Raw genomic sequence first — 56299 nt, 5'->3', positions numbered from 1 at the left:
TGGTGCCGCTGGTGGGGGTGGTGTTGGGGGTCGCTGCCAATGACCAATTTGTCATGCAAGTCGCGACAACAGCTCGCTACGTCTATCAACTACGGTGGTTGTTGCGTACCTACGGCGGCAGGGGCACCGATCGCGCCGTTAGCTGATCCCCCAAGTTGCACCTGTTGCTGGATAGCACGCTCACCCATGCCAAAGATCAAGAACAGGTGGGCGGCTAAAACTGGCTTCAAACTCCGGCTGAACAACTTCCCGTGCCCCCAACTGGTAGAGCAGTTCAATATCGCGATCGCCTTCCCCAACACATCACACACCTTACCGCCGAGCGCCTTTTGCTTAACCTTCAACAAGTGCAGGGCTAGCAGATGCGTTTAGGGGAGAAAAGAGGAGGGCAGGGTATAATTTGGGTAGCAGCCTTGCTCTCTAGGCATGATGCAGGAGGGGTTATGCCAACCGTACAACACTATTCCCACGAGTTTATTAATCAATTGACCCCCCAAGACGTAGCCGCCCTAGCGCAGCGACTAGAGGAGGACGACTACGACACTCCCTTTGCTGCTTTAGAGGATTGGCATCTCTTGCGCTCCTTGGCATTTCAGCGGCCAGAACTTGCAGAACCGTACCTATACCTTCTTGATTTAGAAGCCTTTGACGAGTCCTAAGGTTGCCCCCCATTTACTGGTGGGGGTGGGCGGTGGTATTGCTGCCTACAAAATCTGTGATGTTATTTCCACCCAAGTAAAAGCGGGTTGGACTGTTTCAGCAATTTTGTCAGAAACTGCTGCCCACTTTATTACGCCTCTCACCCTATCGACCCTCTGTCGGCGGTCTGTTCTTACGGATGCTGATTTTTGGCACCCCCAAGCGCCCCGGCCACTGCACATTGAGTTAGCGGAAACGGCCACGTTGCTGCTCATTGCCCCGTTGACGGCGAATACCCTTGCTAAATTAGCCTATGGCTTGGCAGATACCCTGCTGACGAGTACAGTGCTGGCCTCCAACATGCCTATCCTCGTGGCACCGGCGATGAATACCCGCATGTGGGAGCAGCCCACTGTGCAAGCCCACTGGCAGCAGTTACAGCAGCAGCCTCGCTACCATTGCTTACCCCCAACCCACGGCCGCCTTGCCTGTGATAGCGTTGGCATGGGCCGCATGGCTGAGACGAGCGAGATTATTGCCTACCTTGATTCTTTGGCGCACACCCACGGCCAGCGAGACCTCAGTGGCAAGCACTTGCTGATTACCGCAGGGGGCACCCGCGAATACTTGGATGCAGTGCGCTTTATCGGCAACCCAGCCACTGGCAAGATGGGGTTAGCGTTAGCGCGCGCAGCGGTACATCGGGGGGCACGGGTCACGCTGGTTCACGGCATCCTCAGTGAACCAGTGCCACCGCAGGTCACGGCCATTGCTGCTGAAACAAGTGAGCAACTGCAAGCGGCGGTGATGCAGGTGTGGCCAACGGCAGATTGGCTGGTGATGGCCGCAGCGGTAGGGGATGTCCGCCCCGCCACCCAGTACGCTGGCAAATTACCGAAGGCGCAGCTACCGACGGCGTTGCCCTTGGCCACTATTCCCGATATTTTGACCATGGCTGCCCAAGGTCGCCAGCCCCACCAACGGCTGATTGGGTTTGCCGCTCAAACAGGAGACATTGAGCCAGCGGCACGGGCAAAGTTAGCCCACAAAGGTTTAGACCTGATTGTGGCCAATGCAGTGGATCAGCCAGGATGTGGCTTTGGCACACAGGAGAATGCGGCTCTTGTCCTCGGCAGTGATGGGCGTTCCCATCGGTTGGCACGGATGCCCAAGTTAATACTGGCGCATCACATTTTTGATCTAGCGCAGGCATGGCTAACCTGAAGCAGCAGCTAACGGTGCTTCCTTTACCGCCCCATGTGCAGCGGGCGATCGCCGCGGCGGAAACCCTTGACTCCTTGGCCACCGTGGTGCAGGAGTTGGCCGAAAATGCCCTTGATGCTGGAGCGAGCCGCATTCATGTGCACTGGCACCCCCAACTGTGGAGTGTAGAGCTGACCGATAATGGCCATGGCATCCATGCCGTTGACTTACCGCACGTGGCACTCGCTGCCACCACCAGTAAATTGCCCCAGAATGGGGATTGGATGCAGGTAACGACCCTTGGCTTTCGCGGCCAAGCTCTGCACAGTCTTGCCCAGATGGCTGAACTCACCATCTGTAGCCGCCATGTCGAGGCAGAGACAGGTTGGTGGGTTCGCTACGATCGCCACGGAAATGTTCAAGCACAACGCCCCCAAGGGATGGCGGTGGGCACCCGTGTCGAAGTGCGACAGCTATTTCAGGACTGGCCGCAACGGCGACAGGGGCAACAGGCTAAACAGTTGCAGCGGCGACTTCAAGAACTCGCCCTGTGTTCGCCAGCGGTCGCATGGCATGTTCTGCGCGGCCAAAAACGCTGGTTGCATTGGCCTGCTGTCACCTCCCTTGGCGATCGCCTCCAACAATTCCTACCACAACTGAATCCCGCAGATTTACGCCAGTACCAAGATCCCCAAATTGAACTGGTGCTGGGGCTACCGGATCGCCACCATCGCCCTCGCCCTGACTGGCTGGGTGTTGCCATTAACGGTCGCTGGGTCGAACTCCACAGCCAACCCACATGGCAGCAGATCCTGCTGGAAGCCTTTGGCCGCAGCCTACCCCGGCAGCGATTTCCCCTGTGCTTGGCTCACCTGCATTTGCCACCCAGTGCCATTGACTGGAGCGCCCAGCCCCAAAAACGCACCATCTACTTGCGGGATGCCGAGCAATGGCAAGCGCTGCTCAAGGAACGGATCGCCGACCTGTTGCACTCTCCGGTGACCTTGAGTCCTCCTGCTAGCTACCAGCTGCTAAAAACTGCCGAACCAGCGGGACGCTACCGCAGTATTGCCCCCCAACCCTCACTTCAGCACCTGAAAGCCGTGGCTCAATTGCATCAAACCTATATTGTCGTTGAGCAGCAGGATGGGGTATGGCTCATCGAGCAGCACATTGCCCATGAGCGGGTACTCTACGAACAAATTGAAGCAGATTGGCAGGTTATCGAGCTGTCTCAACCTTTACTCATCGAGGCATTAACCCCTGAACAGGTGAACCGTCTCCAAGAGTGGGGACTCGACATTGTTCCTTTTGGCACCTGCGTTTGGGCGGTGCGTAGCCTGCCCCAGTTGTTGGAGTCTCGCGCAGATGCCACAGCAGCTCTGCTTGAACTCTCTCAGGTAGCTGATTTAACAGCAGCAAAAGTGGCAGTGGCTTGCCGTAGTGCTCTGCGCAATGGCACCCCCTTATCTCTGCCTGAAATGCAAACCTTGGTGGATCAGTGGTCTAGCTGTCGCCAACCCCATACCTGTCCCCATGGGCGACCGATTTGCCTACAACTGAGTGAATCGTCGCTTGCTCGCTTCTTCCGCCGCCATTGGGTGCTGGGCAAGAGTCATGGTCTGTAGGCCATACCTCACCGTTGGCTGTCAAGTGGGATTTCCCGACATGACTTGCCTAGAATGCCGAAATTGCAACAAAGCGTAATACCCCTTAAGGTAAGGACGGAACAACACTGCCTAAGCTTTAGCGGCTAGCTGGTGACTTTGGTGCAGTTATTTTAGGCAAGTTGTTTACCGCTGGCGATCGTGATGGAGTTCCACGTGGCAACAGTGTAAAAATCCCTGCCACATCCATTCCTCGAGATAGCTATATCATTTGATTTCTTGATCTTAACCGAGCAACGGTTCGTTTGTTCATTCGTGAGTGAATTGGCAACTTGCCGAGTTTTGAGGAGGCATGAGGATGCGGATTGCTCAGATTGCGCCTTTGTGGGAACGTGTTCCTCCCCCAGCCTATGGCGGTACGGAATTAGTGGTTAGTTTACTATCGGATGAATTAGTGCGGCGAGGGCATGAGGTGACCCTCTTTGCCACGGGTGACTCAAAAACCCTGGCACGGCTGGAAGCTGGATGTGCTGAGGCGTTGCGTCCCCAAGGGATTTTGCCACCGGAGTATGTGGTTTATGAGCAAATGCAACTGAGCAAGGTCTTTCAGCAGGCGGCGGACTTTGACTTAATTCATTCCCATGTGGATTACCCCGCCTTGCCCTATGCCAGCTTGACGAAAACACCCGTGGTTCATACCCTGCATGGTCTTTTCACCCCCCTCACGGAGCAGATATTTGTCCAGCATCATAACCAAAATTTTGTCAGTATCTCGAATTCGCAACGGCGTTCTGATTTAAATCTCAACTACGTAGCCACGGTCTATAATGCGATCGCCACCGATCGCTTCCAGTTTTACCCGCAACCGGACGAACCACCCTACCTCGCCTTTTTGGGGCGGATGTCCATCGAAAAAGGCCCTCACCTAGCGATCGCGATTGCCAAGGCGGTAGGCATCCCGCTGAAGATGGCTGGCAAGATTGATTTTTCCAACCAAACGTTTTTTGAACGGGAAATTGCTCCCCACATTGATGGCCAGCAGATTCAGTTTTTAGGGGAAGCCAACCATGCTATGAAGAATGAACTGATGGGGCGCGCCCTAGCAACCCTGTTTCCGATTACGTGGCAAGAACCCTTCGGCCTCGTGATGGCTGAATCCATGGCCTGTGGAACGCCTGTGATTGCCATGGCCTTGGGCGCTGCCCCGGAGGTGATTGCCCATGGTCGCAGCGGGTTCTTGTGCCACACCGTTGAGGACTGTGTTGCCGCTGTCCGCCAAGTATCACACATCGATCGGGCGGCCTGTCGTGCCTATGTTGAAGCCCACTTCCATGTTGATTGCATGGTGAATGGTTACGAAGCCGTCTATGAGGCTGTGCTGCGGGAACGCTTCGCCCAGAATGGTCATCTGCACACTCCCTTACGACTCGCCAGCTAAGTGTCTGGTGAATGTCTGCCAGCCGTAGATCGGGAAAGCTTCTCCCATCCCCACCGGCCTAACACGTATCAGGAGGAGATGGTCTATGACAGTCGCCCAGCAACCGTCAGTCACATTTCTTGCCCTTGGCTATCCCCCCCAGCCTACGCAGGGGCATTGGGTTCACTCGCTGGCCACTGCCTTAGGGCACCAAGGTTGGCAGGTGAATTGGGTTACAACCGCCGCCGGTCAATCTCCGCAGGGATTTTCCAAGGGAGACACCCCACAAACGCTTGCTTCAAAGGAAACGCTACCTGAACGCGAACTGACTAGCTTAGCCTCCACATGTCAACTGATACCCATAGAACTGGACATAGATGCTCAGCCGTGCGAGCGATCGCTCAAGCAGGCGGCCCAAGCCATCCTTGCCCAGCAAACTCAGCGCGGGTTGATCAGCCCCCTCTTCCATAGTTTTGATGATGCCTCAGCCCATCTTGGCCAATACTTCAAAGCGTGCTATGGTTGGCGCTGGCTCCATACCCCGCCCCTAGGGCAAAGCCAGATGGGAACGATCAAGCACACCGGCGCTGAACCCGATCAGTGGCTCCTTTGGCAGGGGATGGCCACTGGTACTGGGGATGATGAGGTCAATCGGCAACGCCAGCGGCACTATGGGGGCTTCCGCCGCGATCCTTGGGCGGCGATCGCCACCCACCTGCATAATATTTATCGCCAGCACTTAGCCGCCTATGTAGGCGCTCGTCACGTCGAGATCCCACCTGTGGTAACCTTACCGATTGCTCCAGACCACCTACCCTCCCAAGATCGCGAACTGATGCTGGCCCATGCCTAATCCATCCATGAATCATCCATCTGGTTTCCCTGAGCCGCTGTCCTCACCCTCCACCAACCCAGGAATCGAGCCACAGGCCGATTCACCGCCAACGGCAATGCCCCCTGCCGACTCCAGTGACCCCATATCTGTTGTAGAGTTGGGGGATGGACGTACCTTCGCCCCTGTGCAGGAGGCAACAGAGACGCAATGGCCCTGTACCCAGAGCCGACGCCAGCAGACAACGTTGATCCTGAAAGATAATGACATCTTCTTAATCACGGATCCGCTGGGGAATATCACCTGCTTTGATAACCGGGATGAGACGCACCTCGGTCTCTTTTGCCGTGATACCCGTTTCCTTAGCCGACTAGAGTTGCAATTTGAGCGTCAACCGCTGATCCTGCTAAGCAGTTCCGCCCAGCGCGGGTTTGCCCTATCGGCGCAGTGTGCCAATCCGGGAACATCGCAGATTCCACCGGAAACGGTGAGTATTCAGCGGGAGCTGGTGTTGCAAGGGGGGCTGCTAGAAAAATTGACCCTGACCAACTATGGCAAGCAGCCCGTTAGCTTTGAACTGAGTTTGACCTTTGAGGCTGACTTTGCTGACCTCTTTGAGATTCGCGGCTGGGTACGTCAACGTACGGGGTTACGGATGCGCCAGCTTCGAGATGCCGAAGACGATGTATCGCTGAGTGCACCGTCGTCCGCCGCCGTCTCTCAAGATGCACCATCAACCCTGTCCTCCTCCCGCTCCCAGGCTCTAGTCCTCGCCTATCGCGGGGTGGATGGGGTCTTTATGGAGACCCGTATTGACTTCTATCGCCATCAGCCCGATCGCCTAGAGGGATATACGGCCATCTGGCACCTGCTGTTGCTCCCCCATGCCACAACGGTGTTGGGCTATCGGCTACAGCCCTTTGTAAATAATGAACCCGCTTCATCGGTGAGCATCCCAGCAACCGTCAGCCAAGCGCTAGCGGCGGAAACGATGGAGATGCAGCAGTGGCAAGAGTGTACTACCCAGTTTTACGCTGACGATCGCCCCTTGCAGCAAATCCTTGATCGCGCCACCCAAGATATTTACCTGCTACAGCAGACCTTTCCCCTTGGGGACGACACCGATGAAACTGGGCAAGCCTTGGCAGCGGGTATTCCGTGGTTTTCCACCCTGTTTGGGCGCGATGCCCTGATTGCAGCGATGCAGACCTTGATTCTCAATCCGGATATTGCTCGCCAGACGCTGATGGTTCTAGCCGCCTATCAGGGACAGGCCACCAACGAATGGCGGGATGAGGAACCCGGGAAAATCCCCCACGAGTTGCGCCGGGGGGAAATGGCTCGCTGTGGCGAAATCCCCCATGATCCCTACTATGGCACGGTGGATGCTACGCCCCTGTGGCTGATGCTCTATGCCGATTACTATGCCTGGACGGGCGATCGCGCCTTTTTGGAACAGTACTGGCCCCACGCCGAAGCGGCGATGGCGTGGATTGATCGCAACTGTGCGGCTAGCGGGGGGTACTTAACCTACGAACGCAAGTCAGCGGGTGGGTTACACAATCAAGGCTGGAAAGACTCAGGGGATTGCATTGTCAATGCCAAAGGGGACCTAGCAACGGGGGCGATCGCCCTCGTGGAGGTGCAGGGGTATGTTTATGCGGCTCGGATGCGCCTGAGTCAATTGGCTTACGCTCTTCACAAGCCGAACTTAGGCGATCGCTGGCAGCGGGCAGCTCAAACCCTAAAAGCCCAGTTCCAGAGAGACTTTTGGCTGCCGGAACAGGGGTACTTTGCACTGGCTCTCGATGGCGATGGCCACCCCGTAGATAGCATTACCTCTAACCCGGGGCAGTGTTTGGGGTTAGGGCTATTCAGTCGCGAACAGGCTCAGAGCGTTGCTGAACGCCTGAGTGCTCCGGATTTGTTCAACGGCTGGGGGATTCGCMCCCTCAGCAGTACCTCCCCCGCCTACAACCCGATGGGGTATCACTTGGGTTCGGTGTGGCCCCACGACAGCGGTCTGATTGCCTTGGGGCTGCGCAGCCTAGGCTATACGGAACAGGCTCTAGAAATTGCCCAAGGTCTTTTGGACATGACCGCCCAGCAGCCCTACTACCGCCCGCCGGAACTCTTTTGTGGTTTTGCCCGCACTGCCGATAGCCCCCCAGTTCGCTATCCCGTGGCCTGCTCACCCCAAGCCTGGGCCACCGGCAGCATCTTTCACCTCATCCAAGTGATGGTTAATCTTGTTCCCGATGCCCCCAATAACTGTTTGCGGGTGGTGAATCCGACGCTATTACCCGACGTTTACTATTTATCCCTGCGTAACCTACGCATTGGCCAGACATGGTTGGATCTGGAGTTCGAGCGAGCCAATGGCGCAACGGCCTGCCGCGTAGTGCAAAAACGGGGCAATTTACGGGTCATTATCGAAGCCTGAGCTGGTGGTTTACAGATAGTACTGGTCTGGGGAATCGTTGCGATCGCGCTGGATCGCATAGAGATGGGCATACAGTCCCCCTTGTGCCAGTAGCTCGTCATGGTTGCCCTGCTCGCAGATGGTGCCTTCGTTGAGAACCACAATTTTATCGGCATCGCGAACCGTACTGAGGCGGTGGGCAATGATAATCATGGTGCGGGTACCAGTAATCGTCCGCAGCGCTCGCTGAATATCCCGCTCCGACTCGTAATCTAGGCTTGACGTTGCTTCGTCAAAGACCAGCACATCGGGATCCGCCAACAGCGCCCGGGCAATCCCTAGGCGTTGCCGTTGCCCCCCCGACAGCCGCAGCCCCCGCTCCCCCACAATTGTCCGATAGCCATGGGGAAGTTGTTCGGCAAATTCATCCACCCGCGCAATGGCACAGGCACGATAAACTGCTTCCGCATCGGCATCGGGGTGAGCGTAGGTGAGGTTATCCCAGAGGGTGCCGTTAAACACGTCCACTTCTTGGTGCACAATCGCCAACCGCTTACGATAGGCGCGCACATCAAGGGTTTGAATGTCTTGGCCATCCACGAGAATCTGGCCTTGATCCGGCTGGAAATAGCGAAAGAGCAACTTAATGAGGGTTGACTTCCCTGAGCCGGAACGCCCCACCAAGGCGACGGTTTGACACGGCGGAATCAGCAAGGTAATATCCCGCAAAATTGGCCGTCCGGGGACATAGCTAAACCAGACGTGCTGGAAATCTACCTTGCCAGAGAGTTGAAGTTGGGGAATGGCAGCTTGCCCGAGGTCAATGCTGTCTCGCCCTGAGGGTAGCTCCATAAATTCATGGAACCGCAGCACTGAGGCATAGCGCCGCGCAAACACTTCCGCCACCTGCGAGAGGGGGGTAATTTCGGCGTAGGCCATACTGGCAAGGGTGTAGATGGTAATGAAATGGCCAAGGGAGACCCGCCCAGCAATCGTGGCGGCCAAGGAGAACCCCAACAAGCTAAAGAGGCAACACTGCACAAGGGTGCCTTGCCACGTAATGAGATACATGTAGCCGCGGTGGATGCGATCAATCACCATCTTGAACTCGCGATCCAGTCGATGGCGCTGCCGCTCTAGTTCGCGGGCTTCGTTAGCAAAGGCTTTAACGGTTTTGATGTTGGTAATGATCTCGGAGGTACGGCTTTCGGTGTTTTCAATGTGGCTGTCGAGAATTTCTTCTTTTTGGATAATTCGGCGCAGCGATCGCAACGTTAGCGCCAAGATCACACTAAAGGAGACAATCAAACCAAGGGCAACCGGCCAGTCGAGCCACCATAAAATCAGGCCAATGCCCAGCACCCGCACCAGCTTAGGAATTAGTTGACCGGCAACTTCAGGATAGCTCCACGTATGGTTAGAGATGCCTTTGTTGACACGGTTGGCAATCCGACCGGGGTTATTTTCCTCAAAAAACTCTAAGGGTAGGCTGAGAATTTTTTCCACTGCTTTGCGGCTGTGATCTCGGCGCGCCGCAAGGGCGATCCACCAGTGGAACCACACCCCCACCCACGGCTGGACAGGAGCGCGGATCACCGTTGCTAAAAAGACCAGCGCACCCAGCACAGCAAGGTTCACCTGAAACGTATTGGTTACGCCAGTGAATCGGGTCACCGTTTCGGCGATCGCCACTATCGGCGCATCCAGTGGTTGCTGCGAGAGCAAATTGAGAATTTGACCAATGGCATAGGGAACCAGGAGATCCACTAGCTCGCAAACGCTAGCCGCAATAATACTTGTGAGGGCGATCGCCCGGTAAGGACGATAGTAGGACAAAATTGAGCGAAAAGATGCCATAACATCGATGCTCAGCAACAAATGTCTCGATTTTAACAAATTTTAATAATGCCGTTTTTTTCTAAGGTGGCGGTGGCTCACCATTGGCGGGATTAGCGGGCGGTGGCTCAGCGTTGCCTGCGTCATTGGTTGGCGGGGGGGGTGACTCAACCACCGGTGGGGTCGGCGATGGCGTAGCCACTGGCGGGACTGTGGGACTTGGCGTGGGGGTGGGCACGGCCAAGGTGGGTTCCGGCAGCGGTTGCTCTAACTCAGGCGTGGGGCTCTCCACTGGCTCTGGCGTCGGTGATGGGGTGGGTTCCGGTTCTGGCGTGTTCGTTGGTGTGGGGGTGGGGGTGGGGGTTGGGGTTACCTCAAGGGGGGGGACAACCGTCGGTAAGGTGGGGGGAAATTCCTGTTCTTGAGGCTGCAAGGGCGGCGGCACAACGGTGTCCACCGGCTGACTCCGTAACAGCAGACCCAGCCCTGCGCCAGCAAGCCCACCAATAAGTGCGGTTCCCAGCAGCCATCTCCAAGGTGACACGCCTGATCGCTGAGGGGAGGGTAGCACTGCCACCCCGCCCTCCGGCTGAGTTGCCCCTAAGGCAGTGCGATGTTTGGGCATCACCGCCACCGTTGCCGTAGTTTGACGAGCCACATTACCCCCTTCTAGGAGTTGTAACCATGCCCGCACACTTTGGGGGCGCTCTCGCACATCCAGCGCCATCCCCCGTTCAATGGCGTCAATGGTGCGTTCACTGAGGTTGGGCTGGAACTGGCGCAGGTCTTCAAGGGGGACGCGATCGCGCAGCACCGACGCAACGGGCGGTTGACCGGCCAACAGCGCATAAAGCGTTGCTGCCAACGCATAGACATCGGTGGCGGGAGTCCATTGGTGGCGAGGTAAATACTGCTCAACCGGGGCATAGCCTGCCGACAGCAACCCCGTATTGGTTTCAGTGACTCCGGTTGTATATTCACGGGCAATACCAAAATCAATCAGCACCACCTGATTGGTGCCTTCGCGGAGCATGATGTTATCGGGCTTGACATCGCGGTGCAGAATGCCGTGCTCGTGTACCAAATCAAGGGCGCTGGCCACTTGGCGAATGTAGTGCAACGCTGTTTTTTCCGGCAGTGGCCCCTGCTGCTGAATCACTTGAGCGAGGGTCTGACCCGCAATATAGTCCATGACAATAAAAGGCCGACCCGCCTCAATAAAGCAGTCGCTCACCCGCACAATATGGGGGTGCTGAAACTGAGCAAGGCGTTGGGCTTCTTGGATAAAACGCTCCCCCAGATCATGGATGCGCTTCGGCGGCTCCTGTTGCAGATTGAGGGTTTTGAGAACCACTGGCTGATTCAGCAGGGTGTGGGTGGCGCGGTAGGTAACCCCAAACCCTCCCTGACTCAACAAGGCATCAAGACGATACTTCCCGCCTTGAAGGGTACTACCTGCACTCAGCATACTCAGGGAGGACATAGGCACCTTAAGGACGCAGCGTCGAAGAAGGGGGTTGCGGCATTGTTAACGGGGCTGGCCGTTGACTAAGAATAACCAAGCGATAGCCCAAGTATGCAGGTAATGTCGCCATTATCATCAAGATTATCACGGACAACAGCGACCCCCAGTGAAACCGGGAGCCATAGTAACTACGGTAGGGATCATAGCCAGCCTGAGGCACAATTTTTTCCCGTAGAGCCATCGGCCGCTTAAAGCGTAAGCGCCGATCATCCAGTTTTTCAAATAAGATCCATCCCCCTTGGGCTTCTTCACGACAAACCTGCCGCAGCACTTCAGGGTCATGGAACTGATTACGCAGCGATCGCACAATTTTGAATTCCCAACCCCCTAACTGAGCCGATGGTTTCCCTTGGGGATCGGGTGGTTTTGAGGGGTAGGTGGTCAACTGTTCCTCTTCTTCATACGCCTGTTGGGTTTGGTCGTGTTGCCAGCACCACCACTGGCGGTACAGCAGGGCAGAAAAACCCAAGCTGCCGCTCATTAAGGATAATAGAATCACTTCGGCCATGGTGCTGCATTGGTGCTAGGGTCTGATCGGCGATCATACCGGAAAAGCAGATGGTTGTTAGGGTGGGTCACGACTGTCACGGCGACGGATAAAATGGCAAATTCCGCGCTCTGAGGCACTAATAAAATCGCAAAACTCTTGAATGAGGGGATGATCCAGTTGTTCCCGCAACTGCTGTACCGCTTGGGAGGTGTTCAGCGCAGAGCGGTAGAGCACATCAAGGGCATGTTTCAGTATGTGCCGCTCCTGAGCAGAAAACCCCGCACGCCGTAAGCCCACCACATTTAACCCCATGATCGTATTGGTGCTCAGGCTGCGGGTCATACAAAAGGGCGGGACATCTTTTTGTATGGCCGTTCCCCCAGACAGCATCGCTAAACGGCCAATACGGGTAAACTGGTGCACCAAACAGTTACCGCTAATAAAGACGCGATCGCCAATGTGGGCATAGCCGGCAATCAGTGCATTATTGGCGATCGTGACATAGTTCCCTACATGAACATTGTGGGCAAGATGACTATAGGCCATCAGTAAACAGTCGTGACCCACGTGGGTAACAGACTCAGCCTGCGTACCGCGATGAATCGTAACCCCCTCGCGCAGCGTACAGCGATCGCCAATGTGGACATAGCTCAGACCACCGCGGTAGGACACATCCTGCGGTAAGTCACCAATCACTGCGCCACTGTGAACCCTACAGCCTTCCCCTAAGCGGGTGTGCCCCAGCAATGTGACGTGGGGGGCTAACTGCGTACCCCTGCCAATTTCAACCGTACCGGCAACATAGCAAAAGGGACCAATCTCCACATCCTCCGCAATCCGCGCGCCCGCCTCAACAATCGCGGTTGGATGAATCCCCATTTCTTACTCCCCCGACCACTGGTTAATCGCCCGCAGCACAACCTGCCCTTGCTGATAAACCGCACTGAGTTGGGGAATGGGCTGGGGGGCACGGGAGAGCATTAACTCACAATAGCCAAGAATTACCGTCAAGGGAGTGCGCAGGTCATGGCGGTAGCGACTGAGATCATCGATCAGGGGGKGTGCGAGCTGGTCATTGAGCCGATCGCTAGCTGCTTGGATTTTATGAATCAAGGCAGCCTCTTGGGCAGTCCATTGCAAGGATGTAGCCGATAACTTTTGGGCGATCGCCCCTAGCTGCTGTGCTTGCACCACCAGTTCTGCATGGGTTGAAAACAACTGCACGAAACGTCAAACCTTCTTACCATAAAAGAGATTACGCGATTTTGACCCCCCATGACTGACGACCTGCGGCAATATCTCAAACTTTTGGAAGAGCGGCAACAACTGCGCCGAATTACTGTGCCCGTGAACCCCGATCTTGAGATGGCCGAAATTTGCAATCGCCTCTTGGCCGCCGGCGGGCCTGCCCTGCTGTTTGAACAGGTGATTGGTTCCCCCTACCCTGTAGCCATCAATTTACTGGGAACCGTCGAGCGCGCCTGTTGGGCGATGAAGATGAACCACCCCCAAGACCTCGAAGCCTTGGGTAAAAAACTTGCACTCTTGCAGCAGCCCAAACCCCCGAAAACCCTGCCCCAAGTCATCGATTTTGGCAAAGTGCTCTTTGATGTGGTGCGCGCCAAACCCAGCCGTGATTTGCTACCCCCTTGCCAGCAAGTGGTGGTCAAAGCCCCCGATCTCGACCTCCGCCAACTGCCCCTGATTCGCCCTTACCCCCAAGATGCAGCCAAGATTATTACTTTAGGACTCGTCATTACCAAGGATTGCGAAACTGGCACGCCCAACGTTGGGGTCTATCGACTGCAATTGCAATCCGCCACTACCATGACCGTCCACTGGTTATCGGTGCGCGGCGGGGCGCGGCACCTACGCAAGGCGGCAGCACGGGGGCAAAAACTGGAAGTCGCCGTTGCCCTAGGGGTACATCCCCTGATTATCATGGCAGCCGCAACCCCCATTCCTGTGGACTTGTCGGAATGGCTCTTTGCCGGACTCTACGGTGGTGGTGGCATTCATCTGGCAAAGTGCAAAACCGTTGATCTTGAGGTTCCGGCACAGTCGGAGTTTGTCCTTGAGGGAACCATTACCCCCGGTGAACTCCTGCCCGATGGCCCCTGTGGCGATCATATGGGCTACTACGGTGGGGTCGAAGCCTCCCCGGTGATTCACTTCCATTGCCTTACCCATCGACGCGATCCCATTTACCTAACAACCTTTAGTGGCCGTCCCCCCAAGGAAGAGGCGATGATTGCCCTTGCCCTCAACCGCATTTACACGCCAATTTTGCGGCAGCAGGTCTCAGAAATTGTGGACTTCTTTTTACCGATGGAAGCCCTCAGCTACAAAGCCGCGATCATTTCCATTGACAAAGCCTMCCCCGGCCAAGCCCGCCGCGCTGCCCTTGCCTTTTGGAGTGCCCTGCCCCAGTTTACCTATACCAAATTTGTCATTGTGGTGGATAAAAACATTAATATTCGCGATCCACGCCAAGTGGTCTGGGCCATTAGCTCCAAAGTGGATCCCAGTCGTGATGTCTTTATTTTGCCGGATACCCCCTTTGACTCTCTGGACTTTGCGAGTGAACGGATTGGCCTCGGCGGTCGCATGGGGATTGATGCAACCACCAAGATACCGCCGGAAACCGATCATCCGTGGGGGCAGCCCCTCACCTCTGACCCTGAGATCGCTCAACTAGTGGATCAACGCTGGCAGGAGTATGGCTTAGGGGATTTGGACTTGACGGCAGTGAATCCCGAACTGTTTGGCTACGAAATCGATTGAGAGCCTAGCTGCCGCTGCTAAGCTAGAAACAGCACGGTGAAGCATTTCCCTGTTGATTCCTGCTGTTCGGAGGATGCATTATGACTGAGTTGGCATGGCAGGCAGAGTATTGCTCTGGCCTAGAGGTTATTGATCAAGAGCACCAGCAGCTTTTGCAGCGTTTACAGCAGTTAGCCGCGGCGATCGCCCACGGGGACGCCTTCACACACCTAGAGTCCCTGTTACTGGATTGTGCCGCAGACATCCAAGACCACTTCCAGCACGAAGAAACCCTGATGGCAGCGGCCAGTCACCCCCAATACCTCTCCCACCGAGCCGCCCACCAAAACCTGCTGCGCGATTTGAACCGTATGGTGAACGAGATCCAGAGTCATCCTGAGACCTTAACCACCACCACCGTCACAACCCTTGGTCAACTCGTGCTTCAGCACATTTGCGATGAAGATCTACCCATGCTCTATCTGTTAACCCACCCAGAAGAACTGGCCAAGCAGCAAGCTGAGCAGTTGACAGCAGAAACCTTTTTTTGATAGCTTAATCCCTCCTATTGCCAGTCGAGTCCCGTGTCCCAAGCTAAAGTGATTATCCATGGGGGAGCTGGGCCTTCCCTCCAAGATAAAGGTGGCCTGATTCCCGTCCGTGAGTCTCTCCACAGGGTTGTTGTCCAAGTTACCCAAGCCTTAGAGCAGGGTGCCGCAGCGATGGAGGCGGTCGTATTGGGGKGCCGCTTACTGGAGGATGATCCTCGCTTTAATGCAGGCACAGGGTCAGTCTTGCAGTCCGATGGTCAGATTCGCATGAGCGCCTCAGTGATGGATGGCTCGCAACAGCGTCTCAGTGGGGTGATTAATGTGTCACGCGTTAAGAACCCCATTGATCTGGCGCAGTGGTTACAAAACAGTGGCGATCGCCTCCTTTCGGATATTGGCGCAGCAGAACTGGCGCGGGAGTTACAGATTCCGGTGTATCAACCCCTCACCGATCAACGACTCCATGAGTGGCTCGAAGAGCGCAAAGGCAATTTTCAAACCGCAATGGCTGGCGTTGTCACCGAGGATGCCGGACGCGGCACCATTGGCGTGGTCGTACGGGATCAATTCGGCCAGTTGGCCGTCGGCACCTCGACGGGGGGCAAGGGGTTCGAGCGCATTGGCCGAGTCAGTGATTCAGCAACCCCTGCTGGGAACTATGCCAACAGCCTTGCCGCCGTAAGCTGTACAGGCATTGGCGAAGACATTTTAGACGAAGCCTTAGCCAGCCGTATCGTGGTGCGCGTTACCGATGGGTTTTCCCTCGAAGCTGCCTTTGCTAAGTCCTTCCAAGAAGCCGCCACCCGCCAGCGAGACTTTGGTGCCATTGGGCTCGATCATCAGGGAACACTTGCATGGGGCAAAACCTGTGATGTCCTCCTCGCCGCCTATTGGGATGGTCAACACATTGGCGACACCCTAGAACTGCCACCGGGGCTACAGGTGGGATGCCGAGCATAACAGCCAAGAATAATTTATCCTTGCTGTCAATTTTTTTTATTGTGCCGCAGCCGGAATGGGGTGCATCCTTAGGGGCAACCCCCTATAATTTGATAGTGTTTTAACATTCATCTGGCCGATGTCCCTTGAGGGAACCTATGACCAATACGACCTCGCCTGCCATCCTCAATCCGATTGCCCGTCCCGAAGTTCCCCAAGAACTTGCCGAAAACATTATCCTCACCTCTCTAAACGATGTTTACGACTGGGCACGGCTGTCCAGTCTGTGGCCGCTGATGTACGGCACCGCCTGCTGCTTCATTGAATTTGCCGCCATGATTGGTTCGCGCTTTGACTTTGACCGTTTTGGTTTGGTGCCCCGCAACAGCCCCCGTCAAGCAGATTTAATCATTACCTCCGGCACCATCACGATGAAAATGGCACCGGCACTGGTGCGCCTCTACGAGCAAATGCCCAACCCCAAATACGTCATTGCCATGGGTGCGTGCACCATTACAGGCGGGATGTTTAGCTCCGATTCCTACTCGGCGGTTCGCGGTGTTGATAAGCTGATTCCCGTGGATGTGTATTTGCCGGGGTGCCCCCCCCGCCCCGAGGCGATTATGGACGCGATTGTCAAACTGCGTAAAAAGATTGCCAATGAGCACCTGAGTGAACGGGGAAACCTTGCTCAGACTCACCGTCTCTTTACAGCTAAGCACACGATGAAGGCGGTGCCCCCCATTCTTACGGGTGAGTACCTTAAAGCCCCAAGCCGACAAGCTCCCCCTGCTGCCCTCGCAGAGGCCATGGGGATGGCTGTTCCAGCCTTAGCTGATCAAGTTGCTGAACCCACGCCCATCTCTGAGTAAACCTATCAGGAAATAATGTGATGGAAGTCTCAACTGAGTTACTGGTTTTAGGGGTGTACATTGGCCTTGCGGGTCTGTACCTGCTCATCTTGCCTGCCCTCACCTATGCTTACCTCAATAGTCGTTGGTACGTTGCCGGCTCCCTTGAGCGAGCATTTATGTATTTTCTGCTGCTGTTCTTCTTTCCGGGAATGCTGCTATTGGCTCCCTTTCTCAACTTTCGTCCCCAGCCCCGTTCCCTTGAACCCTAGTGCCAATGCGTCGCATTGATGTGCTTGGGATTGGCGTAGGCGTCTTTTTCGCTGGCGGTTTCCTCTATGTCGTGCTACGGCTGTTGGGTCTAGAGCCAACCCAAGCAGGAATCTGGAGTCAAGGCATTTTTGTCTTAGGGGTGATAGGCTGGCTTGCCACCTATCTGCTGCGGGTTTTTAGCGGACGCATGACCTATCACCAGCAGTTGAATGATTATGAAGAGGCAGTACTTGCTCAGCGCTTAGCAGAGCTGTCGCCGGAGGAGCTAGCGGCTCTGGAGAAAGAGATTGCTGCTGAAGCAGCCCACGCCTCAGACAGCGATCCCTAATCGCGGGATAATGGAGCTAGACTTCCTAGGCGTTGCTATGCACTTTCCCCGCTCCTGTGGCTTACTTTTGCACCCAACCTCCCTTCCTGGGGGGTATGGCATTGGTGACCTCGGTGCGGGGGCACGGGCGTTTATCGAGTTTCTCGTTGCTAGTGATCAGCAGTACTGGCAGGTGTTGCCCCTCGGCCCAACCGGCTTTGGCAACTCCCCCTACATGTGCTACTCGGCGATGGCGGGGAATCCGCTCCTAATTAGCTTGGATGAGCTGGTTGCGGCTGGGTGGCTCGCGGCAACCGATTTAGCTGGCCTGACCTATGAGAATGGCGATCGCGTCGATTATGATGCTGTTATTCGTCAAAAGCTACCGCTATTAAAACTGGCTAGCCAGCGGTTTCAGGCGCAAGCGACCGCCGCCGATTGGCAAGCCTTGGCCGACTTCCGCCAATTAGCTCACTATTGGCTGGAGACCTATGCCCTGTTCATGGCCTTAAAGGATCACCATGACGGGCAGCCGTGGTATGAATGGCCTGCCCCCTTGCGCGATCGCGACCCTGCCGCGCTGACTAAGATGCAGGTGCAGCTCAAAGATCGCATTTTTGAGTACGAGTTCCAGCAATTTATCTTTTACCAGCAGTGGCATGCCCTCAAGGATGCCGCCAATGCCCAGGGGATTGAAATCATTGGGGATATTCCCATCTACGTGGCCCATGATAGTGCCGATGTCTGGGCGTTTCCTCAATTTTTTGAATTGAACCCGGACACGGGCGCAGCTGCCCTCATGGCGGGTGTGCCCCCCGACTACTTTAGTGCCACTGGGCAATTATGGGGCAACCCTATCTATAACTGGAGCGCCCTAGCCGCCGACGGTTACTCATGGTGGATTGAGCGCTTTCGCACACTGCTGTCCTATGTGGATATTATCCGCGTGGATCACTTTCGGGGCTTTCAAAGCTACTGGCAAGTGCCCGAGGGGGAAGAGACCGCCATCAATGGTGCATGGCAAGAGGGGCCTGGAGCTGCCTTTTTTGAAGCGTTACAAGCTGCTTTAGGTCGCCTACCTATCCTTGCTGAGGATTTAGGAGACATTACCCCCGATGTCATTGCCCTGCGAGATCAATTTCAGTTTCCGGGGATGAAAATTCTCCAGTTTGCCTTTGGCGGCGGCGCGGATAACCCGTTTTTGCCCTTTAACCAAGAGCGCAACTGTGTTGTTTACACAGGCACCCACGATAATGACACCACTGTGGGCTGGTACGAGAGCCTAGGGGATTGGGAACGGCAGCGGTTCATTGACTATCTGGGATACACTCCCAACGAGCCCCACTGGGCGTTAATTCGCCTTGCCCTAGGAACAGTGGCCAACCAAGCCATTATTCCGGTTCAAGATCTCCTAGGGCTAGGCACCCATGCCCGCATGAATTTTCCTGGAACCAGCGAAGGGAACTGGTCATGGCGAGTCACGGCTGATCAACTCACCCTTGAATTGGCGGCTCATTTTAAGCATTTGGTGCACTTATTTGGGCGGCAAGCCCCACCGCGTCCCGAGCCTGCCGCAGATTCTACCGCTAACGAGACCTAAGCACGACGGCGGCCATCGGGCATAATGGTACCGCGCAAATCTACCTCGCTGAGGTTAGCCCCACTCATATCTGCCGCTGTCAAGTTCACTCGGGTCAAGTCTGCCCGGGATAAGTTAGATCCTGAAAGGTTGGCATCCGCAAGGTCTGCGCCACTGAGGTTAACACCGCTGAGATCGACAGTTCCCACTAAACTGCCACTGAGGGTGGCACGGCTGAGGGTAGCACGGCTGAGGTTGGCTTCCGAGAGGGTGGCACGGCTAAAATTAGCTCCAATTAAACGGGCACGGCTGAGGTTGGCTTCAATCAAGTCAGCGCGGCTAAAGTTTGCTTCCGTGAGCTCCACCTCCCGCAGATTTGCCCCACTCAGGTTGGCTCCCCGCAGTTTCACGCCGTTAAAGACAAGGGCACTGAGGTTGGCACTGCGCAAATCTGTTTGACTGAGATCTGCGCCGTCCAGTAATGCCCCCTGTAGATTGGCGCCTTGGAGATTCGCTCCCCGTAAATTTGTACCCACTAACTTGGCACGGCTGAGGTTGGCTCCCCGCAGGTTCGCCCCACTCAGGTCAGCACGGCTGAGGTTGGTGTCGGATAAATTTGCGCCGCTGAGGTTGGCTCCCCCTAAGTTGACATCTGCTAACTCTAAGGAAGATAAGTCGGCTTTCGCCAGTTCAGCACCCGTAAGATTCGCTTTGGTCAGATTGGCCTCACTGAGCTTAACCTCTGTTAGGTCAACGCGACTGAGATTTGCGCCACTGAGGTTGGCCGCCGTTAAATTGGCACCCGTGAGGTTGGCTCCACTTAAATTAGCACCGCTCAGGTTGGCATTACTAACATCGGCTTGAATTAAATCTACCCGCATCAAATTTGCTTGGGTCAGGTCGGTGCCGTGAAGGTTCGTTCCTTGAAGATTGGCACCACTGAGATTGACCCCTTGCAACCCAAGTCCGCGCAGATCGGCATTGGCTAAATCCACACGAGTCAGATTTGCACCCTGTAAAATGGCTCCCCGGAGGGTGGTTTCCGCCAATTCTGCCCGACTTAGGTTGGCGCGCGTCAGGTTTGCCCAGCTAAGATCGCTGCGGCTCAGGTTGGCACCGGCCAAATTGGCATCCACCAGTTCCACCTTGATCAGCATGGCGTTAATAATTTCAGCCCCACACAACACGGCACCGCTCAGGTTTGCACCGCTCAGGTTGACCCACTCCATGTCGGCGCGGGAGAGAATAATGCCGCGTAGGTCAGCGTTAATGAATTCACCGTTTGTTAAGCTGGCACGATTAAAATCCCGTTCACCACTGACGTAGCGTTTTAACAACTCCTGTGGATTCATAGGGGAGATACTCGTACCCGTCGCTATCTTTTCTAGTTTGACATACCGTTTTGGAAATCAGGGGCGATCGCCTAGGTGGTGTATTCAGCATTGATTTTGACGTAGTCGTAGCTCAGGTCACAGCCCCACGCCACTCCAGTGCCATTGCCTTGGCCAATTTTGACTGACAATACCACTGGATGATCCACCGATTGGCCGTTCTCTGCGGTTTGGTTGCGCTGGGCTTGATTCACCAGATAAGCATTGGCAGCAGCGCGATCAAAGGGGAGGGGCTGGCCTTGGCTTATCATTACAATGTCCCCTAGGGAAATAGCCAGATTACTCGGATCAAAGGGAACCCCAGCCCGACCCGCCGCCGCCGCAATGCGCCCCCAGTTGGGGTCACGGCCATAAATGGCAGATTTGACCAGCATTGACCCAGCAATGGTGCGGGCAACCTGACGGGCCGAGGCATCGTCACTGGCACCACTGACCTGTACTTCAATGAGACAGGTGGCACCTTCCCCATCTCGAGCGATCGCCTTGGCCAAATAGGTACACACCTCTGTGAGCATTTCTTCAAGAAGGATGGCGGCTGGTTCGGCGGCATCCGTCATGGCGGGGGTGCGCGACTGACCGTTGGCGAGGGCAATCACACTGTCATTGGTACTGGTGTCACCATCAACGGTGATTTGATTAAAGGAGCGATCGCAGGCGCGCTGGAGCATCGCTTGCCACAGGTGAGGCGAGACTGCTGCATCACAGGTAATAAACGCCAGCATGGTTGCCATATTAGGGTGAATCATCCCCGACCCTTTAGCCATGCCACCAATACGGATGGGTTGCCCCTCCCACTGGGCTTCTAGGGCGATCGACTTTGGCACGAGATCTGTGGTCATAATAGCTCGGGCAGCCGCATCGCCGCCGGTCTCACTCAGGGAGTTGGTGAGCGTAGGCAAGGCTTGGCGCAGTTTCTCAAGGGGAATAGGCTGACCAATCACCCCTGTGGAGGCGACAAGCACCATCTCCGGACTAATCTTCAGGGCAGATGCTACCATCTCCGCTTGTTCGAGTACAGCAGCCCATCCTTGAGACCCCGTAGCTGCATTGGCATGCCCAGCATTGCACAAAATCGCTTGAGCGGTTGCCTTAGTTTGGAGGCGTTGGCGACAGTAGGTCACCGGCGCAGCGCAGACGTGATTAGTTGTAAACACCCCTGCGGCGATCGCTGGCAAATCAGAGACAATGAGGCTTAGATCCGGTGCACCGGACGCTTTTAAGCCAGCCCGGATACCATTTGCCCGGTATCCCCTAGGAGCAGTGACTCCTCCAATAATGCGTTGCCAGCGGGTCATAGTCTTGGTCAATTCAGTAGATAACCGCTGCGATTATATCAGGCTGATTTTGCCTCGCAACCAAGTGTTAACAGATCTTGTAAAATGCCGCCCTTGCATCCCATGGCAAAAACCTCAACATTGGCAACCATTGGCGCAGTTACCGCCTCGGAAATTGTTGTGGCACGATGTTGGTTAGCCTAAACGCTAGAACATTATGGCGAGAAAACCCTTTCACCTTCATTGTCGGCATCTATGGCATGAACTTTGATCCTGAAGTCTCGCCTTGGAATATGCCAGAACTACGTTGGTATTGGGGGTATCCCCTCTGCTTGGCAATTATGTTGGCGGTGGCTTCCAGCCTATTTGCTTTTTTTGGGCGCAAGGGCTGGTTCCAAAGTAGTACTGGCGTTGATCCACCCGATTTGAATTGTTGATCGCTGATTTGCAGGTCAGCCCGTGTAGCTGTTCTAAGCCTATGCGGCATGGGGAATTCAAGCGGTCGGTAGAGAGCATCCCAACCCAACAGGAACGGTAGTTCCTTGCCATCTTTAGTGAAGATGCGTTATAGTAGATAAGCTAAGACGACGCGGGGTAGAGCAGTCTGGTAGCTCGTCGGGCTCATAACCCGAAGGTCCATGGTTCAAATCCATGCCCCGCCATACATAACCTTTTGACACTAAACTGAGAGTGTTGTTTCTGATAGGCGGCCATCTTCCATGTGGATCAGGCGATCGGCCACGTCTAGGATGCGGTTGTCGTGGGTCACAATTAGGATGGTGCAGCCCTGCTCCCGTGCTAGGTTGCGCATGATTTCCACCACATCCCGACCAGATTTTTTATCGAGGGCAGCCGTGGGTTCGTCAGCAAGCACAATTTTGGGATGCGCCACAAGGGCACGGGCGATCGCCACCCGCTGCTTTTGGCCGCCAGAGAGTTGATGGGGATAGTAATCCAGATGATCTTGGAGGCCAACGGCGCAAAGCATTTCATCGACCCGCTCTTGCACCTCTTTTGCTGAAACGTGAGGTTGCAGATCCATTGCCATCTGCACATTTTGGCGAGCCGTGAGAGCATGGAGCAAATTATGGCCTTGAAAGATGTAGCCTGTTTGGCGGCGGATTTGAATTTGCTGCTCAGTGGTAGAATGGCGCAGTTCTTGACCTAAAACGCGCAAGCTGCCTTCTTGAGCAGAGCGCAGGGCACCAATGAGGGTCAAGAGGGTTGTTTTGCCAGACCCCGACGGTCCTGTCATAATTACAATTTCACCCGCATCAATGTGGGCGGACAGATCAAAGAGTACCTGTTTGCGCAGATGACCATGGCCAAAGTAGTGGTTTAGCCCCTGAATACTGATCACTGGCTCCATTAGCGTCTCCTAGAAAATATCCGCCGGATCCGCTGCTTGCACCCGCCGCATGGCGATCGCCCCCGCTAGGGTACACATCGTAACGGTCAAGGTAAAGACAAGCGTTGCTCGCTCCAATGTCATCCACACCGGCAACGAGGTGGCATTGGCAATCACCGTATATAAAGCAAACGAAACAACAAAGCCCGGTAAAAAGCCAAGACAAGACAGAATCAGCGACTCTTGCATCACCACGCCATAAAAAAAGATATCGCGGTAGCCCATGGCTTTGAGGGTGGCATATTCTGCAAGGTGGTCGGTCACGTCGGTATAGAGGATTTGATAGACAATCACCGAACCAACAATAAACCCCATCAACGCACCAAGGGAAAAGATAAACCCAATGGAGGTACTCTTCTCCCAGTAGCTCCGCTCAAACTCAGCAAAATCGTTGCGGGTCATCACCAGCACATCGTTCCCCAAGGTTGCGCCAATTCGCTTCGCAAGTGCCTTGGCATCCACGCCGGGCTTAACTCGCACCAGCCCCACATCAATCAGGCCGGGGTTGCGATCCGGAAACATCCGTAAAAAATTAAGATCACTCGTGAGCAGATTACCATCTGCGCCAAAGTTCGCCCCCATGGTAAACAAACCCGCCACCTGAATGCGCCGCCCCGACACCTCTGTCGTGACAGGTTCACCGGTGCGGTACAGTTCGGGGATAGGGCCAAATTCAGCCCGTGACTGGGCATCGAAGAGCACGTGATCCGATAGCTTCAGCGCATTTTGCCAACCCGGAGTATCCGACACCTGCAGTGCCATTGCCATTGGATCGACCCCAATCACCATTAGTTGACGGGTACTTTTGTTGATGGGGTTGCGCCAAAGACCAAAGCTTAGGTAGAGCGGCGAAATCGACTCTACTCCGTCAAAGCCTGCCGCTTGGAAGAGCCGTCGTCGCGGAAAGCTCTTCATCGCAATGAGGGCAGTGGACTGGGGGCTGATAAGGACAATATCAGTGTTGAGGCTTTCGTGGAACCGCACCGCTGCTTTGAATAGGGCATCGCGAAAGCCAAACTGCATCAGCATGAGCACAACCGCAAAGGCAATGCCAGCGATCGCCACCAAGAGGCGAATGCGCTCGCGAATAAGTTGTAGCCAAGCAAGGGGAATCGCAAAAATCATGGGTGTGCCTCAGGAGCGCGGATCAATCGCAACTTCCACCTGCATATTCGTTAGCCCCGCTACAGGTTTACTCTCCGCTAAGCGCACCCTGACCTCCACCACCCGTACATCCGTATCGGCAGCCGGATCAGTCCCTGTCAGGTCATTCTTGGCCACCAACAATCCCACGCGGGTCACCTCGCCGGCAATCGGTGCAGCAAGGGCGCTACTGCGAATTTCCGCCCGCTGTCCCACCCGCACTCGCGGCACATCTGTTTCGTAAACCTCCGCAACGGCGTACATTTGATCCGTGTTACCTAGTTCCAGAATGCCTTTGTCGTTAATGTTTTCCCCCGCTCGCGTATGAATCCGTAGCACAGTGCCATTCCGGGGTGCCCGGATAGTGGCGCGCTCTAAGCGGGCTTCTGCGAGTTCTAAATTACGCTCCGCCGACAGTAGTTGCACTTGGGTTTGCACCCGCCCTAGGTTCGCTTGAGCCGCTTCCACCTGAGCCGTTGCAGTGGCCAGTTCAGTCCGTCGCTCCTGTTGCAAGCGCACAAGGTTGGCCTGGGCATTGCGGAGTTCTTCTTGCAGCGTGCGGACTCGGATGGCACGATCATCCAGATCCTGTTGGGACACTGCACCGTCACTAAAAAGCTGCCGAAAGCGCTGATATTCACGATCGGCGGTGTCGAGTTCAGCAGTGATCCGCTGGAGCGTGGCTTGCTGCGCCTGAATTTCCGCAAGCTTGGGTTCATTGACCTGCTCACGCCGTGCCTGAGCTTCACCAATTTCGGCTCTTGCTAAACGGGTTTCGGCATCAAACCGCAATCGTGCTTCTTGAAGCTGACTGGCGGCCAAATCCCGCTCCGCTTTGCGCTCAGGATAGGTATCTAGGTAGGCTAGCACTTGACCCGCAACGACCCGATCGCCCTCCTGAACCAAGAGTTGTCCCAAGCGTTCGGTCATGGCGGGGGCACTGACGGCAATCACCTCCCCCTCCGGTTCTAAGCGGCCTAGAGCTGTGATGCGATCGCTGACAGGGTCGAGAAGTGCTGCTGAGGTGGCCTCATCTTGGGCAGAGCGGTGTAACTGCTGCCAATAGCTCACACTGATGCCGATACTTACCAAGCCGAGAGCGATCGCCCCACCGATGAGCCATGGACGACCGACGTGAAATGGAAACGGCTGTCCCATTGGAGCACCCTCAACTGATCCAGGGCAAAAAGGCCACTAGCGTTATTCAATCTTAATACATCCGCCCCTCTTTGTTAAGGAATAATAAGTCCCTCGCACCTGTGACCTGCATTTAGCCTGACTCAGGAAAACCCATAGATGAAACCTTGGGTACAGGAGCTTGAATCAGCAATTGACCATCGCTAAGGCGATCGGCAACCAATGGTACGATCGCTCTACACACATCATTCATTCCAAGTATCGTTCATGAGCGCCCCCCTCACCATCGACTCTGTACTCGCTGTTTTGCGCCCTGTGGAAGACCCAGAGCTGCGGCGATCCCTTGTGGAACTGAATATGATCCGCGATGTACAGATCACGGATGGTCGGGTGCAGTTTACCCTTGTCCTCACAACTCCTGCGTGCCCACTGCGGGAGTTTATTGTGGAAGACTGCAAAAAAGCCGTGTTCACCTTGCCAGGGGTCATGGCGGTAGATGTGACGGTTACAGCAGAAACGCCTCAGCAAAAAAGCCTACCGGATCGTACCGATGTGACAGGGGTGAAAAACATTATTGCCGTCTCCAGTGGCAAAGGGGGGGTGGGCAAAAGCACCGTTGCGGTTAATTTGGCGGTGGCCTTGGCGCAAGCCGGCGCTAAGGTAGGCATTATTGATGCCGATATTTATGGCCCCAACGTCCCCACCATGCTAGGCCTCGAAAATGCCATTGTCGAAGTCCGTAAGGAGGCCAGCGGTGATGTGTTGCTCCCTCCAGTGGCCCATGGCCTCAAAGTAGTCTCCATGGCCTTTTTAATTGATCGCGATCAGCCAGTGATCTGGCGTGGCCCCATGCTTAACGGCATTATTCGCCAATTCCTTTACCAGAGTGATTGGGGGAACCTCGACTATCTCATCGTCGATTTACCCCCTGGTACCGGCGATGCCCAGCTCACCCTTGCCCAAGCGGTACCCATGGCCGGTGTGGTCATTGTCACAACCCCTCAAACCGTCGCCTTAGGCGATGCCCGCCGCGGCCTACGCATGTTTCAGCAGTTAGGGGTCGCGGTGCTGGGGCTGGTGGAAAACATGAGCTATTTTATTCCGCCGGACCTACCCAATCGGCGCTACGATATTTTTGGCACCGGTGGCGGAGATGCCCTTGCCGCTGAACTGGGCGTGCCTCTCCTAGGCCAAGTTCCCCTTGAACTAACGGTGCGCGAAGGCGGGGATGTTGGCCTGCCGATTCTAATCAACCATCCCGACTCTGCCTCAGCCCAAGCCCTACGGGCGATCGCCCAGCAGGTGGCAGCACGAGTCTCGGTCGCCGCCCTCAGTGCAGTGGGATGAAGGCAAAAAAGTTAAAAAATGCCAATTTTTGGTGGGCTGCGCTGCTGTGTTTGGGGCTGGATCGCCTCACCAAGGCTTGGGTTGTTGCCAATTACGCCCTAACAGTCCCGCCGCAAACAACCCCCATCCTCCCCGGCATCGTTCACATTACCTACGTCACCAATACAGGGGCTGCCTTTAGCCTGTTTGCCAATGGGAGCCTCTGGCTGCGCTGGTTATCGCTGCTAGTTAGTTTACTTCTCATCGCGTGGGCTATCTGGGGGCCTCACCTCAACCGCTGGCAGCAGGTGGGCTACGGTTGCTTACTGGGCGGTGCCCTCGGCAATGGAATTGATCGCTTCTTAACTGGTGAGGTGGTGGACTTTTTAGACTTGCGCTGGATTCAGTTTCCGGTGTTCAATATTGCCGACATTGCCATCAATATCGGTATTCTCTGCCTACTGTGGTCCGCATGGCGACAATCATGAATAACTTTGAAGGTTTCAACGAGTACTGTAGCCACTACTCACCACAAATGTTGTATTGTTATCACTCAACTGCGGAAAACCAGGGGGTGGGCAATGGTTAAATTGGCCAAAGTAGGCATCCAAGGGGGGTGGCAAGGGTGGTAACGTGACTTGGGTGTCACCCTTGGCAATGTCTGGCCAGAGAGTCGAGAGCGGCTTGGCTAAGGCAGTCGCTTGCCCTTCAGGGAGGTTAAAGGGCGGTAGCATTAAAAACCGTGCCATAAACCCAGCCCCCCGTTGCAGCATCCACTCGCGTGACTGTGCAGCCAAATTGGGATAGGCTGCTAAGGATTCAATACAGAAGGATTCCACCTGTACCTGCCATTGACCATGCTCGGTTTCGGTTAAGGTGAGGCGGCGGTAGGGGTGGGGGTAACTGACCAAGGCACCCGTTGTCAGGTCAAACACACCATCAGCATAGGCAATATCCTGAATGTGCAGGTGGCCGGTTAACACCAGTGAGACACCGGCGGTTTGCAGAAGGGTGTGTAGGGCTAGGCGGTTCTTGAGGAGGKATCGCTGCCCCATTGGACTTTGGCTTTGTTGCGGCCAATGCTCTAAGAGGTTATGGTGCACCATCACCAGCCGTAAGCCAGCAAAGGGCTGAGCCAACAGTTCCTGAAGCCATTGAAGTTGCTGGCAATCTAACTCGCCCAGTTGCTGACCTGTAGGACTAAACTGGTTCGAGTTTAAGGCAACGAGTTGTACGTTTTTGCTAAGGTGGGTGACGTAATAGTGTGTGCTTCTCTGGCCGTACCCTGCATGGGCATAATACTGGGGAAACTCAGCCCAGCCAATGCGGCCTGCGCTCGCCACAGGTCGGGGAACATCATGATTGCCCGGAATCACATAGGCGGGAATGGGCAGGGTTCGTAAGTATGCCTGCAACCACTGATGATTAGCCACCTCGCCATCTCGGGTGAGGTCTCCCGGCAGGAGCAGCGCGTCTATACCGCGCTCTAGCAAATCAGTAACGGCGGCTTCAAACGCTGGAATACTGATGGTGTAAAGAAAGAGGGGGAGGTGATCTGTCGGAATGGTCTCCGGCAAGGCAATGTGTGGGTCGCTAATGATACCGAGGCGCAATACCATCCCCACTCCTAGTGACGAAAGTGTCGCTGACCGGTAAAGACCATGGCAATACCGGCTTCATTGGCCGCTTGAATGGAGTCGTGATCCCGCAAGCTACCGCCAGGTTGAATAATGGCGGCAATCCCTGCTAAGGCCGCTGCCTGTACGGAGTCGGCAAAGGGGAAAAAGCCATCACTAGCTAGCACTCCCCCCCGCGCTGCCTCGCCCGCATCGGCAAGGGCAATTTGCACGGCTCCCACCCGATTGGTTTGGCCGGCGCCAATGCCTTGGGTTTGGCGATCGCGACTCACCACAATGGCATTGGACTTCACATGCTTGACCACCTTCCAAGCAAAGAGGAGTTCCGCCATCAGTTCCGGGGTTGGTTCCGCTGCTGTCATGACCTGCCATGTGTCTGGTTCAATAGGCATCGGGCGAATATCTTGGACTAAAAATCCGCCAGCAATGGTTTGAATGGCTGTTTCCGGTGCCTCAGTCAGATCGCTGAGGGTCAGTACCCGTAGCTTGGGCTTTGTTTTTAGGATGGGGAGTGCCTCTGGCTCACACCCAGGAGCTACAACGCATTCTAAGAAGGTACCGGTAAGGGCTTTGGCGGTGGCGGCATCAATGGGTTGGTTGAGAGCCACAATGCCGCCAAAGGCAGAGACACTATCGGCAGCAAAGGCACGCTCATAGGCCTCAAGGAGGGTGTTCCCCTCCGCAACCCCACAGGGGTTGGTGTGTTTGATGATCGCCACTGCTGGGGTATTGGTCTGGGTAAATTCGCTAATGATGGCGCGGGCGGCTTCAAGGTCAAGGAGGTTGTTATAGCTGAGTTCTTTTCCTTGGCATAGCTCGGCGGCAGACCAGCCCCTAGGTGCTGTGCCAGTCATATACCATGCGGCGACTTGGTGTGGGTTTTCGCCATAGCGCAGCACTTGTTTTTGTTGGCCACTGAGATGAAAGACGGCTGGTAGATGAATTCCCTTAGAAGGTGGCATGGCAATTTGCTGCAAGTAGGTGGCGATCGCCTGATCGTAGCTGGCCGTAAGCACAAAGGCACGTTGGGCACACTCTAAGCGATACTCCAGTCGGGGCTGCTTGTACAGGCGTAATTCGTGAAGATAGCTGTCGTACTGACTCGGGTGGACTAACACCGTGGTGTGAGCATGGTTTTTGGCCGCTGCTCGTACTAGGGTAGGCCCGCCAATATCAATTTGCTCGATCGCCTCTGCTACTGTAATGTTGGGCTGCGCAATGGTCTCAGCAAAGGGATAGAGATTCACCACGACCAAATCAATGGGGTCAATCCCGTGCTCAGCCAGATCTGCTAAATCCTCGGGGCGATCGCGGCGAGCGAGGATACCACCATGAATTTTAGGATGAAGGGTTTTAACCCGCCCCCCCAAGATTTCTGGGGCAGCGGTGTACTCGGCAACGGCGGTCACGGGGATACCCGCCGCCGCTAGAGTTTTTGCAGTGCCCCCACTGCTGAGGAGCGTAAAGCCAAACTCCTGTACCAATGCCGCAGCAAAGTCCGTCACTCCAGTTTTATCACTGGTGCTGAGTAAGGCAATGCGCCCCACGCCGTGTCCCTCCAATGGCAACGTCTAGACAATTCATCCTAGCGGAACATGCTGCTGACAGAGCTATCTTCATGGACACGCCAAATCGTTTCCCCAAGAATACTGGCCACCGACAGCACCGTTAATTGCTCAAACCGCTGAGTTTCTGGTACCGGAATTGTATTGGTGACAATGACTTCCTCAAAATCGCCCCCCTGCAATCGTTCAATGGCTGGTGGCGAAAATACTGCGTGGGTCGCACAGGCATACACCTCCTTTGCTCCCTCCCGTCGCAGTAGCCGTGCCCCTTCCAAAATGGTGCCCGCCGTATCAATCATGTCATCTACCAGTATTGCGGTTTTCCCCTTAACATCCCCAACCACATTCATCACTTCGGCCACATTATGGGATTGGCGACGCTTGTCAATAATGGCTAGGGGGGCATCGTCCAGCTTGTTAGCAAAGGCACGGGCACGAGCCACCCCGCCCACATCCGGTGAGACCACCACAATGTCTTCGAGGTTTTTACTGCGCAGGTAATCTAAGATCACTGGCGAGCCATATACATGATCCACCGGAATATCAAAATAGCCTTGAATTTGTGCCGAGTGCAGATCCATTGCTAAAACGCGACTTGCCCCTGCTTGGGTAATCAGGTTGGCCACCAACTTGGCCGTAATGGACTCACGCCCAGCGGTTTTGCGATCGGCTCGGGCATAGCCATAGTAAGGAATGACCGCGGTGACTTGTCGTGCCGACGCACGGCGGCAGGCATCCACCATGATCAATAGTTCCATGAGATGGTCGTTCACCGGATGGCAGCAGGGCTGAATGAGGTACACATCACAGCCGCGAATGGATTCCTGAATCTGCACATACAGCTCGCCATCCGCAAATCGCTTCCGTACCATTGGGCCTAAGTCAATGCCAAGGTAGCGGGCAATTTCTTGAGCGAGGGGAATGTTGGCAGAACCAGCGAAAAGCTTTAGGCGACTGTGGTCGGCAATGTAAGAGGGAGTTGTAACGGGCAGTGGAACAGTGCGAATCACAGCATCTCCCCAAGATGGCGTGCATTTTATGTGATCTTATCATTTTCGATTTCGAGCGCGTCCCCCCTAAGATTGAATTTATGACAGCATTCGTTTGGGGAGCATAACATTTGCAGCAGCGGCGATCGCAATTCCCCCAAATGGGGGATGTTTTCCACGGCTCAACACTAGCAGCATGGCTGTTTCTGTTGCCTGCTGTGGGTCTTCTGACGCTCTTTGTCTTTGCGCCAATTGTGTACGTTATCTATTTGAGTTTTACCAGTGGCAGCTTGACTCAAGGGGGTATGGCTTGGGTCGGTGGGCAAAACTATCAACGGCTCTTCCAAAGTCCCGATTTTTGGCAAGTTGTGGGCAATACCCTGTACTTTACAGGGGCGACAGTGCTGCCTACCATCTTGATGCCGCTGGCCTTAGCCGTGGGGCTGAATCAGACAGTCTTTGGCCGCAGTCTTTTACGCACTGCTTACTTTTTGCCGACAGTGACCTCGATTGTGGCCGCTGGCTTGGGTTTTCGCTGGTTGTTTCAAACCGATGGGTTAGTCAATCATCTTCTTGCGGCGCTGGGAATGCCGGCGATTGCATGGCTCAGTGATCCAAGCTGGGCAATGCCGGTGCTCATTCTCCTGAGTAGTTGGAAACAACTGGGCTTTAACCTTGTTGTATTTTTAGCAGGCTTGCAAACCATCCCCGGCGATCGCTACGAAGCCGCCCTTTTAGATGGTGCCAACCCATGGCAACAATTTCGTTACATTACCCTACCGGGGTTGCAGCCAACCCTCATCCTTGTTTTGGTGACCACCACCATCTTTACCCTGCGTAGCTTTGAGCAAGTCTATGTCGTAACCGGTGGCGGCCCCCTGAATACAACAAACCTGTTGGTATTTTATATTTACCAACAGGCTTTTGCGTTCTTTGACATTGGCTATGCGGCCGCCGCAGCTACAGTGCTTTTGGTCGTCACCCTTGGCTTGACGTGGTTGCAGCTACGCGCCCGCCAAGACCCTCACTCCTAGAGTGAGGAGCCTAACCCTGCGTAGGCACCATAGAAAAATAGGCCAACAATGACAATGACCCCCATTCCGGCCACTGTGGCAACGACCCACAGGGGAATGCGCCCACCTTCAGACATTGTGACGTCCTCCTAAGCGATAAATGATGATCACGATCTAATGAATTAGTTAGTTAAAGAAATAGCTAGAAAACAATAGTGCTAAGACAAACACCAGCAGCAGCCCTAAGTATAGGGATGTGCGGTTCAGTTCAACCGGTTGACGATTTGGGTTCGGTTCCATGGGAGCACCTTCTGCTAACGTTGAATGAATTGCATGGCCGCGATCGCCCCCAAAAAGAAAATGGTGGGCACGGCCAAGGTGTGAACGGCCAACCAGCGGACCGTAAAAATAGGATAGGAAACAGGTTCTTGGTTCGGTGTATTACTGGTCATAGCAATCCTACTTTAATTGTTGTAAAAATGTTTCAACTTGTTGTTTGCTTTCAAAGCGGTCAGTAACGAGGGGAATCGTCCGCTGCTCTTGGGCAAAGTAGCTATCGGGGCGCGGCGTTCCAAACACATCGTAGGCCAAACCGGTGCTGACAAACAGCCAGCCAGCAATAAACAGTGCCGGAATAGTGATGCTATGAATCACCCAATAGCGGACGCTTGTAATAATGTCGGAAAATGGTCGTTCTCCTGTCGTTCCAGCCACGTTGAGATGCCTCCAAAGTGTCAAAAAAGCAAATGGTACTATCCATGATACGCAAGTAAGGGAATCCTCACAATCGGATCTTTTTACCCTCATGCCTAAGCTAACCCAAACTCTTGTAGAGCAGGCCAAAAATTACGATTTTCATGGCCAGGTTGGCTCAGTTTCACGAGGGCAAAGCGTTGTAAATCAGTCAGCGCCGCCCATTTTTCTGTTGTGAGGGTGTGGTGACTGACGGTTGTCAACTGCTGCTGTACGGTATTGGGAATTTCACTAGTGACCTGCCACACAAAGGTGTCAGGCACCTCCAGATCATTGGGGGGAGCACCATGGCTTTGGGTAACCCACTCCCGCAGTTGCTCTCGATAGTGTTCCTTTTCTGCAGGGCGATCGCAGGGTGTGCTAACCAGCCATTGCCGCTGTTCGTGGGATAGCTGATGCCAGTGAATTAGCTTGAGCTTCACGCCACAGAGATCGAGCTTGTAGCGAACAATCATGGGAATACATCGCAAGGAGGCAGTAAACTCGGCCTCAAAATCAAAGAAGCAAGACATTACCAGACGCTCTCGATAAAAACCGATCTTCTCCCCCAAGGCAGGGGATTCCTAAAACTCACGCTTTAGGGTGCTGATTGTTTCCATTATCACGCCCCAGTGGTGCCTAGGAGGGTACGCATCGCCTGACGGATCACCGCTGCATCGACTGGGGGTTGCCATGGATTTCCGGCGCGGTGCCTCTATCAAGGGTTTGATTGAGTACATCAGGAATCAAGAAAAGCCGTCCTGAAGGACGGGGCTTGCATCGCAATGGGTTTGGTCACCTCGGCGATCGCGGTAACCTCCGCAGCAGTGTCCTCTCGAATCACCATAGGACGACTCATCAGAGCACCAAGCAGCTAGCACGACGTATCCTTGCGACGTTTGGGGGAGTGCCTGTACCAACGGGGAGCTAAATATCAAAGCGATAGCGCACAGCTCCAGTTTCTGGATCGTTAAACACGGTTGCGTAGCCTACTCGCTGTGCTTCGAATAATAGCTCTTCAATCGTTTGGGCATCAAGTTGGGTATATAGGGCTGCTTGGGCAGCAGAGAGCACTCCACCATGATCTTTAGCGGCTTGGAGAAGACGGAGCATTGGGCTAGGGGTGTCTTCGGTGAGCCACTCCTGCGACCGGAGATAGCGTCCCCGCAAGTACGTATTGCGGTGAGCAACCATACCCGGAATTAAAACTAAGTCTAAGAACTGCCCAACGCCACAAAAGCCAAAGGTGATTAAGTACAAAACACCCATAATTGGCTGGCCGACGTAAAACCGCTGGATGCCACAGAGACCAAATAAACTCAAGCACCACAGGAGATAGGCAACCCATACCTTCAAGAAGTGAGGCTGGGGCACCCCTTGACTTGATTGCGGTGTGTTTTGGTAGTGCAGTGTTTGCGGCATTTTTACGTCACTGATGCATCCATAAACTATCTTAACGACTTAGCTAAATCGGCGGGAAGTTCCGTACTGTATGTGTGAATTGTGTTTACTCAACGAAGATGAGTGTCGGGGGTAGGTGACACCGGACATCCCCATCCTCAGAACAGAAGCCGGATCAACGGCTGCGCTCCATTTCAAGACGATAGCGATTTTTCTTTGTAGTTTGAATCTCTTGGATCACGAGTCTGCCTTTACCTCGAATGGTGATGAGGTCGTTCACTTTGACGGCATACCGGGGGTGCTGCACAACGTGCCAGTTGACGCGCACCATACCACTGCTAATCCATTCACTTATTTTGCTACGGGAGAGGCCAAATCCGGCTGAGGCAACGGCATCGAGGCGCATCAAATGGCAATAGGCGGGTTCATAGAGGGGGGTCAAGACGTTGTAGTTGTTCGGCATAGCGAATAGCAGAGCGAACTTTGCTATCGCTAGAAAGGAGGCTGATCAGCCAACCATGCCTTGTTCCTCTGCCAAGTAACCTGCCCAAGGTGGCACTGGCGTCCCGTTCGGATACATGGCGATGGTTGAGGTGCACAAGTCCTTCAATACCTGCACACCTATAAAATTCCCGAGGTGGATTGTCGAGCAGCCTTTGTTGAGCGCTATGGCGATCGCCCTGTTGCGGCACACGTTTCCTAGTCTAAGAAGGCTAAGAACCTGAACTAGGGCAATCGGGTTTGAGCGCGGTCGCGGCAATGAGAATGCCAAGGACAGCCAGTGCCGCCATCAGGTAAAAAAGCGGTGTGTAGCTGCCTAGCGCATCCCGCAGTTGGCCACTAACTAAGGTTCCTAGCAGTGCTCCAACCCCATAGGCAGTAAAGACTAAGCCATAATTTTTGGCGTAGTCTGCAGGGTTAAAAAGGCGCAGTGTAAAGGTTGGTGCCATGGCTAGCCACGCTCCTAAAGAAAACCATAGCAACGAAAAAGCGCTCCAAAACAACCATTGATGCCCCGTCTCGGCGCGAGTCATCATCACAGAGGCGGCTAACGTACAACCAAAAGTAACCATAGCTACATAGCTAGGGCGAAAGTGATCCGCCAGCCACCCCATCAAGGGACGGCTAAGACCGTTAAACACAGCGAACAGCGATACACTGGCAGCGGCTGCCGTTGGGCTTAACCCAATTACTTCTTGGGCGATCGCCCCAGAAATGCCAATACTGCTAAGGCCAATAAAAGTTCCCAAGGCATAGCAACTCCATAATCCGTAGAAAGACGGACTTTTGAGCACCCGTGTGGGGTAGGAAGTCTCAACAGCAGTTGCATAAGCTGGGGCTACGCGTCCTTGCCATGCAGGCGGTGGAAACACCATCCAGAGGGCACAAACAGCAATAATGAGACCAAAGATTACCCCAAGAAGCTGGAGGGCAGTGCGAACGCCGAGTGCTTGAATCAGGCTATTGGCCAAGGGAGCCGTAATCAGAGGAGATAAGCCAAACCCCACAATGGTTGACCCCACCGCTAACCCCTTGCGATCTGGGCACCATGCAGCCACCACTGCCATGGGCACCCCATAGACGATACCCACGCCTGTACCTGCAATCACCCCATAGCTAAGGGTCAGCGTGAGGGCTGAGTTGGCCACACTGGCACCAACATATCCAAGCGCCACCAAGATGCCGCCAATAAGCGTAATGACACGACTTCCCCATCGAAGTAAATAACAACCGGTAATGGGCATAAAGGTGGCATAAAACACTAGGGTAGTGGCGTAAGGTAATAAACTGGCAGTCGTATTCAGTTGTAGTTCCTGAGCTAGGGGTGCACGGAAAATGCTCCAGCTATAGACAGTGCCCAGACACAGCAGGATTAGCATCCCCATGGGAATTAGGAACCAGCGACCCCGTTGCGCAGGCAGGCCAAAAAGTTTCACAGAAGACATTGACACCTCACAAAAGAACAAGCTGAAACTCTCCCACTTTAGTTCCAGGAGGAAAGCTCTTTGGTCAACTTTAGTTGTGTTTAGTTGTGCGCTGGAACTGCCAACAACAGAAACCGCCTAGCGTTGCTGAATAGACGTATGACTTTCGGGTTTGAGTCTTTTGCCGCCCTCACCCTAGCCCTCTCCCAAAGGAGAGGGAACAAGACTCTTAGCTTCCTTTTCCCTGGGGAGAAGGGTTGGGGATGAGGGAATTCATAGCTACATTCAGCAGCACCCTTCCGATTATGCTGGCCTACAACCTCTATAACTATTTGGTATTCCGTGGCTAGGTGGTTGCCTAGAGGCCTCTCCCAATTTGGTAAGCTAGGGAATGCCCTTTAAGACCCACTGATGCTATGGCCACTTCCACTAGCTTTGATCTCGATGCCCTCAATCAACAGTTCGAGGGCGCACACCCCCGTGACATTCTGGCTTGGGCTGTGGCGGCCATTCCCCAGGGATTGGTACAAACCAGTGCGTTTAATGTCGATGATGTCATGATCACAGACTTGCTGTACCGCGAGTTGCAGCCTMCCCCCGCCGTGCCTGTGCTCTTTTTAGATACGCTCCACCACTTTCCGGAAACCCTTGAGTTTGTCCAAAAAGCTAAGGACACCTACCAGCTTGACCTGCATACCTACAAAATTCGCGAGGTGGATAGTCGAGCAGCCTTTGCTGAGCGCTATGGCGATCGCCTGTGGGAAACCAATGTAGAGCAATTCCATTACCTAACAAAAATTGAACCTTTGCAGCGGGGCCTAGCTGAACTGAACACCGTTGCTTGGATTACCGGGCGGCGGCGCGATCAGGCCGTGACCCGGGCTGACATGCCCTACGTGGAACGGGATAAAGACGGTCGCCTCAAAATCAATCCATTGGCCGCTTGGACACGCAAGCAAACTTGGGCTTACGTGGCAGAGCACCATGTCATCTACAATCCTCTGCATGATCGTGGCTATGCCAGTATTGGCGATGAACCCTTAACCACACCGGTGGGGGAAGGGGAAGACGAGCGCGCTGGCCGCTGGCGCGGCATGGGCAAAACGGAGTGTGGTATTCACCTCTAGCCCTATGTACTTTCAGGATATTATTGCTACCCTGCATCAATTTTGGGCAGCTCAGGGATGCCTGATTGTGCAGCCCTACGATGTGGAAAAAGGGGCGGGCACCAAAAGCCCCCACACATTTCTGCGCGCCCTTGGCCCTGAGCCGTGGTCGGTGGCTTACGTTGAACCCTGCCGACGACCGGCAGATGGTCGCTATGGCCAAAATCCTAACCGCTATCAGTACTACTATCAGTACCAAGTGCTGATTAAACCTTCTCCCGATCGCATCCAAGAGATCTATTTAGACTCCCTGCGCGCCCTTGGTATTCGCCCGGAAGATCACGATATTCGCTTTGTGGAAGACAACTGGGAAGATGCGGCAGTTGGCGCGTGGGGGGTGGGCTGGGAGGTGTGGCTAGACGGCATGGAAGTGACCCAGTTTACCTATTTTCAGCAGTGTGGCGGCCTCGATTGTCGGCCGGTTTCCATTGAAATTACCTACGGGCTGGAACGGTTGACAATGTACCTGCAGGAGGTGGATGCGATCGCCGACATTCGCTGGAATGAAACCCTCACCTATGGTGATGTTCATCTCCAGGGGGAAATTGAACAGTCCACCTATAACTTTGAAGCGGCGGATCCGGAACGCCTATTTGCGCTATTTAGTCTTTACCAGCAGGAGGCAGAGCAATTACTGGACAAGCAGTTGGTGCTACCGAGCCTAGACTACGTGCTGAAGTGTTCCCATACCTTTAACCTCTTAGATGCTCGGGGGGTGATTTCGGTGGCGGAACGCACCCGCTATATTGGCCGTATTCGTAGTTTGGCGCGACGGGTTGCCCAAGCCTATGTTCAACAACGGGAGGCCTTAGGATTTCCACTGCTCAGACAGGCTGCCGCCGCTTAACCTGCTCAGGAGAGACTCCCATGGGTCAATCGTTGCTGCGCTGGCACCCCCTAGGGCTGTGTGCCTGTTTAGTTGTGCTTTTACCGGCTTTGGCGGCGGATGTACCCCGCTTTTTGAGTCCGCGCCAGTTTTGGGGGCAGTTAGTGTATCGAGTCACCCCCCTCAAACCTGAGAAAGTGGTGGCGCTCACCTTTGATGATGGTCCGTGGGGCGACTCCACCCGCAAGCTGCTCAGCATTCTCAAAGAGCATAATGTCAAAGCCACGTTTTTTGTGGTGGGTAAGCATTTACTGATGTATCCTGATCTGACTGCGGAGATTGTCAAGGCGGGGCATGCGGTGGGCAACCACAGTTGGAGCCACGCCTACACCCCTGTTGCTCCAGAGGTGGCAAAACAGGAAATTGAAAATACCTCTGCCCTAATTGCTAAACAAAGTACCGCCCAAACCCGTTTATTTCGCCCTCCGGGGGGGCATCTGGAAACGGGGTTAGTGGCCTATGCCAAATCCAAGAACTATGCCATCATCATGTGGTCAGTGGATACCCACGATACTAAGCCGAATACAACCGCCGCACAGATTGTTGAGCGCACCCTAAACGACGTGAAACCTGGTGCCATTATTTTGCTCCATGATGGCGGGGGCGATCGCGCCGTTACCCGTGCAGCTCTCCCCACCCTGATTCGCCGCCTCAAAGCGCAGGGCTATCGCTTTGTCACGGTGCCGGAACTGCTGGAATTAGCTGTTAAAGCGCCGCCACCTCCCCCTCAACCGACAGTCCCGCCGGAGTTCAGCCCCCCATTGCCCCAAAAGCCACCCCCAGATCCGGCGGTTAGTGAAAATCCACCGACCCAGACCCCACCTGTTACCCCCTAGGGAGAGGATTGCTTGATACTCCCCATGCCTAAAGGCAGGGAATTCTTGAGCGAGTCCACAAAGAAACCCTCAAAGGCCTTATCCATGCACCCCTACCAACTCCCCTAAGACATACTCCCAAGGTTGTTGCTACTTTTCTGAGGATGTTAGCCGCTCCATTACAGTCGGCATTGATATACAGGTTTTGACCAGTCCTATACAACCCTCTCTTAACTCTTTTGCCTGATGCACTCCACGTTTGCCGACATGACGACACACCGGGCTAGTTTCACAGCCCAGTCCTTACGCTGACGTTGGACTGTTCGGTGTTTTCTTCCCAGTCTAAGCCTTGCTTTGGCTCGATTTTTTGACCCCTCTTGTTTGCGAGATAGACGGCGTTGTTCCCGTTTTGCCCTTCACTTTTTGCTTGCAGTTGTTACAGAAGCGAGAAATCGCTGACCACGCTCATTCGGCCAGCGAGTTGAGTTTTTTCGCCTAAGGATACTCTTTGGCTAAAACTCGGCAGTATTTGTTGAGGTCAGCCGTGCGTTTGCCTTGCCCGTCCATCCAGTAGCGAAGCGCTTTGTTGCGAACAAAAAGACCCGTCCGCAGCGCTTGATCGAGCTGCTGATACTGGTCTTGAGTTCCTTGCAACTTGGCGTTGCAGACGAGCATTTTATCTACCCAAATCTGGGATAGTTGTACCACAAGTTGATTGATCGTCTCAGGGAGATTGACTCCCCCAAACCCCCACATGCTGATAATGGTGGCTAAAGCCACTATCGACTTATCTCCATAGCTAAAGCTAGGGGCTTGCGTCTCGTTTTTCGGTCACTACGTTCCCACGGAGGAACGGCAAACCACCCTCGATTGTTAGCCCCGGGTGCAGGCTTGGCCAAAGGTGCGGCGCGGCATGGGATGCCGAAAGTGAAATAGAAAGGCATTTTGACGCAGATCCCGTGGCTCGGGGGCACGCTCCCAAAGGGTTTCATAAAAGAAAAAGGAAACGCCAAAGCCTGACTGTTGAGCTGCCTCCACCTTCGCATCCACCAGTTGAATGGGGACGGGGTTCGTGCGCAACCCCGTAAGCACGCCCACCGCCGTGGGAATTTTCGCCTGTGCTTGGAGCAGTTCCGGTCGAGCCAGTTGCTGGACAAAGCTCGGGAGATTGTAACGATAGACTTGTACTACTACTTCATCGGGAATCCCTTGAGCAACCCACTGCGGCCAGTCCTGTAGAAAACTCTGGTAAGCCGTAGGCAAGGTGGTGGGCGATACTGAGAAAATGGCATAGGGAAACTCCTGCTTCACTCGCTGGCGCAGGCTTTTGACAAAGGCGGTGAGTTTATCGGCACGCCAGCGCATCCATGCCTCATCGCGGGGGTTTGCTGGGACTGGTTTTTTAGTTTCCTGTTCGTAGAGACGGCGGGTGTAGGCATCATAGCCGAATTCCGTCGGCAGACTCAGGTGATCGTCAAACTGAATACCATCCACAGGGTACTGACGCAACACCTCTAGGACAATATTGGTGAGAAATGACTGCACTTCAGGATGTAGTGGGTTGAGCCAAGCCACCTCCCCTGCAGCAGTGAGGCGGGTGGTCTCGCCATTGACCCCTTGGGTCAGCCAATCGGGGTGGGCGATCGCCAGCTCTGAGGTTTCCGGCACCATGAAGCCAAATTCAAACCACGGAATCACTAAGAGATTGCGGCAATGGGCTTGTTCTGTGAGTTCCCGAAGAATGTCGTAGCCCTGTACCCCTTGCAGCACAAAGGGTTGAATCCCTAAATGAGTGGCCGTTGCGCTTGGAAAGCTGACATAGCCGGAATTCCAAACCACTGGATAGAGGGTATTAAAATTCAGGCGTTGCAAATCGTTGAGCGCCGCTTCGAGACGGGGGCGATCGCGCAACATGGGCATATCGTTGGCGGTTAACCACACGCCACGAATTGGTGCCATGCCCTGAGCCTGTAGGGGGAGGAGCCTCCAGCACAGACCAAGGCAAAGCAGACAGAGGAACAGCCAAAGCCGATAGTGACGACGCACCATAGGGTTACAGCGCAAGGGGGCGTAGCTGCCCTGCCTCCAGTGCCATGATTTGGGTGCAAACGCTCTGCAAGAAGGGGACATCGTGACTGATAATCATTCCTGGTGTCTCATTCTGCTGCAAAAAGGCTGTTAGGGCTTGACAACTCCGACGATCTAAAAAGGCGGTGGGTTCATCGTACAAGATGACGTGGGGGCGCATGGCCAATATACCGGCGATCGCCACCATCCGTTTTTCGCCACCCGAGAGTTGATGGGGCACGCGCTGCGCTAAATGAGTGGTCTGGGTAGCCGCTAATGCCTCTGCAACCTGCCTGTGCACCGCTGCTGGAGGGACACCTAAGTTTTGCGGACCAAAGGCCACATCCTCCGCCACGGTTGCACCAATGAGTTGATCCGCAGGATTTTGCAGCACCACCCCCAACTGTGGCTGAAATTGACCGGCAACGACAGGATGGCCGCAACAGTGAATACTTCCCTGCTGCGGGGACAGCACCCCCGCACACAGCAGCAACAGGGTTGTTTTACCGCAGCCATTATCGCCAATAATCCCGAGGCGATCGCCAGCCGTAATTTGCAAATTCAGCCCTTGCAGCAACGGCTCAGCGGCAGTGTAGGCAAAATGCAAATTCCTGATCTCTAGGAGGGCAGCCACCCGAGTTACCTTGCAATGGGTTTAGAGGGTCAAGGCTTGGGGGTTTGTTTCAATTAGCTTTGCTAAATCCCGTAGAAAGGCCGCCGCATCGGCACCGTAAATCACCCGATGATCACAGGTGATATTCACCTTCATTTGCCGCTTCACCCCCAACAGACCCTCCTCGGTGGCCACGACCGTGGGTTGCGAGGCACCCACCGCCATAATTGCGCCTTGCCCAGGCGTGAGAATGGCATCAAAACTATCAACTCCAAACATCCCTAAGTTAGAGAGGCTGAAGGTACCGCTGTTGTACTCCTCGGGTTGCAGTTGCTTAGCCCGAGCGCGCTCCACAAGGTCTTTCCAAGTGCGCGAAAGGGTATAAATATCAATCTGATCGGCATTTTTCAGCACAGGAGTAATCAAACCGCCACCGGGCATGGCCACCGCCACCGCTACGTTAATGTCCTGCCGGTATTGAATCCCTTGCTCGGTATAGTACGCATTCATAATGGGGTGCTTTTGCAGCGTTAGGGCGATCGCCTTGGCCAAGAGTGCTGTCATCGTCACCCCCTTGGACTTAATCTGCTGGTAGAGCCGATCCAAGGCATCGGTGGTAATGGTGTAAGCCACATGAAAGTCTGGAATCGCCAAGCTGGCAACCATATTCCGCACGACCGCATTTTGCAGTGTGGTCAGGGGCACCAGATCCTCCTTGGCCACCACAGGGGCGGTGGGAGCAGCCATAGGCGATGAGGTCACCGCAGGCGCAACAACGGGTGCAGGTGCTGTACCGATGAGTGCTTCCACATCTGCTGCGGTAATCCGCCCCCTGGGACCTGTGCCCTTCAGGGTTTTCAGATCAATGTTATGCTCTTTCGCCAACTTGCGGGCACGGGGGGAAGCCACAACCCGCGCCGCAGGGACAGTGGCAACCGCTACAGGGGCTGAACTGGTCTGCGGGCTGCCATTACTCACGGCGGCTGCTGTGGGAGTGCTGGCCGGAGTGGCGGAGTGTGCCTTCGCTTTTGCCTCTGCAATTTCCGCTTCTGTTTCCGCCACTAAACCAATTGTGGAGCCAACAGGAGCGGTCTCACCAGCGGGCACTGTAATCACCGCCAAGTAGCCGTCATAGAACGACTCCACATCCATATCAGCCTTGTCAGATTCAACAATTAAGACCGTTTCGCCCTTGGCTACCTTATCGCCCGGGGACTTGAGCCACGAGACAATTTTGCCTTCTGTCATGGTGGAGCTTAAAGCGGGCATAAACAGTTCACGAATCATAGAGGCTGTATCCTTGTTCTTCGGCAATGATGGGTGATGACTCAAACATTAAGCTTAGGCTAGAGGGTGCCGCGAATCTCTTCAATGACACCATCGCGCATCAAAATTTCCACTTGCATTTTTTGGATCAGGTTATCCCCTTTGGTGACGTAAAAGAAATTATCGACTTGACCCTGATCGACTTCCTGCCCGTCTTCTAGGCGTTGTACTTGATCCAATTGCTGTAGGATAGTATTTTTCTGCTGCAAGAGTTGGGCTTTCTGGTTGTTGGCCTGGGTCTGTACCTCTTGGATGCGGGCATTGACTAAGTCTTGGGCTTCCCCAGTTTTGCGCAGCTCGCCTATCACTTGCTGCAACTGCAAGTCTAATTGTTGAATTTGAATGTCAACTTGATTGAGTTGCGCCTGTAATTGCCGCTGGGCATCTTCTTTCCAAAGGGGGGTTACGACTGCTTTGACTGAAATTTGCCGCCGCAGGAGCAGTTTAGTGTCCATAGGATCTGTCATGTACGTCACTCAAACATGCCGTTAATCATATCGTGGTAGCGATCGCTCACAACATGTCGGCGAATTTTTAGGGTTTGGGTTAACAGGCCATTCTCTATAGTAAAGGGTTCGAGAATAAAGCGAAATGTGGCGATGCGATCATCAGGTCGGTAGCCCGGACGGTTTTGCACTTCCCGCAGCAGTTCGTGGCGGTACAGGTCTTGAACCACTTTACTCTCAAGGGTGATGAGTTCACCGACTCCTTGGGGACTGGGGCGATCGGGAAGTTGCAGGCGGTACCCTTTGGCGGTGGCCCACTGCTCTAGGGCATCTAGATTCGGGACAATCAAGGCACCTAAGGCTTTTTGGTCTTGCCCCACTAACATAATCTGATCGATATAGGCACTGCGCAGGCAGGCATCCTCCACCGGCTGAGGCTCAATATTTTCACCGTTGCTCAGAACAATTGTGTCTTTTTGCCGCCCGGTTAGCACCAGATCGCCATTGGCCGTCAGATACCCCAGATCCCCCGTATCAAACCAGCCCTCGCTGTCTAGAACCTTGGCAGTTGCCTCAGGTTTGTTGTAGTAGCCTTTCATCACCTGCGGCCCTTTGGCCAGTACTAACCCCTTTTGGCCAAATGCCATCTGAGCTTTGGTGTCTGGGTCAACTTTAATGGCAGTATTGGGAATAGGGCGACCCGCAGACCCCCGCAGGTTGGCCCAATAACGCCGCGCTGTTAAGACGACGGCTGTTTCAGTGAGGCCGTAGCCAACCAAAACCTCTAGACCAATCACTTCATAAAAGGTGTCCAAATGGGGAGCCAAGGCACCCCCACCACTAATAATTTGCTTAATTTCACCGCCGGTGGCCTCACGGATTTTGCGGTACACCTTCGCTTCGCCAAGCCGGTATAGGGGCTTCAGCAGCGCTGTTTGCAGCCGTGCGACAAATTTTTCCCAGCCGGTTGGGTTGGGGTTGGTTAAACTCAGTCCCGTAAGGAGTCGCCGTTGGAGGACGTATTGGCGACCCACACTGAGGAAAAACTGCGCTAGTCGCCGCTTCTTGGCGGGGGCATCCCGCAGTTGTTTTTGCACCCCTTCGTAAAACCCTTCCCAAATGCGGGGCACGGCAATCATGTAGTGGGGTTTACAACGTTTGAGGTCATTTTTGAAGTGGCGCAAGTTGGTGTAGGTTTGGGTACAACCCGCTGCAAATAAAAAATACTCTGCCACCCGCTCGTAGGCGTGCCAGATGGGCAAAATACTCAAGGTGCGATCGCCAACATTGGGTTGCACAATGGCCCAGAGGTTCACAATCTGACTCAGCAGACCACCGTGGGTGACCATAACTCCTTTGGGTTGACCCGTGGTGCCGGAGGTGTACATCAGGGTTGCCAGATCCGTGGGGGCGATCGCCACTGTGCGCACCGTACCGTACTGCCCTTCATTAAACACTTGGCTAAAGTTGAGGAGCCGTAGGGCGAACCCCTCCAGTTCTGGGGATTCTGTACTGAGCAGCACGACCGTTCTAACCATTGTTTCCGCTAACCCCGCCTGCAATTTTTGCAGGGTGGCAAGGTTTTCCACTAACAGCAGGGTTGAGCCACTATCGCGCAAAATATAAAGGAGTTCCTGCGCGTCGGCAGTGCCACTGCGGACAACATTAATGGCACCGGCCATCATACTCCCCTGATCAGCAATCAGCCAGCGGGGGCTATTGTCGGCAAACAGGGCAACGCGATCGCCATGTATAACCCCTAGGGCTTGCAGTCCTGCCGCAAAGCGTTGAATGCGTTGATAGAGTTCACTGTAGGTAATGCAGGTCGCGGGCTCTTCGTAGGGGGCATCGAGGGCGATCACATCTCCATGGCGCTGCGCCAACAATGGCCAGAGTTCCGGCAGGGCTTGGAGAGTTTTGTAGGGTAAAAAGTGATCCGGTAGCGAGGCATCCCCCACTAATCCCGTCACCGGAGTATAAGTATAGGCTGCCGTCGTCATCTCCCTCCCTCCAGATGCCTCATAAAGATAATAAATCGTCAATGCCGTAGCTAACGCAGTTTCAGGAATTTCAATGCGAAACTATACATGTTGGTGTGCCTTGCTTTACTGAAGAACTATGCTGCCCTTTGTGCTTGCCTCTGCTTCCCCTGCTCGCCGTCAACTGTTGCAACAAATTGGCATCGAGCCGATTGTCCAGCCCAGCCATTTTGATGAATCAGTGATTCAGGCAACAACCCCCACAGAACTGGTGCGCCTGTTGGCACGCTGTAAAGCGGAGACCATTGCCCACACCTACCCACCCCCTGCGGTGGTTCTAGGCTGTGACTCCGTGCTGGTGATGGATGGCAACATTTATGGTAAGCCCGCTTCAGCGGCAGAGGCGATCGCCCGTTGGCAGCGAATGCGCGGTCAAACTGGCGAGCTGTTAACGGGGCATGCCCTCATCGATGTAACTCACGGATACACCAGCGTCGAAGTGGAAACAACCCAAGTCACCTTTGCGCAGGTGAGCGATGCGGAAATTACGGACTATGTGATGTCCGGTGAACCCTTGGCCTGTGCTGGTTGCTTTGCCTTGGATGGCCGGGGGGGAGCCTTTGTGGAAAAAATCATTGGCACCCCTAGTAACGTCATTGGCCTGAGCTTGCCCTTGCTGCGGCGGATGCTGGCTCGTATGGGGKATGCCCTGACGGATTTTCGCCCCCCATGCATCTAGACAATGCTGTCGAATTGACCTATGCTAAGAGATTGCGAGTTAAGGAACTGTCATGAACGCCCAAGACATTATTCGCTCAATTGAAGCGGAGCAACTAAAAGATGACTTGCCCGTGATTCATGTGGGCGATCGCGTCCGGGTTGGGGTGAAAATTCAAGAAGGTGGCAAAGAGCGGGTTCAGCCCTACGAAGGGGATGTCATTGCCATGCGCAATAGTGGCATCAACCGCTCTATCACGGTTCGGCGCGTTTTTCAAGGCGTGGGTGTTGAGCGGGTTTTTTTACTGCACTCACCGCGAATTGATAGTATTAAGGTAGTGCAGCGGGGTAAAGTTCGGCGGGCGAAGCTCTACTACCTGCGCAATTTGGTGGGTAAAGCAGCGCGGATCAAAGCACGATTTGATCGGCCACTTTAAATACCTTTAGTCTTGCGTCCTTAGTTCAGTTGGTAGAACGTCGGTCTCCAAAACCGGATGTCGGGGGTTCGAGTCCTCCAGGGCGCGTTAATTTTTTACGCAGGGGTATAAGCGTAAGGTAACAAGGTTCTGTAACTGCTGAGCGAGGCGATAGGCTTGCTGCTCATAAAGTTCCAAGGTAATAGCGGCAGGGAGTTGCTCAATAAAGGCACGCGATCGCGGCAAGGGGAGGCCAGTAATTTTAGTAATTAAGTTGCCGATTTCTAAGGCAACTTCAGTATTGCGAGGGGCATCTAGCCAGAGTCGCCACGATCGCCGCGGTGCTAATGCTCCCTGTTCAATCCGCCGCAGTCCTTGAATCGTTGCTAAAATCACCAAGCGATCGCCCACGGTGAGTTGGAGCATATCACTGGGTAAACATTGCTGAGTGCCCTCACCACCGAGGAGTTGTTCGTGGCGATTGTAAAACACGGGTACCACGCCATAGCCGTAGGCAACCTCGCCGATGAGTTTGCCCACCAGTGTATCGCCGGCGGTGATGGTATAGTCGGCAATTAAAACCGTTTGCTGATCAATTTGAAACAAGCCCAACATCGTTTCGCCAAAGGCAGCGCCAGCAAAGGCTTCGGCAGCAAGGGCATAGGCGCACAGCGGCTGAGCATGGGGCAGTAAATCGTGGAGATCGCTACTGAGAATGGGGTCGTAAATGCCAACCACTAACCCTAGGGGAGGGCTTCGTGTTTCGGTGATTTGCCGCGCAATGAGAGCCGCTTCCAAGTTCAGCATTTGATCCGCCGTGGTGAGCACTATACTTTTGGCCGTCTCAAGACGGGTGTCGGAGAGTTTTTCGATGGGGCTGCCTAGGACAACGGGTAACTCTGGAAAGGCTTTGGCCTCCTCTGCGTGCTCGACTAAGACGAGCAGGGGTTGCTGAAAGGTTTGTAGCAAGCGAACAACTGCTTCACCAATTTTGCCTAGCCCGACCACAATCACATGGTTGGCGGTGGGTAAGGGTGGCCGTGGCCGCAGAAAGTCAAAGCGAGCCTGCAGCAGTTTTTCGGCTAGCAGACCTAAAACGCCCAAAATAAAGAGCAAACTAACAATGGCAATGAGAATACAGATTAGCAACAGCCATGGCGGAATGGGGTCATCCTCTAGGCCGCCAAAGACATCGCTAAACCCCCCTAGCAACAGAATAAACCCAGCGGTAAATGCCTTCTGCCAACTGATACCTTCAACGTTATAACGCAGCAACAGAGTGGTTAGCAGCCACAGGCCACTGCCAATACACAGGCCGCTAAAGATGAGTTGGCGGGAGCGATCGCCGTGAATCCACTGCCAAGACTGCCTTAAGCGCGCTGGGCAAGACTGAACCTGCTCAATCCACCGTTGCCATTGAGACTGGGGTGGTGGAGCCGGGGGCTTGATGCTCTCCACCCGCTCAATCCAAATGGGGCGATCGCCCAGTTGCAACACCTGATCCGGTGGCCAATGGTAAAACAGACGGTTGGGCCAAAGGGGCTGAAACACTGAAGGAGAGGGATGACTGGCCTTGATAGCAATTAAGCGTTGTTGGCGTTTGTGGAAGCGATAGGTAGGAAATCCGTAGAAGCGATCCGCTGGGGTGGCAATCTGATGTTGTAACACCCGAAATTGCTGCCCCTCGATCGTAAACGCTGCCAGAATCTCGTCTTCAAGAGCAGCAAGGGCAAAGGCAGGCGCAGGGAGCTCCGTGGGGTTCAATGCCACAAAGCTACCTAACTTTTGCTGGAGTAGCGCATTCAGGTTATCCCGACCAGAGCGAACGACTAAATGCACCGTCGGATTCAATCGCCGCGCCACAATAGCGGTGGCAATATTCGTGGCCTCATCGCTGGTCACGGCCAACAGCGCACGGCACTGATCAATGCCCGCTGCGCGGAGCACCTCGTCTTGGCGGCAATCACCCGTCAGGATAGTATCGCGCAACCGCTCGCGCAGATGGGGAATATCCCATTCAATGGTTGCGTGACGCTCAACCGCACAAACCTCAATGGCGAGGCGATCGCCCGCAAACTGCAACAAACTCTGAATGCAAAACTGCCCTAGGGTACCCAAACCACAGACAATAAAGCGATCTGGCGGCACGGCTGCTGCCATTTGAGCAGGGGGAGCTGATGCTTCTGTAGCAGAGGTCGCTGACCACGCCTGAGCCCAGTAGGGAAAAGGCTGGCTAGGTGCAGCCACAACAATCCCCAGAGACGTGATGCTAGACTTCGACCACTGCCCCCAAACGCGATTGCCCCATGCCTGAATCGTCGCCAGATCTAGATTTAGCCCCTCAATCCATACACCGAGGTGGCGATCGCCCTCATCAATGAACCACACTGCCCGCTGCCCCAACAGGTGTTGCAGTTGCTGATCGATGATCTGGGGCAAACTTGCCATAGCCCGTTTACACGCTTACATCAGCCGCGAGACCAAGTCTTGGCGATCAATCCCCTTGCCAATCACCACCAATCGCGTGTGCTGGGATTCGTGGGGCTGCCACAGGCGATCGTAGAACACCTCCAACCGCTGACCCACCCCCTGCACCACCAGTCGCATCGGCTTCCCCTCAATTGCCGCAAAGCCCTTGATGCGGTAGATGTCGGGTTCCTTTAACAGGCGCTCAAGGGACTGGCGTAAACCATTGAGGTCGCAACATCCCATCTCTAGGCAAACCGCCGCAATCTCCTCATCATGATCATGCTCCGCCTCACCATCGTGGTGGCTAGGTCGCTGCCCTAAATCCTCCTCAACCGCTGCATTAAACCCAAGAAGTAACTCTGTCGGCACCTGCCCGTGGCTAGCCGCAATGACCTTAATGCGCGAGGGCAGTTGGGCTTGCAGGCTCTCAACAAGGTGCTGAGGTTGACCTGCTGCTAGCTGATCGGTCTTGGTCAGAATCACTAAATCGGCACAGGCCAGTTGATCGTTAAAGAGTTCGTCTAGAGGCGTGTCATCGTGCTGCAAACTCTCATCTGCGGCCTTTTGGGCAAACAGTGCCTCCACATCGGCACTCACTTGTCCAGCGGCGAAGGCGAGTCCATCCACCACCGTCACCACGCCATCTACCGTGGCAGCATGGCGTACCTCTGGCCAACGAAACGCCATCACCAAGGGTTTGGGTAATGCCAAACCGGAGGTTTCAATGACAATGTGGTCAATTTGCTGCCGCCGTTGCAGCAACGCCTGCATCGTTGGCAAAAATTCATCCTGTACCGTGCAGCACAGACAGCCGTTGGTCAGCTCCCAAATCCCAGCCGTTTCGCCACAGCACGACTCTAGCAGGTCGCCATCAATCCCCACATCCCCAAACTCATTGACAATCACCGCAATCCGTCTGCCCTGGGCATGGCTGAGCAGATGACGAATCAGAGTGGTTTTGCCGCTACCTAAAAAGCCAGTAATGATCGTTACAGGAATCTTTGCCGCCATTAAAAGACCTCAACCTGTGGGTAGGCGTTGACGTGGTGTGCCCCTTCGCCACAGGTGCGCGGGGTTGGAAACAGTTTTTCCGGATTGGCGAGCCGCTTCGGATCAAAGGCTGAGCGCACCTGCTGCATGGTTTCTAGATCCGCTGGGCTGAACATTTCAGGCATGAAACAGGCTTTGTCACTACCAATGCCATGCTCGCCGGAAATACTTCCTCCCAAGCGCACACAGAGCTTGAGAATTTCCCCTCCAAGAGCTTCGACCTCAGCAAGGGCACCGGGCACGGCTTGATCGTAAAGAATCAGAGGATGCAAGTTGCCATCCCCCGCATGGAAGACGTTGGCAATGCGGTAGCCGCTGCGCTGACTCAGTTGCTCAATTTCCTTAAGAACGGTAGCTAATTGACTGCGGGGAATCACGCCATCCTGGACAAAATAGTTCGGACTCAGGCGACCCGCAGCTGCAAAGGCGGCTTTGCGACCTTTCCAGAGGCGTAGGCGTTCCTCGGCGGCGGTAGCAATCCTGACGTGGCGCGCCCCTTGAGCATAACAAATCTGTGACACTCGCTCTTGGAGGACGGGCACTTCTGCCTCTAGGCCATCCACTTCCACCAAAAGCACCGCCCCAGCATCCCGGGGATAGCAATTGGTCGCCACTACGTCTTCAACCGCATTGATGCTGAGGTTATCCATAATTTCCATCCCAGCGGGAATAATGCCAGCACGGATAATGGCAGAGACCGTTTCCCCTGCTGCTTCAATTGTGGTGAAATCTGCCAATAGGACGGCGATCGCCTCCGCTTGCTTCAGAACCCGCAGGCGAATTTCCGTGGCAATTCCCAAGGTTCCCTCAGAGCCAACAAACACACCCGTCAGATCGTAACCGGGCATCTCTGGCACAGCTCCGCCCAGTTCAACAATCTCACCATTGGGCAAGACGACCGTTAGTCCCAAAACATGGTTAGTGGTTACGCCATATTTTAAGCAGTGAACCCCACCAGAGTTTTCTGCGACATTGCCACCGATGGAGCAAATAATCTGACTTGAGGGATCCGGTGCGTAGTAGTAGCCCTGATCGGCAACAGCTTGAGTAACCCAAGCGTTAATGACCCCAGGCTGGACAACAACTTGCTGATTCGCTAGATCCACGTCCAGAATTTGGTTCATGCGGGCGGTAACAATCAGGATGCCATCGGCCAGCGGTAAGGCACCACCCGATAGCCCCGTTCCTGAGCCCCGAGCCACAAAGGGTACACGGTAGCGATCGCATACCTTAAGAATAGCCGCCACCTGCTCGGTAGTGGTGGGCAGAACCACTAACTTTGGCCGTTGGCGATATATGGCTAGGCCATCGCATTCATACACCAAGCTTTCCGACTCATCAGTGATTAGTCCGCTACTGCCGACAATGAGCAGCAGTTCCTCTGTAATGCGTTGCCATGGAGTGGTTTGCACCAGTGTGTTCATTGGCATCCCAGCGTTGGCTGACCCTATCTATTGTGCCAGACGCACCAGACATCCTCAATCAGTTCCAATGAGTGCTCTAAGGCGCAGTGGCTAACCTTGGAACTGCTCTTGCCAACTCGATGGAGAGCTAGTCCTGCAAGAGCGTAAAGATTTATAACCCTTACCCTCCCTTACTGTTAAGAGTTACTGAATTTCTCTAAAGCTGCCAATTTTGAAGTGATAGATTCAGTCTGTAGCTTCTATACGCTCTATATGGTGCGTTTTTGAACCATGAGCCAACATCTTGCTCGTCTCCTCACACCGATCCTAGTAATTTTGAGCACTACGTCAACCGCTTTTGCCTTGCCGCGCGGTGGTTTTGGTGGTGGGCTTGGCGGAGTTCGTGCTCCATCCGTTGGTGCTGAGCGCAACTTCAGTAATCGTTTTGTAGATGTTCATCCCACTGCCAACTGGGATAACCGCGTCAACACGATTGATCCCAATATTCGCAACATTGATAATCGACCTATTAATAGCAGCAATATCAACAGTAATCGCATTAACATTAACAACGCTGGCAACACAATCAACTGGAATCGCAATAACAATGTGATCGTTAATCCTAACTGGAATCGCGGCAATTGGTGGTGGCATGGTGGAAATCCATGGTATCCCAATCCGGCCTATTGGGGGGGTGGATTTTGGGGCAACCTTGCGGTAGGCGTCACCTCAGCGGCTGTGGCGGGTGCGGTTGCTGGCAGCGTCAGTAGCCCGACGGTTGTGGTGAATAGCCCTGGGGGGCAATTGCTCTCTACCTATGGCCTAGTGCAAGTTCCCTGTGGCGGTAGCGTTGTGGTTCTCTATGGCCCCTCAGGCAGTGTCGTGTGTGCCCAACCGACCAGTGCTGTTCCCGCCGGTACCTATACGATTGACAGCAATAGCTTGTCTTTAATTCCCCAGTACTAAGCCATTGTCAAGCATCATCAAACCTATACGTTACGAGGACTTTATGCGTCAGCTTTCATCTCTTGCCCTTAGTACGCTTTTTGGAGCAACCCTCATGGTAACCCCTGTGATGGCTCGTGGGTTTGTCAGTGTTGTCTCTGACAGTGGTGAAACCACCGAGTACGACGATGTTCAGGTCACCCATACAGGGAATCGCTTAGTCCTCAGCGGCACCCGCGAATCGGGAATGACGGAAACTCTGACCATTGAAAAAGATCAATGCGTTCAGGATGGAAAGGTTCAGTTTTGCTCCGGCGGAACGGTCAGCCTCGAGCATTATCGGGTGACTGAAGTGATTCAATATAGAAATTTGGCGGTTTACACCAATACAAGCAATACCCCAGTCCAAGTTCCCGGTACCCTTGTGACCCTTGGCCCCAATACCTTCATGTTGGAGATGAAAACCCTGAAGGGCACCTATATTTCAGCATTTGGGGAGTTTGATCGGTAAAGTTCCACGCTGTCTTCTGTGGGAGTATGTCAACGTAGATTGACTCAATTTTTCGGTGGCATAGCAGCTATCCATCAAGACGATGCGCAACGGTCACCCAGAACTGTCCAGTTGGCCTGTTACACGCAAGCCCAGTCTCGATCGCCAGCACTCGTTCCTCTGTCGGTTACTGCATTAGACTAGAAACTGCTCCCAACCATCCCCAAACTGAAAACACATCGTTGGAAAAATCGCTTCCAGATTTGGATCCGGTCGCGGAATCACTGTTGAAGACAGATACAGAGTTTTCTCCTTAGGGCTTTCGGCAGGAATCCGTTTGGCTGCTTCTACACCAGCTGCAACCGCAATTTGCACCTCTGACACATCGCCACGAACAATAATTGTCAGCCGCGCCCCACTCACACGCTCATACCCTACAAGGGTGACCCGGGCAGCCTTGACCATCACATCAGCAACAGCCAACGCGGGAGGATGACCTAGCACTTCCACCATCCCAACGGCAATGGGCATGAATGCAGCTCCTAAACAAAAAAGACGGTTACACTCGCTTGTGAGGTGCCTGACCCCAAGACTAGGCCAGCCTCGTCAGGTATTAAGGGGGTGGACTGAACGAGACGCCCCCTCTTATACGTGCGATGTCTTAGGGTTTAGGCGCGGCAGCGTAAGCTCAGCATACCATTTCCTCTGTACCCACACATAAGCCAGATCTGGAGTAACCATTACAGATGGTTATTACCAGAATCAGATTTGCTGATGCGTTGACGTTACCCTCCCATGAGGTTGTTGGATACACTCACAATCTGCCAAGACGTGTCCCCTCAGCCCCATAATGAACTAAGGTTAGCAATTTGTGGTTTAACGATGAGATATTTGCATCTAAGCACACTCTTTCCACGGCTAGTTGCATTGCTGGCAGTTATATTCCTCGTGAGTTGTGCCTCTCTCTCTTCGGTTGCTGACACTAGTTCGATTCCTGGAGCACAAAGTAATACATCTATGGCAAATTTACCTCGACTGAATGGTGATGCCACCGTAGTGATCACCGTTAATGATCGCCCAATTACCATTCAGGTCAATGGTGCCGCAGCACCCATTACGGCTGGCAACTTCGTTGATCTTGTCAATCGCGGTGTTTACGATGGCACTGTGTTTCACCGCGTGGTGCGCGAGCCACAGCCGTTTGTGGTGCAAGGGGGAGACCCGCAAAGCACTGATCCGACTGTGTCACCCCAACTGTACGGCACTGGCTCATTTATTGATCCAAAGACAAATCGCCCCCGTTACATTCCCCTTGAAATTTTAGGCAAAGGCAGTAGCACTCCTACCTATAGTCAGGCAGGCAAGGTATCACCGCAACTCAATCACACCCGCGGCGCAGTGGCGATGGCGCGATCGCAATTGCCGGATTCCGCCTCGGCGCAATTTTACATTGCGCTGCAACAACTCGATTTTCTGGATGGCAACTATGCTGTCTTTGGTTATGTTACAGAGGGGATGGATGTGGTGGACAGTATCCAAATGGGCGATCGCATCCAGTCTGCTAAAGTCGTGGCGGGGCTGGAGCATCTACAGCAGCCATAAGCGATCGCCGGCGAAAGCGTTGGCGGAGGGTGGGCAACAGCCGCAAGCAAAGGCTATAGGTGAGCAAGCCAGCAACAACCCCCACCCAAACACTGCCAAACATCAGAATAGTAGCCATTTGTCCCCCCTGCTCAAGCACTGATGGCCAAGAGTCCACGCCTGTTAATACTAGGGATGGCTGACCCAACAGCCACCAGCCCACTTGAAAGTTGAACCAAAACAGGGGCACATAGGTAAAGGGATTACTGACCCAAGTTGCAAGTGCTGCGAGGGGCTTGTTCCCTCGCAGGAGAAGTGCCAAGCCAACAGCAATAATCATTTGGCCACCAAACAGAGGCAACATACCAGCAAACACACCGGCTGCCAGCCCCCGTGCCACATGTTCAGTACTCCCATGGGAGCGCATCAGACGTAAATAGTAGTAACGAACCGACCGTCGTAAGTTTTGCTGCCAGCGGAAGCGGCGTGGATGCTCAAACAAGGGCAACGGCACCATAAGGTTCTCGGTAGAGCTTGAAATGAACTAACTACCCCGCTGTGTAGGCGGTACGGGTTTACGAAACCCCACTTTCCACCATAGCAGAGAATTTCTTTCTCTTCTTGTGCCCTAGGCGCTTGATTGATCCCGTCTGCTTGCACGCCTCTGAAGTAGCGCCAAGACAGCCAAGACTACGTCCAGTTGCTGATTCGTCGCCACTGTACATTACAATCTCGTCAACAATAACCCTTAAGCCCATTTGCCGTACACTTCTGTGCTATGCTCCTAGGTAAGCGGCTTGCCAGCGCAATAGTGACACGTGTCAACGTCTTTTTCGCCCCCCTTAGTCATGACACCAATTCTCCAGCAGCACGAGGGCTGTGTGGAGACTTTTTGCTGTCTGTTATTGACAGCGCTACCACAAATGTCTTAAGATGCAAGATCCGCGTTTTAGCGATACCCTCTAGAGGATATACATGGCTAGTAACCAGACTTACACGCCACCCGCTTTTACCTTGCCAGACCTTGTCGAGATTCAGCGGGCCAGCTTCCGATGGTTTCTTGAAGAAGGGCTAATTGAAGAACTAGAGAGTTTCTCACCTATTACGGATTATACGGGCAAAATTGAGCTGCACTTCTTAGCCAAAGACTACAAACTGAAGCAGCCCAAGTATGAAGTAGATGAGGCCAAACGTCGGGATGCCACCTATTCAATGCAAATGTACGTCCCGACCCGTTTGATTAATAAAGAAAACGGCAACATTATTGATCAGGATGTCTTCATTGGGGATCTGCCCCTGATGACCGACCGTGGCACATTTATTATCAATGGTGCTGAGCGGGTCATTGTCAACCAAATTGTGCGCAGCCCCGGCGTCTATTACAAGTCTGAAACGGACAAAAATGGGCGCCGCACCTACAATGCCAGCCTTATTCCTAACCGCGGAGCATGGCTAAAATTTGAGACCGATAAAAATGACCTCCTGTGGGTGCGCATTGACAAAACCCGTAAACTATCGGCTCACGTGCTTCTCAAAGCCTTGGGCTTAAGTGACAGCGAAATTAGCGAACGGCTACGTCACCCTGAGTACTACCAAAAAACCGTTGAAAAAGAGGGTAAATTTACCGAAGAAGATGCCCTCATTGAGCTATACAAAAAACTGCGCCCTGGGGAGCCACCCACCGTTTCTGGCGGTCAGCAGTTACTTGAGTCCCGTTTCTTTGACCCCAAGCGCTACGATCTTGGCCGCGTGGGT

General features: G+C 54.2%; 59 protein-coding genes, 2 tRNA genes and 1 pseudogene (2 of these 62 only partly in view). 29 read left to right on the top strand and 33 right to left on the bottom strand.

Annotated elements, in window-relative coordinates; genetic code table 11:
* The 7 genes from L5220_RS06405 to L5220_RS06375 all read left to right on the top strand — a co-directional run.
* On the top strand, positions 1–146 hold the end of the coding sequence (locus tag L5220_RS06405) for an EcsC family protein (protein ID WP_448527695.1). It extends 697 nt beyond the left edge of the window; 146 of the gene's 843 nt are visible here — the last part of the coding sequence; its start codon lies off the left edge, out of view; the stop codon is at positions 144–146.
* 297 nt (positions 147–443) lie between these two features.
* On the top strand, positions 444–659 hold the full coding sequence (gene isiD, locus L5220_RS06400) for a protein IsiD (RefSeq protein WP_099798636.1): 216 nt from the start codon (positions 444–446) through the stop codon (positions 657–659).
* Positions 646–1863, top strand: coding sequence for a bifunctional phosphopantothenoylcysteine decarboxylase/phosphopantothenate--cysteine ligase CoaBC (gene coaBC, locus L5220_RS06395; protein ID WP_448527694.1), 1218 nt, complete (start codon positions 646–648; stop codon positions 1861–1863). Before isiD ends, coaBC begins: the two co-directional genes overlap by 14 nt.
* Positions 1851–3470, top strand: a complete 1620-nt coding sequence (mutL, locus tag L5220_RS06390) for a DNA mismatch repair endonuclease MutL (RefSeq protein ID WP_499572416.1) — start codon at positions 1851–1853, stop codon at positions 3468–3470. The genes coaBC and mutL overlap by 13 nt, the downstream gene beginning before the upstream one ends.
* A gap of 337 nt (positions 3471–3807) precedes the next feature.
* On the top strand, positions 3808–4887 hold the full coding sequence (locus tag L5220_RS06385; RefSeq protein WP_448513667.1) for a glycosyltransferase family 4 protein: 1080 nt from the start codon (positions 3808–3810) through the stop codon (positions 4885–4887).
* A gap of 85 nt (positions 4888–4972) precedes the next feature.
* A complete protein-coding gene (locus L5220_RS06380) occupies positions 4973–5719 on the top strand; it encodes a hypothetical protein (RefSeq protein ID WP_499572414.1) in 747 nt (248 codons plus the stop codon).
* A complete protein-coding gene (locus L5220_RS06375; RefSeq protein ID WP_499572412.1) occupies positions 5712–8141 on the top strand; it encodes an amylo-alpha-1,6-glucosidase in 2430 nt (809 codons plus the stop codon). Before L5220_RS06380 ends, L5220_RS06375 begins: the two co-directional genes overlap by 8 nt.
* 9 nt (positions 8142–8150) lie before the next feature.
* Here L5220_RS06375 and L5220_RS06370 read toward each other — a convergent pair whose 3' ends face one another.
* The 5 genes from L5220_RS06370 to L5220_RS06350 form a co-directional block, all read right to left on the bottom strand.
* The gene (locus tag L5220_RS06370; protein ID WP_499572410.1) at positions 8151–9977 is read right to left on the bottom strand and encodes an ABC transporter ATP-binding protein; all 1827 of its coding nucleotides are present in this window, start codon (positions 9975–9977) and stop codon (positions 8151–8153) included.
* 61 nt (positions 9978–10038) lie between these two features.
* Positions 10039–11439, bottom strand: a complete 1401-nt coding sequence (locus tag L5220_RS06365; RefSeq protein WP_499572408.1) for a serine/threonine-protein kinase — start codon at positions 11437–11439, stop codon at positions 10039–10041.
* Positions 11440–11446: 7 nt separating this feature from the next.
* Entirely contained in the window at positions 11447–11989 is a 543-nt protein-coding gene (locus tag L5220_RS06360) for a hypothetical protein (RefSeq protein ID WP_099798643.1), read from the bottom strand.
* A gap of 57 nt (positions 11990–12046) precedes the next feature.
* Positions 12047–12850: an acyl-ACP--UDP-N-acetylglucosamine O-acyltransferase gene (gene lpxA / locus L5220_RS06355; RefSeq protein WP_099798644.1), complete on the bottom strand. Its 804-nt coding sequence runs from the start codon at positions 12848–12850 to the stop codon at positions 12047–12049.
* A gap of 3 nt (positions 12851–12853) precedes the next feature.
* Positions 12854–13195, bottom strand: coding sequence for a histidine kinase dimerization/phospho-acceptor domain-containing protein (locus L5220_RS06350; protein WP_499572406.1), 342 nt, complete (start codon positions 13193–13195; stop codon positions 12854–12856).
* Positions 13196–13246: 51 nt separating this feature from the next.
* Between L5220_RS06350 and L5220_RS06345 the strand changes: the two genes are divergently transcribed.
* The 7 genes from L5220_RS06345 (at position 13247) to malQ (ending at position 19255) form a co-directional block, all read left to right on the top strand.
* The gene (locus tag L5220_RS06345; protein WP_499572404.1) at positions 13247–14755 is read left to right on the top strand and encodes a UbiD family decarboxylase; all 1509 of its coding nucleotides are present in this window, start codon (positions 13247–13249) and stop codon (positions 14753–14755) included.
* Between the two features lie 80 nt (positions 14756–14835).
* Complete coding sequence (locus tag L5220_RS06340) at positions 14836–15285, top strand: bacteriohemerythrin (RefSeq protein WP_499572400.1); 450 nt, start codon at positions 14836–14838, stop codon at positions 15283–15285.
* A gap of 33 nt (positions 15286–15318) precedes the next feature.
* Positions 15319–16245, top strand: coding sequence for an isoaspartyl peptidase/L-asparaginase (locus L5220_RS06335; RefSeq protein WP_499572398.1), 927 nt, complete (start codon positions 15319–15321; stop codon positions 16243–16245).
* 137 nt (positions 16246–16382) lie between these two features.
* Complete coding sequence (ndhK, locus tag L5220_RS06330; RefSeq protein WP_499499267.1) at positions 16383–17096, top strand: photosynthetic/respiratory NAD(P)H-quinone oxidoreductase subunit K; 714 nt, start codon at positions 16383–16385, stop codon at positions 17094–17096.
* A 20-nt stretch (positions 17097–17116) separates the two neighbouring features.
* Positions 17117–17347 (top strand): photosynthetic/respiratory NAD(P)H-quinone oxidoreductase subunit L, encoded by a 231-nt coding sequence (gene ndhL, locus L5220_RS06325; protein WP_099798648.1) that lies wholly within the window; start codon positions 17117–17119, stop codon positions 17345–17347.
* Between the two features lie 5 nt (positions 17348–17352).
* On the top strand, positions 17353–17676 hold the full coding sequence (locus tag L5220_RS06320) for a DUF3007 family protein (RefSeq protein ID WP_499572506.1): 324 nt from the start codon (positions 17353–17355) through the stop codon (positions 17674–17676).
* A gap of 37 nt (positions 17677–17713) precedes the next feature.
* Positions 17714–19255 carry a 4-alpha-glucanotransferase gene (gene malQ, locus L5220_RS06315; protein ID WP_499572396.1) on the top strand — a complete coding sequence of 514 codons (1542 nt, stop codon included), beginning with the start codon at positions 17714–17716 and terminating at the stop codon, positions 19253–19255.
* Here malQ and L5220_RS06310 read toward each other — a convergent pair.
* Positions 19252–20586, bottom strand: a complete 1335-nt coding sequence (locus L5220_RS06310) for a pentapeptide repeat-containing protein (RefSeq protein ID WP_499572394.1) — start codon at positions 20584–20586, stop codon at positions 19252–19254. The two genes, malQ and L5220_RS06310, sit on opposite strands and share 4 nt — an antisense overlap.
* Positions 20587–20657: 71 nt before the next feature.
* On the bottom strand, positions 20658–21920 hold the full coding sequence (gene argJ / locus L5220_RS06305; RefSeq protein ID WP_099798652.1) for a bifunctional glutamate N-acetyltransferase/amino-acid acetyltransferase ArgJ: 1263 nt from the start codon (positions 21918–21920) through the stop codon (positions 20658–20660).
* Between the two features lie 167 nt (positions 21921–22087).
* Between argJ and L5220_RS06300 the strand changes: the two genes are divergently transcribed.
* The gene (locus tag L5220_RS06300) at positions 22088–22336 is read left to right on the top strand and encodes a CorA family divalent cation transporter (protein WP_499572392.1); all 249 of its coding nucleotides are present in this window, start codon (positions 22088–22090) and stop codon (positions 22334–22336) included.
* 151 nt (positions 22337–22487) lie between these two features.
* A tRNA-Met gene (locus tag L5220_RS06295) sits at positions 22488–22561 on the top strand.
* 17 nt (positions 22562–22578) lie between these two features.
* Here the strand turns inward: L5220_RS06295 and L5220_RS06290 are convergent.
* The 3 genes from L5220_RS06290 to L5220_RS06280 are packed head-to-tail and all read right to left on the bottom strand — an operon-like array spanning position 22579 to position 25608.
* Entirely contained in the window at positions 22579–23268 is a 690-nt protein-coding gene (locus tag L5220_RS06290) for a DevA family ABC transporter ATP-binding protein (RefSeq protein WP_448526881.1), read from the bottom strand.
* Between the two features lie 9 nt (positions 23269–23277).
* On the bottom strand, positions 23278–24432 hold the full coding sequence (devC, locus tag L5220_RS06285) for an ABC transporter permease DevC (RefSeq protein ID WP_099798815.1): 1155 nt from the start codon (positions 24430–24432) through the stop codon (positions 23278–23280).
* 9 nt (positions 24433–24441) lie between these two features.
* The gene (locus L5220_RS06280) at positions 24442–25608 is read right to left on the bottom strand and encodes an ABC exporter membrane fusion protein (RefSeq protein ID WP_499572390.1); all 1167 of its coding nucleotides are present in this window, start codon (positions 25606–25608) and stop codon (positions 24442–24444) included.
* A 246-nt stretch (positions 25609–25854) separates the two neighbouring features.
* Here L5220_RS06280 and L5220_RS06275 point away from each other — a divergent pair, with 246 nt between their 5' ends.
* Together L5220_RS06275 and lspA are read left to right on the top strand one after the other, a co-directional pair.
* Positions 25855–26934: an Mrp/NBP35 family ATP-binding protein gene (locus L5220_RS06275; RefSeq protein ID WP_499500157.1), complete on the top strand. Its 1080-nt coding sequence runs from the start codon at positions 25855–25857 to the stop codon at positions 26932–26934.
* A complete protein-coding gene (gene lspA, locus L5220_RS06270) occupies positions 26931–27401 on the top strand; it encodes a signal peptidase II (protein ID WP_448525401.1) in 471 nt (156 codons plus the stop codon). Before L5220_RS06275 ends, lspA begins: the two co-directional genes overlap by 4 nt.
* Positions 27402–27416: 15 nt before the next feature.
* Here lspA and L5220_RS06265 read toward each other — a convergent pair whose 3' ends face one another.
* Genes L5220_RS06265 through L5220_RS06255 form a run of 3 tightly spaced genes read right to left on the bottom strand, consistent with a single transcriptional unit; the run spans position 27417 to position 31125 of the window.
* Positions 27417–28532, bottom strand: a complete 1116-nt coding sequence (locus L5220_RS06265) for a metallophosphoesterase family protein (protein ID WP_499572387.1) — start codon at positions 28530–28532, stop codon at positions 27417–27419.
* Positions 28533–28540: 8 nt separating this feature from the next.
* Positions 28541–30097 carry a bifunctional phosphoribosylaminoimidazolecarboxamide formyltransferase/IMP cyclohydrolase gene (purH, locus tag L5220_RS06260; RefSeq protein WP_499572385.1) on the bottom strand — a complete coding sequence of 519 codons (1557 nt, stop codon included), beginning with the start codon at positions 30095–30097 and terminating at the stop codon, positions 28541–28543.
* A gap of 38 nt (positions 30098–30135) precedes the next feature.
* A complete protein-coding gene (locus L5220_RS06255; protein WP_099798821.1) occupies positions 30136–31125 on the bottom strand; it encodes a ribose-phosphate pyrophosphokinase in 990 nt (329 codons plus the stop codon).
* Positions 31126–31235: 110 nt separating this feature from the next.
* On the opposite strand from L5220_RS06255, the gene L5220_RS06250 reads away from it, so the two are divergent.
* Complete coding sequence (locus L5220_RS06250; RefSeq protein WP_227517287.1) at positions 31236–32138, top strand: carbohydrate ABC transporter permease; 903 nt, start codon at positions 31236–31238, stop codon at positions 32136–32138.
* Here L5220_RS06250 and L5220_RS06245 read toward each other — a convergent pair.
* The 8 genes from L5220_RS06245 to L5220_RS06210 all read right to left on the bottom strand — a co-directional run bounded on the left by L5220_RS06245 (position 32135) and on the right by L5220_RS06210 (position 36196).
* Positions 32135–32254 carry a photosystem II reaction center protein J gene (locus L5220_RS06245; protein ID WP_099798822.1) on the bottom strand — a complete coding sequence of 40 codons (120 nt, stop codon included), beginning with the start codon at positions 32252–32254 and terminating at the stop codon, positions 32135–32137. The genes L5220_RS06250 and L5220_RS06245 overlap by 4 nt on opposite strands.
* A gap of 49 nt (positions 32255–32303) precedes the next feature.
* Complete coding sequence (psbL, locus tag L5220_RS06240; protein ID WP_099798823.1) at positions 32304–32417, bottom strand: photosystem II reaction center protein PsbL; 114 nt, start codon at positions 32415–32417, stop codon at positions 32304–32306.
* Positions 32418–32431: 14 nt separating this feature from the next.
* Complete coding sequence (gene psbF, locus L5220_RS06235; RefSeq protein WP_099798824.1) at positions 32432–32569, bottom strand: cytochrome b559 subunit beta; 138 nt, start codon at positions 32567–32569, stop codon at positions 32432–32434.
* A gap of 7 nt (positions 32570–32576) precedes the next feature.
* Positions 32577–32831, bottom strand: coding sequence for a cytochrome b559 subunit alpha (psbE, locus tag L5220_RS06230; protein WP_099798825.1), 255 nt, complete (start codon positions 32829–32831; stop codon positions 32577–32579).
* Positions 32832–32926: 95 nt separating this feature from the next.
* Complete coding sequence (locus L5220_RS06225) at positions 32927–33382, bottom strand: nitrate reductase associated protein (protein ID WP_499572383.1); 456 nt, start codon at positions 33380–33382, stop codon at positions 32927–32929.
* 394 nt (positions 33383–33776) lie between these two features.
* Positions 33777–34271 (bottom strand): TM2 domain-containing protein, encoded by a 495-nt coding sequence (locus tag L5220_RS06220; RefSeq protein ID WP_099798827.1) that lies wholly within the window; start codon positions 34269–34271, stop codon positions 33777–33779.
* A gap of 154 nt (positions 34272–34425) precedes the next feature.
* Positions 34426–34713 carry a S4 domain-containing protein gene (locus L5220_RS06215; protein WP_499572381.1) on the bottom strand — a complete coding sequence of 96 codons (288 nt, stop codon included), beginning with the start codon at positions 34711–34713 and terminating at the stop codon, positions 34426–34428.
* A 250-nt stretch (positions 34714–34963) separates the two neighbouring features.
* Entirely contained in the window at positions 34964–36196 is a 1233-nt protein-coding gene (locus tag L5220_RS06210) for an OFA family MFS transporter (protein ID WP_499572379.1), read from the bottom strand.
* 395 nt (positions 36197–36591) lie between these two features.
* Here L5220_RS06210 and cysH point away from each other — a divergent pair, with 395 nt between their 5' ends.
* From cysH to L5220_RS06195, 3 genes are read left to right on the top strand one after another with little or no spacing between them, the layout of a single operon-like run.
* Positions 36592–37302, top strand: coding sequence for a phosphoadenosine phosphosulfate reductase (gene cysH / locus L5220_RS06205; RefSeq protein WP_499572377.1), 711 nt, complete (start codon positions 36592–36594; stop codon positions 37300–37302).
* A gap of 4 nt (positions 37303–37306) precedes the next feature.
* Complete coding sequence (gene glyQ / locus L5220_RS06200) at positions 37307–38188, top strand: glycine--tRNA ligase subunit alpha (RefSeq protein WP_198405918.1); 882 nt, start codon at positions 37307–37309, stop codon at positions 38186–38188.
* A gap of 20 nt (positions 38189–38208) precedes the next feature.
* Positions 38209–39063 (top strand): polysaccharide deacetylase family protein, encoded by an 855-nt coding sequence (locus L5220_RS06195; protein ID WP_499572375.1) that lies wholly within the window; start codon positions 38209–38211, stop codon positions 39061–39063.
* A 209-nt stretch (positions 39064–39272) separates the two neighbouring features.
* Here the strand turns inward: L5220_RS06195 and L5220_RS06190 are convergent.
* The 7 genes and pseudogenes from L5220_RS06190 to L5220_RS06160 all read right to left on the bottom strand — a co-directional run.
* Positions 39273–39443 (bottom strand): annotated as a pseudogene (locus tag L5220_RS06190) (transposase); the annotation flags it as partial.
* Positions 39444–39537: 94 nt separating this feature from the next.
* Entirely contained in the window at positions 39538–39822 is a 285-nt protein-coding gene (locus tag L5220_RS06185; RefSeq protein ID WP_499572373.1) for a hypothetical protein, read from the bottom strand.
* A 93-nt stretch (positions 39823–39915) separates the two neighbouring features.
* Positions 39916–41091: a glycoside hydrolase family 10-like protein gene (locus tag L5220_RS06180; RefSeq protein ID WP_499572371.1), complete on the bottom strand. Its 1176-nt coding sequence runs from the start codon at positions 41089–41091 to the stop codon at positions 39916–39918.
* A 4-nt stretch (positions 41092–41095) separates the two neighbouring features.
* On the bottom strand, positions 41096–41743 hold the full coding sequence (locus tag L5220_RS06175) for an energy-coupling factor ABC transporter ATP-binding protein (RefSeq protein WP_099798834.1): 648 nt from the start codon (positions 41741–41743) through the stop codon (positions 41096–41098).
* Positions 41744–41764: 21 nt separating this feature from the next.
* Positions 41765–43009, bottom strand: coding sequence for a dihydrolipoamide acetyltransferase family protein (locus L5220_RS06170; RefSeq protein ID WP_099798835.1), 1245 nt, complete (start codon positions 43007–43009; stop codon positions 41765–41767).
* Between the two features lie 59 nt (positions 43010–43068).
* The gene (locus L5220_RS06165) at positions 43069–43503 is read right to left on the bottom strand and encodes a YlqD family protein (protein WP_499572369.1); all 435 of its coding nucleotides are present in this window, start codon (positions 43501–43503) and stop codon (positions 43069–43071) included.
* A gap of 17 nt (positions 43504–43520) precedes the next feature.
* On the bottom strand, positions 43521–45494 hold the full coding sequence (locus tag L5220_RS06160) for a long-chain fatty acid--CoA ligase (RefSeq protein ID WP_499572367.1): 1974 nt from the start codon (positions 45492–45494) through the stop codon (positions 43521–43523).
* A 118-nt stretch (positions 45495–45612) separates the two neighbouring features.
* Between L5220_RS06160 and L5220_RS06155 the strand changes: the two genes are divergently transcribed.
* From L5220_RS06155 to L5220_RS06145, 3 genes are all read left to right on the top strand, one after another.
* Positions 45613–46212, top strand: coding sequence for a Maf family protein (locus L5220_RS06155; protein ID WP_499572365.1), 600 nt, complete (start codon positions 45613–45615; stop codon positions 46210–46212).
* Positions 46213–46264: 52 nt separating this feature from the next.
* Complete coding sequence (gene rplS, locus L5220_RS06150) at positions 46265–46627, top strand: 50S ribosomal protein L19 (protein ID WP_099798839.1); 363 nt, start codon at positions 46265–46267, stop codon at positions 46625–46627.
* Between the two features lie 14 nt (positions 46628–46641).
* Positions 46642–46714, top strand: a tRNA-Trp gene (locus L5220_RS06145).
* Here the strand turns inward: L5220_RS06145 and L5220_RS06140 are convergent.
* Genes L5220_RS06140 through glcD form a run of 3 tightly spaced genes read right to left on the bottom strand, consistent with a single transcriptional unit; the run spans position 46715 to position 51549 of the window.
* The gene (locus L5220_RS06140) at positions 46715–49054 is read right to left on the bottom strand and encodes an NAD-binding protein (protein ID WP_499572363.1); all 2340 of its coding nucleotides are present in this window, start codon (positions 49052–49054) and stop codon (positions 46715–46717) included. It abuts the tRNA gene before it with no gap.
* Between the two features lie 15 nt (positions 49055–49069).
* A complete protein-coding gene (cobW, locus tag L5220_RS06135; protein ID WP_499572361.1) occupies positions 49070–50086 on the bottom strand; it encodes a cobalamin biosynthesis protein CobW in 1017 nt (338 codons plus the stop codon).
* Positions 50086–51549: a glycolate oxidase subunit GlcD gene (gene glcD / locus L5220_RS06130; protein ID WP_099798842.1), complete on the bottom strand. Its 1464-nt coding sequence runs from the start codon at positions 51547–51549 to the stop codon at positions 50086–50088. The genes cobW and glcD overlap by 1 nt, the downstream gene beginning before the upstream one ends.
* A 270-nt stretch (positions 51550–51819) precedes the next feature.
* Here glcD and L5220_RS06125 point away from each other — a divergent pair, with 270 nt between their 5' ends.
* Both L5220_RS06125 and L5220_RS06120 read left to right on the top strand, forming a co-directional pair.
* A complete protein-coding gene (locus L5220_RS06125) occupies positions 51820–52494 on the top strand; it encodes a hypothetical protein (protein WP_499572359.1) in 675 nt (224 codons plus the stop codon).
* 43 nt (positions 52495–52537) lie between these two features.
* The gene (locus tag L5220_RS06120) at positions 52538–52984 is read left to right on the top strand and encodes a hypothetical protein (RefSeq protein WP_499572357.1); all 447 of its coding nucleotides are present in this window, start codon (positions 52538–52540) and stop codon (positions 52982–52984) included.
* A gap of 174 nt (positions 52985–53158) precedes the next feature.
* On the opposite strand, the gene L5220_RS06115 is transcribed toward L5220_RS06120, so the two are convergent.
* Positions 53159–53494 (bottom strand): carbon dioxide-concentrating mechanism protein CcmK, encoded by a 336-nt coding sequence (locus L5220_RS06115; RefSeq protein WP_099798844.1) that lies wholly within the window; start codon positions 53492–53494, stop codon positions 53159–53161.
* A gap of 351 nt (positions 53495–53845) precedes the next feature.
* On the opposite strand from L5220_RS06115, the gene L5220_RS06110 reads away from it, so the two are divergent.
* On the top strand, positions 53846–54565 hold the full coding sequence (locus tag L5220_RS06110) for a peptidylprolyl isomerase (protein ID WP_099798845.1): 720 nt from the start codon (positions 53846–53848) through the stop codon (positions 54563–54565).
* Here L5220_RS06110 and L5220_RS06105 read toward each other — a convergent pair.
* Entirely contained in the window at positions 54525–55061 is a 537-nt protein-coding gene (locus tag L5220_RS06105; RefSeq protein WP_499572355.1) for a DUF2062 domain-containing protein, read from the bottom strand. The genes L5220_RS06110 and L5220_RS06105 overlap by 41 nt on opposite strands.
* Before the next feature lie 458 nt (positions 55062–55519).
* Between L5220_RS06105 and rpoB the strand changes: the two genes are divergently transcribed.
* On the top strand, positions 55520–56299 hold the beginning of the coding sequence (rpoB, locus tag L5220_RS06100) for a DNA-directed RNA polymerase subunit beta (RefSeq protein ID WP_099798848.1). Its footprint extends 2553 nt past the window's final position; the window shows 780 of its 3333 coding nt (coding positions 1–780); its start codon is at positions 55520–55522; its stop codon lies beyond the right edge, outside the window.

This window comes from Synechococcus sp. PCC 6716 (assembly GCF_022570815.1).
GTDB lineage: Bacteria > Cyanobacteriota > Cyanobacteriia > Thermosynechococcales > Thermosynechococcaceae > Thermosynechococcus > Thermosynechococcus lividus.
Note: the sequence above shows the minus strand (reverse complement) of the source record. Positions and strands in the feature narration are given on the sequence as shown.

What these genes read in the sequence shown, in the direction of transcription:
- L5220_RS06210 (WP_499572379.1), bottom strand. Translation starts at nt 36,196, where the DNA reads ATGTCTTCTGTGAAACTTTTTGGCCTGCCTGCGCAACGGGGTCGCTGG.
- L5220_RS06360 (WP_099798643.1), bottom strand. Translation starts at nt 11,989, where the DNA reads ATGGCCGAAGTGATTCTATTATCCTTAATGAGCGGCAGCTTGGGTTTT.
- L5220_RS06370 (WP_499572410.1), bottom strand. Translation starts at nt 9,977, where the DNA reads ATGGCATCTTTTCGCTCAATTTTGTCCTACTATCGTCCTTACCGGGCG.
- L5220_RS06220 (WP_099798827.1), bottom strand. Translation starts at nt 34,271, where the DNA reads ATGCCGCAAACACTGCACTACCAAAACACACCGCAATCAAGTCAAGGG.
- glcD (WP_099798842.1), bottom strand. Translation starts at nt 51,549, where the DNA reads ATGAACACACTGGTGCAAACCACTCCATGGCAACGCATTACAGAGGAA.
- L5220_RS06115 (WP_099798844.1), bottom strand. Translation starts at nt 53,494, where the DNA reads ATGCCCATTGCCGTTGGGATGGTGGAAGTGCTAGGTCATCCTCCCGCG.
- L5220_RS06215 (WP_499572381.1), bottom strand. Translation starts at nt 34,713, where the DNA reads ATGCCGAACAACTACAACGTCTTGACCCCCCTCTATGAACCCGCCTAT.
- isiD (WP_099798636.1), top strand. Translation starts at nt 444, where the DNA reads ATGCCAACCGTACAACACTATTCCCACGAGTTTATTAATCAATTGACC.
- L5220_RS06180 (WP_499572371.1), bottom strand. Translation starts at nt 41,091, where the DNA reads ATGGTGCGTCGTCACTATCGGCTTTGGCTGTTCCTCTGTCTGCTTTGC.
- L5220_RS06280 (WP_499572390.1), bottom strand. Translation starts at nt 25,608, where the DNA reads ATGGGACAGCCGTTTCCATTTCACGTCGGTCGTCCATGGCTCATCGGT.
- malQ (WP_499572396.1), top strand. Translation starts at nt 17,714, where the DNA reads ATGCACTTTCCCCGCTCCTGTGGCTTACTTTTGCACCCAACCTCCCTT.
- L5220_RS06170 (WP_099798835.1), bottom strand. Translation starts at nt 43,009, where the DNA reads ATGATTCGTGAACTGTTTATGCCCGCTTTAAGCTCCACCATGACAGAA.
- L5220_RS06380 (WP_499572414.1), top strand. Translation starts at nt 4,973, where the DNA reads ATGACAGTCGCCCAGCAACCGTCAGTCACATTTCTTGCCCTTGGCTAT.
- L5220_RS06290 (WP_448526881.1), bottom strand. Translation starts at nt 23,268, where the DNA reads ATGGAGCCAGTGATCAGTATTCAGGGGCTAAACCACTACTTTGGCCAT.
- L5220_RS06340 (WP_499572400.1), top strand. Translation starts at nt 14,836, where the DNA reads ATGACTGAGTTGGCATGGCAGGCAGAGTATTGCTCTGGCCTAGAGGTT.
- L5220_RS06275 (WP_499500157.1), top strand. Translation starts at nt 25,855, where the DNA reads ATGAGCGCCCCCCTCACCATCGACTCTGTACTCGCTGTTTTGCGCCCT.
- psbF (WP_099798824.1), bottom strand. Translation starts at nt 32,569, where the DNA reads ATGACCAGTAATACACCGAACCAAGAACCTGTTTCCTATCCTATTTTT.
- L5220_RS06310 (WP_499572394.1), bottom strand. Translation starts at nt 20,586, where the DNA reads ATGAATCCACAGGAGTTGTTAAAACGCTACGTCAGTGGTGAACGGGAT.
- mutL (WP_499572416.1), top strand. Translation starts at nt 1,851, where the DNA reads ATGGCTAACCTGAAGCAGCAGCTAACGGTGCTTCCTTTACCGCCCCAT.
- L5220_RS06195 (WP_499572375.1), top strand. Translation starts at nt 38,209, where the DNA reads ATGGGTCAATCGTTGCTGCGCTGGCACCCCCTAGGGCTGTGTGCCTGT.
- ndhK (WP_499499267.1), top strand. Translation starts at nt 16,383, where the DNA reads ATGACCAATACGACCTCGCCTGCCATCCTCAATCCGATTGCCCGTCCC.
- L5220_RS06385 (WP_448513667.1), top strand. Translation starts at nt 3,808, where the DNA reads ATGCGGATTGCTCAGATTGCGCCTTTGTGGGAACGTGTTCCTCCCCCA.
- argJ (WP_099798652.1), bottom strand. Translation starts at nt 21,920, where the DNA reads ATGACCCGCTGGCAACGCATTATTGGAGGAGTCACTGCTCCTAGGGGA.
- devC (WP_099798815.1), bottom strand. Translation starts at nt 24,432, where the DNA reads ATGATTTTTGCGATTCCCCTTGCTTGGCTACAACTTATTCGCGAGCGC.
- L5220_RS06140 (WP_499572363.1), bottom strand. Translation starts at nt 49,054, where the DNA reads ATGGCAAGTTTGCCCCAGATCATCGATCAGCAACTGCAACACCTGTTG.
- lspA (WP_448525401.1), top strand. Translation starts at nt 26,931, where the DNA reads ATGAAGGCAAAAAAGTTAAAAAATGCCAATTTTTGGTGGGCTGCGCTG.
- rplS (WP_099798839.1), top strand. Translation starts at nt 46,265, where the DNA reads ATGAACGCCCAAGACATTATTCGCTCAATTGAAGCGGAGCAACTAAAA.
- L5220_RS06225 (WP_499572383.1), bottom strand. Translation starts at nt 33,382, where the DNA reads ATGTCTTGCTTCTTTGATTTTGAGGCCGAGTTTACTGCCTCCTTGCGA.
- ndhL (WP_099798648.1), top strand. Translation starts at nt 17,117, where the DNA reads ATGGAAGTCTCAACTGAGTTACTGGTTTTAGGGGTGTACATTGGCCTT.
- L5220_RS06160 (WP_499572367.1), bottom strand. Translation starts at nt 45,494, where the DNA reads ATGACGACGGCAGCCTATACTTATACTCCGGTGACGGGATTAGTGGGG.
- L5220_RS06245 (WP_099798822.1), bottom strand. Translation starts at nt 32,254, where the DNA reads ATGTCTGAAGGTGGGCGCATTCCCCTGTGGGTCGTTGCCACAGTGGCC.
- L5220_RS06165 (WP_499572369.1), bottom strand. Translation starts at nt 43,503, where the DNA reads ATGGACACTAAACTGCTCCTGCGGCGGCAAATTTCAGTCAAAGCAGTC.
- L5220_RS06365 (WP_499572408.1), bottom strand. Translation starts at nt 11,439, where the DNA reads ATGTCCTCCCTGAGTATGCTGAGTGCAGGTAGTACCCTTCAAGGCGGG.
- psbL (WP_099798823.1), bottom strand. Translation starts at nt 32,417, where the DNA reads ATGGAACCGAACCCAAATCGTCAACCGGTTGAACTGAACCGCACATCC.
- L5220_RS06320 (WP_499572506.1), top strand. Translation starts at nt 17,353, where the DNA reads ATGCGTCGCATTGATGTGCTTGGGATTGGCGTAGGCGTCTTTTTCGCT.
- L5220_RS06110 (WP_099798845.1), top strand. Translation starts at nt 53,846, where the DNA reads ATGAGATATTTGCATCTAAGCACACTCTTTCCACGGCTAGTTGCATTG.
- L5220_RS06120 (WP_499572357.1), top strand. Translation starts at nt 52,538, where the DNA reads ATGCGTCAGCTTTCATCTCTTGCCCTTAGTACGCTTTTTGGAGCAACC.
- L5220_RS06125 (WP_499572359.1), top strand. Translation starts at nt 51,820, where the DNA reads ATGAGCCAACATCTTGCTCGTCTCCTCACACCGATCCTAGTAATTTTG.
- lpxA (WP_099798644.1), bottom strand. Translation starts at nt 12,850, where the DNA reads ATGGGGATTCATCCAACCGCGATTGTTGAGGCGGGCGCGCGGATTGCG.
- L5220_RS06105 (WP_499572355.1), bottom strand. Translation starts at nt 55,061, where the DNA reads ATGGTGCCGTTGCCCTTGTTTGAGCATCCACGCCGCTTCCGCTGGCAG.
- glyQ (WP_198405918.1), top strand. Translation starts at nt 37,307, where the DNA reads ATGTACTTTCAGGATATTATTGCTACCCTGCATCAATTTTGGGCAGCT.
- cobW (WP_499572361.1), bottom strand. Translation starts at nt 50,086, where the DNA reads ATGGCGGCAAAGATTCCTGTAACGATCATTACTGGCTTTTTAGGTAGC.
- L5220_RS06300 (WP_499572392.1), top strand. Translation starts at nt 22,088, where the DNA reads ATGTTGGTTAGCCTAAACGCTAGAACATTATGGCGAGAAAACCCTTTC.